This is a genomic window from Acidovorax sp. LjRoot66 (assembly GCF_964253305.1).
Lineage (GTDB): Bacteria > Pseudomonadota > Gammaproteobacteria > Burkholderiales > Burkholderiaceae_C > Acidovorax.
The window spans coordinates 5,694,752-5,751,190 of sequence record NZ_CAXUQU020000001.1 but is presented as its reverse complement, the minus strand read 5'-3'; the positions used below and the strand labels follow the sequence as shown (position 1 = coordinate 5,751,190).

Annotated in this window: 49 protein-coding genes (2 of these 49 only partly in view); 32 read left to right on the top strand and 17 right to left on the bottom strand. The window is 68.3% G+C overall.

All coding sequences use genetic code 11. From position 1 onward, the window contains the following. From ACSQ3Y_RS26965 to arsC, 6 genes are all read left to right on the top strand, one after another. Positions 1–201 carry the final stretch of an amino acid ABC transporter substrate-binding protein gene (locus ACSQ3Y_RS26965; protein WP_436179420.1) on the top strand. 690 nt of this gene lie to the left of the window's left edge, so the window shows 201 of its 891 coding nt (coding positions 691–891); its start codon lies beyond the left edge, outside the window; it ends in the stop codon at positions 199–201. A gap of 15 nt (positions 202–216) precedes the next feature. Further along, entirely contained in the window at positions 217–987 is a 771-nt protein-coding gene (locus ACSQ3Y_RS26960; protein ID WP_436179419.1) for an aspartate/glutamate racemase family protein, read from the top strand. 91 nt (positions 988–1,078) lie between these two features. Next, positions 1,079–2,029: an amino acid ABC transporter substrate-binding protein gene (locus ACSQ3Y_RS26955; RefSeq protein WP_436179418.1), complete on the top strand. Its 951-nt coding sequence runs from the start codon at positions 1,079–1,081 to the stop codon at positions 2,027–2,029. Positions 2,030–2,150: 121 nt separating this feature from the next. Beyond that, positions 2,151–3,047, top strand: a complete 897-nt coding sequence (locus tag ACSQ3Y_RS26950; RefSeq protein WP_436179417.1) for a dienelactone hydrolase family protein — start codon at positions 2,151–2,153, stop codon at positions 3,045–3,047. 169 nt (positions 3,048–3,216) lie between these two features. Then, positions 3,217–4,044 carry a ZIP family metal transporter gene (locus tag ACSQ3Y_RS26945; RefSeq protein ID WP_436179416.1) on the top strand — a complete coding sequence of 276 codons (828 nt, stop codon included), beginning with the start codon at positions 3,217–3,219 and terminating at the stop codon, positions 4,042–4,044. A gap of 130 nt (positions 4,045–4,174) precedes the next feature. Continuing rightward, the gene (gene arsC / locus ACSQ3Y_RS26940) at positions 4,175–4,540 is read left to right on the top strand and encodes an arsenate reductase (glutaredoxin) (RefSeq protein WP_436180180.1); all 366 of its coding nucleotides are present in this window, start codon (positions 4,175–4,177) and stop codon (positions 4,538–4,540) included. A 13-nt stretch (positions 4,541–4,553) separates the two neighbouring features. On the opposite strand, the gene ACSQ3Y_RS26935 is transcribed toward arsC, so the two are convergent. Then, entirely contained in the window at positions 4,554–5,303 is a 750-nt protein-coding gene (locus ACSQ3Y_RS26935; RefSeq protein ID WP_436179415.1) for a LytR/AlgR family response regulator transcription factor, read from the bottom strand. Beyond that, positions 5,300–6,484: a sensor histidine kinase gene (locus ACSQ3Y_RS26930; protein ID WP_436179414.1), complete on the bottom strand. Its 1,185-nt coding sequence runs from the start codon at positions 6,482–6,484 to the stop codon at positions 5,300–5,302. The genes ACSQ3Y_RS26935 and ACSQ3Y_RS26930 overlap by 4 nt, the downstream gene beginning before the upstream one ends. 51 nt (positions 6,485–6,535) lie before the next feature. On the opposite strand from ACSQ3Y_RS26930, the gene argH reads away from it, so the two are divergent. From argH to ACSQ3Y_RS26910, 4 genes are all read left to right on the top strand, one after another. After that, the gene (gene argH, locus ACSQ3Y_RS26925) at positions 6,536–8,005 is read left to right on the top strand and encodes an argininosuccinate lyase (protein ID WP_436179413.1); all 1,470 of its coding nucleotides are present in this window, start codon (positions 6,536–6,538) and stop codon (positions 8,003–8,005) included. A gap of 125 nt (positions 8,006–8,130) precedes the next feature. After that, entirely contained in the window at positions 8,131–9,117 is a 987-nt protein-coding gene (locus ACSQ3Y_RS26920; RefSeq protein ID WP_057202052.1) for a Bug family tripartite tricarboxylate transporter substrate binding protein, read from the top strand. Positions 9,118–9,150: 33 nt separating this feature from the next. Beyond that, positions 9,151–10,614, top strand: coding sequence for a diguanylate cyclase domain-containing protein (locus ACSQ3Y_RS26915; RefSeq protein WP_057202053.1), 1,464 nt, complete (start codon positions 9,151–9,153; stop codon positions 10,612–10,614). A gap of 146 nt (positions 10,615–10,760) precedes the next feature. Continuing rightward, positions 10,761–11,615, top strand: a complete 855-nt coding sequence (locus ACSQ3Y_RS26910) for an SGNH/GDSL hydrolase family protein (protein WP_436179412.1) — start codon at positions 10,761–10,763, stop codon at positions 11,613–11,615. 16 nt (positions 11,616–11,631) lie between these two features. Here the strand turns inward: ACSQ3Y_RS26910 and opgC are convergent, their stop codons facing one another. Further along, positions 11,632–12,891, bottom strand: coding sequence for an OpgC domain-containing protein (gene opgC, locus ACSQ3Y_RS26905; RefSeq protein WP_436179411.1), 1,260 nt, complete (start codon positions 12,889–12,891; stop codon positions 11,632–11,634). Between the two features lie 9 nt (positions 12,892–12,900). Then, positions 12,901–15,024, bottom strand: coding sequence for a catalase (locus ACSQ3Y_RS26900; RefSeq protein ID WP_436179410.1), 2,124 nt, complete (start codon positions 15,022–15,024; stop codon positions 12,901–12,903). A 233-nt stretch (positions 15,025–15,257) separates the two neighbouring features. Here ACSQ3Y_RS26900 and ACSQ3Y_RS26895 point away from each other — a divergent pair, with 233 nt between their 5' ends. From ACSQ3Y_RS26895 to ACSQ3Y_RS26865, 7 genes are all read left to right on the top strand, one after another. Then, positions 15,258–21,227: an MG2 domain-containing protein gene (locus tag ACSQ3Y_RS26895; protein ID WP_436180179.1), complete on the top strand. Its 5,970-nt coding sequence runs from the start codon at positions 15,258–15,260 to the stop codon at positions 21,225–21,227. Positions 21,228–21,264: 37 nt separating this feature from the next. After that, a complete protein-coding gene (locus ACSQ3Y_RS26890; protein WP_057268415.1) occupies positions 21,265–21,633 on the top strand; it encodes a hypothetical protein in 369 nt (122 codons plus the stop codon). Next, positions 21,620–23,923 carry a penicillin-binding protein 1C gene (gene pbpC / locus ACSQ3Y_RS26885; protein ID WP_436180178.1) on the top strand — a complete coding sequence of 768 codons (2,304 nt, stop codon included), beginning with the start codon at positions 21,620–21,622 and terminating at the stop codon, positions 23,921–23,923. Before ACSQ3Y_RS26890 ends, pbpC begins: the two co-directional genes overlap by 14 nt. 113 nt (positions 23,924–24,036) lie before the next feature. Further along, positions 24,037–26,316 (top strand): diguanylate cyclase domain-containing protein, encoded by a 2,280-nt coding sequence (locus tag ACSQ3Y_RS26880; RefSeq protein ID WP_436179409.1) that lies wholly within the window; start codon positions 24,037–24,039, stop codon positions 26,314–26,316. Between the two features lie 88 nt (positions 26,317–26,404). Further along, positions 26,405–27,265 (top strand): DMT family transporter, encoded by an 861-nt coding sequence (locus ACSQ3Y_RS26875; protein ID WP_436179408.1) that lies wholly within the window; start codon positions 26,405–26,407, stop codon positions 27,263–27,265. Positions 27,266–27,362: 97 nt separating this feature from the next. Beyond that, positions 27,363–28,526: an alpha-hydroxy acid oxidase gene (locus ACSQ3Y_RS26870; protein WP_427999657.1), complete on the top strand. Its 1,164-nt coding sequence runs from the start codon at positions 27,363–27,365 to the stop codon at positions 28,524–28,526. 94 nt (positions 28,527–28,620) lie between these two features. Further along, on the top strand, positions 28,621–29,550 hold the full coding sequence (locus ACSQ3Y_RS26865; RefSeq protein WP_427999658.1) for an EamA/RhaT family transporter: 930 nt from the start codon (positions 28,621–28,623) through the stop codon (positions 29,548–29,550). 12 nt (positions 29,551–29,562) lie between these two features. Here ACSQ3Y_RS26865 and ACSQ3Y_RS26860 read toward each other — a convergent pair whose 3' ends face one another. Beyond that, positions 29,563–29,940 (bottom strand): c-type cytochrome, encoded by a 378-nt coding sequence (locus ACSQ3Y_RS26860; protein WP_436179407.1) that lies wholly within the window; start codon positions 29,938–29,940, stop codon positions 29,563–29,565. 335 nt (positions 29,941–30,275) lie between these two features. Between ACSQ3Y_RS26860 and ACSQ3Y_RS26855 the strand changes: the two genes are divergently transcribed. The 5 genes from ACSQ3Y_RS26855 to ACSQ3Y_RS26835 all read left to right on the top strand — a co-directional run bounded on the left by ACSQ3Y_RS26855 (position 30,276) and on the right by ACSQ3Y_RS26835 (position 34,172). Next, positions 30,276–30,851 carry an RNA polymerase sigma factor gene (locus tag ACSQ3Y_RS26855; RefSeq protein WP_057202064.1) on the top strand — a complete coding sequence of 192 codons (576 nt, stop codon included), beginning with the start codon at positions 30,276–30,278 and terminating at the stop codon, positions 30,849–30,851. Between the two features lie 9 nt (positions 30,852–30,860). Beyond that, positions 30,861–31,670 (top strand): anti-sigma factor, encoded by an 810-nt coding sequence (locus ACSQ3Y_RS26850; protein WP_436179406.1) that lies wholly within the window; start codon positions 30,861–30,863, stop codon positions 31,668–31,670. Positions 31,671–31,862: 192 nt separating this feature from the next. Next, the gene (locus tag ACSQ3Y_RS26845; protein WP_436180177.1) at positions 31,863–32,795 is read left to right on the top strand and encodes a DUF3034 family protein; all 933 of its coding nucleotides are present in this window, start codon (positions 31,863–31,865) and stop codon (positions 32,793–32,795) included. A gap of 193 nt (positions 32,796–32,988) precedes the next feature. Next, the gene (locus ACSQ3Y_RS26840) at positions 32,989–33,426 is read left to right on the top strand and encodes a group I truncated hemoglobin (protein WP_057202067.1); all 438 of its coding nucleotides are present in this window, start codon (positions 32,989–32,991) and stop codon (positions 33,424–33,426) included. Positions 33,427–33,437: 11 nt separating this feature from the next. Continuing rightward, positions 33,438–34,172 carry a cupredoxin domain-containing protein gene (locus ACSQ3Y_RS26835; protein WP_235514439.1) on the top strand — a complete coding sequence of 245 codons (735 nt, stop codon included), beginning with the start codon at positions 33,438–33,440 and terminating at the stop codon, positions 34,170–34,172. A 10-nt stretch (positions 34,173–34,182) separates the two neighbouring features. On the opposite strand, the gene ACSQ3Y_RS26830 is transcribed toward ACSQ3Y_RS26835, so the two are convergent. From ACSQ3Y_RS26830 to ACSQ3Y_RS26795, 8 genes are all read right to left on the bottom strand, one after another. Continuing rightward, entirely contained in the window at positions 34,183–35,109 is a 927-nt protein-coding gene (locus ACSQ3Y_RS26830) for a c-type cytochrome (RefSeq protein WP_436179405.1), read from the bottom strand. A 184-nt stretch (positions 35,110–35,293) separates the two neighbouring features. After that, positions 35,294–36,361, bottom strand: coding sequence for an ABC transporter substrate-binding protein (locus tag ACSQ3Y_RS26825; RefSeq protein WP_427999661.1), 1,068 nt, complete (start codon positions 36,359–36,361; stop codon positions 35,294–35,296). A 51-nt stretch (positions 36,362–36,412) separates the two neighbouring features. Beyond that, positions 36,413–37,585: an NAD(P)/FAD-dependent oxidoreductase gene (locus ACSQ3Y_RS26820; RefSeq protein ID WP_057268424.1), complete on the bottom strand. Its 1,173-nt coding sequence runs from the start codon at positions 37,583–37,585 to the stop codon at positions 36,413–36,415. Beyond that, the gene (locus ACSQ3Y_RS26815; RefSeq protein ID WP_057268425.1) at positions 37,582–38,979 is read right to left on the bottom strand and encodes an NAD(P)/FAD-dependent oxidoreductase; all 1,398 of its coding nucleotides are present in this window, start codon (positions 38,977–38,979) and stop codon (positions 37,582–37,584) included. Before ACSQ3Y_RS26815 ends, ACSQ3Y_RS26820 begins: the two co-directional genes overlap by 4 nt. Next, positions 38,976–39,287, bottom strand: a complete 312-nt coding sequence (locus ACSQ3Y_RS26810) for a (2Fe-2S)-binding protein (protein WP_057202072.1) — start codon at positions 39,285–39,287, stop codon at positions 38,976–38,978. Before ACSQ3Y_RS26810 ends, ACSQ3Y_RS26815 begins: the two co-directional genes overlap by 4 nt. Before the next feature lie 4 nt (positions 39,288–39,291). Further along, positions 39,292–40,086, bottom strand: a complete 795-nt coding sequence (locus ACSQ3Y_RS26805) for an ABC transporter permease (RefSeq protein WP_057202073.1) — start codon at positions 40,084–40,086, stop codon at positions 39,292–39,294. Between the two features lie 28 nt (positions 40,087–40,114). Then, positions 40,115–40,975 carry an ABC transporter permease gene (locus ACSQ3Y_RS26800; protein ID WP_057202074.1) on the bottom strand — a complete coding sequence of 287 codons (861 nt, stop codon included), beginning with the start codon at positions 40,973–40,975 and terminating at the stop codon, positions 40,115–40,117. After that, a complete protein-coding gene (locus ACSQ3Y_RS26795) occupies positions 40,972–42,066 on the bottom strand; it encodes an ABC transporter ATP-binding protein (RefSeq protein WP_057202075.1) in 1,095 nt (364 codons plus the stop codon). Before ACSQ3Y_RS26795 ends, ACSQ3Y_RS26800 begins: the two co-directional genes overlap by 4 nt. 249 nt (positions 42,067–42,315) lie before the next feature. Here ACSQ3Y_RS26795 and ACSQ3Y_RS26790 point away from each other — a divergent pair, with 249 nt between their 5' ends. From ACSQ3Y_RS26790 to ACSQ3Y_RS26780, 3 genes are all read left to right on the top strand, one after another. Then, positions 42,316–43,176, top strand: coding sequence for an IclR family transcriptional regulator (locus tag ACSQ3Y_RS26790; protein WP_057202076.1), 861 nt, complete (start codon positions 42,316–42,318; stop codon positions 43,174–43,176). A 92-nt stretch (positions 43,177–43,268) separates the two neighbouring features. Beyond that, positions 43,269–43,664, top strand: a complete 396-nt coding sequence (locus ACSQ3Y_RS26785) for an MAPEG family protein (protein WP_057202077.1) — start codon at positions 43,269–43,271, stop codon at positions 43,662–43,664. Positions 43,665–43,799: 135 nt separating this feature from the next. Then, positions 43,800–44,186, top strand: a complete 387-nt coding sequence (locus tag ACSQ3Y_RS26780; RefSeq protein ID WP_057202078.1) for a TipAS antibiotic-recognition domain-containing protein — start codon at positions 43,800–43,802, stop codon at positions 44,184–44,186. Here the strand turns inward: ACSQ3Y_RS26780 and ACSQ3Y_RS26775 are convergent. Then, the gene (locus ACSQ3Y_RS26775) at positions 44,181–45,101 is read right to left on the bottom strand and encodes a LysR family transcriptional regulator (protein ID WP_436179404.1); all 921 of its coding nucleotides are present in this window, start codon (positions 45,099–45,101) and stop codon (positions 44,181–44,183) included. The genes ACSQ3Y_RS26780 and ACSQ3Y_RS26775 overlap by 6 nt on opposite strands. Before the next feature lie 197 nt (positions 45,102–45,298). Between ACSQ3Y_RS26775 and amaB the strand changes: the two genes are divergently transcribed. The 7 genes from amaB to ACSQ3Y_RS26740 all read left to right on the top strand — a co-directional run bounded on the left by amaB (position 45,299) and on the right by ACSQ3Y_RS26740 (position 53,666). Next, positions 45,299–46,834 (top strand): L-piperidine-6-carboxylate dehydrogenase, encoded by a 1,536-nt coding sequence (amaB, locus tag ACSQ3Y_RS26770; protein WP_057202080.1) that lies wholly within the window; start codon positions 45,299–45,301, stop codon positions 46,832–46,834. 32 nt (positions 46,835–46,866) lie between these two features. Then, on the top strand, positions 46,867–48,042 hold the full coding sequence (locus tag ACSQ3Y_RS26765; protein ID WP_436179403.1) for an NAD(P)/FAD-dependent oxidoreductase: 1,176 nt from the start codon (positions 46,867–46,869) through the stop codon (positions 48,040–48,042). Between the two features lie 80 nt (positions 48,043–48,122). Continuing rightward, the gene (locus ACSQ3Y_RS26760) at positions 48,123–49,022 is read left to right on the top strand and encodes an amino acid ABC transporter substrate-binding protein (RefSeq protein WP_436179402.1); all 900 of its coding nucleotides are present in this window, start codon (positions 48,123–48,125) and stop codon (positions 49,020–49,022) included. After that, positions 49,019–50,245 carry a pyridoxal phosphate-dependent aminotransferase gene (locus tag ACSQ3Y_RS26755; RefSeq protein WP_057202082.1) on the top strand — a complete coding sequence of 409 codons (1,227 nt, stop codon included), beginning with the start codon at positions 49,019–49,021 and terminating at the stop codon, positions 50,243–50,245. The genes ACSQ3Y_RS26760 and ACSQ3Y_RS26755 overlap by 4 nt, the downstream gene beginning before the upstream one ends. A gap of 50 nt (positions 50,246–50,295) precedes the next feature. Then, positions 50,296–51,993, top strand: coding sequence for a thiamine pyrophosphate-binding protein (locus ACSQ3Y_RS26750; protein ID WP_436179401.1), 1,698 nt, complete (start codon positions 50,296–50,298; stop codon positions 51,991–51,993). 66 nt (positions 51,994–52,059) lie between these two features. Next, positions 52,060–53,328, top strand: coding sequence for a Y-family DNA polymerase (locus ACSQ3Y_RS26745; protein ID WP_436179400.1), 1,269 nt, complete (start codon positions 52,060–52,062; stop codon positions 53,326–53,328). A gap of 74 nt (positions 53,329–53,402) precedes the next feature. Further along, a complete protein-coding gene (locus ACSQ3Y_RS26740; protein ID WP_057202555.1) occupies positions 53,403–53,666 on the top strand; it encodes a hypothetical protein in 264 nt (87 codons plus the stop codon). 208 nt (positions 53,667–53,874) lie between these two features. On the opposite strand, the gene queF is transcribed toward ACSQ3Y_RS26740, so the two are convergent. The 3 genes in view from queF to yaaA are tightly spaced (at most 60 nt apart) and all read right to left on the bottom strand, a layout consistent with a single transcriptional unit that may run on beyond the window. Continuing rightward, a complete protein-coding gene (gene queF, locus ACSQ3Y_RS26735) occupies positions 53,875–54,726 on the bottom strand; it encodes an NADPH-dependent 7-cyano-7-deazaguanine reductase QueF (RefSeq protein ID WP_436179399.1) in 852 nt (283 codons plus the stop codon). A gap of 60 nt (positions 54,727–54,786) precedes the next feature. Then, on the bottom strand, positions 54,787–55,686 hold the full coding sequence (locus tag ACSQ3Y_RS26730; RefSeq protein WP_057202086.1) for a 2OG-Fe(II) oxygenase: 900 nt from the start codon (positions 55,684–55,686) through the stop codon (positions 54,787–54,789). 8 nt (positions 55,687–55,694) lie between these two features. Further along, positions 55,695–56,439 carry the 3' portion of a peroxide stress protein YaaA gene (gene yaaA, locus ACSQ3Y_RS26725; protein WP_436179398.1) on the bottom strand. 35 nt of this gene lie beyond the right edge of the window, so the window shows 745 of its 780 coding nt (coding positions 36–780); its start codon lies off the right edge, out of view — the gene reads right to left on this strand; its stop codon occupies positions 55,695–55,697.

Genomic DNA, 56,439 nt, shown 5'->3' with positions numbered 1-56,439 from the left:
ATGTTGCGCAAGGACGATCCGCAGTTCCAGGCCCTGGTCAACGGCGTCATCGGCGGCCTGATGAAGTCCGGCGAGTTCGAGAAGCTCTACACCAAGTGGTTCATGTCACCGATCGCTCCGCGCGGCCAGAACCTCAAGCTGCCCATGGGCAAGGAACTGCGCGACAACCTGGCTGCGCAGAGCGACAAGCCGGCCATCTGAGCGGAGCACGAGAGCATGTTGGCAAGCGATCGCCCCGCCACGCAGACGGTGGGCATCCTGGGCGGCATGGGGCCGGCGGCGGGCGCGGATTTCGCGCGCCTTTTCGTGCAGGCCTGCGCGGAGCGCATGGCGCAGCTGGGCATTCCCGTGCACGACCAGGCCTACCCCGAGCACTGGCTGGCGCAGGTGCCCATCCCCGACCGCACGAATGCCCTGGGTGACACCCGCCAGGGCGCGCACCAGCCCGCCGAGCCCATGCTGCAGGCCACCGGCCGCCTGGCAGCGCTGGGCGCCCGCGCCGTGGCCATTGCCTGCAACACGGCCCATGCCTGGCATGGTTTGCTGCAGCAGCGCTTTCCCCAACTGGTGGTGTTGCATGGCGTGCAGGAGGTGGTGGCCGGCCTTGCGGCGCGCCAGGTGCGCAGCGTGGGCCTGCTGGCCACGCGCGGAGCCTATGACGCCGGGCTGTACCAGGGTGAGCTGGAGCGGGCGGGCATCGCCTGCTGCCTGCCCAGCCTGGCCGAGCGCGAACAGCTCATGCAGGGCATCTACGAGGGGGTGAAGGCCGGCGACTATGCACTGGCGCGCGAGCGCTTCGGGTCGGTGGCCCTGGCGCTGCAGCAGCGCCACGGTGCGGCTACCCTGGTCATGGGCTGCACGGAAATACCGCTGGCGCTGCAGGAAAGCCCGCAGCTGCCAGGGTTGTCGCTGGTCAATCCATCGGCCGTGCTGGCGGCTGCGCTGGCGCGCCAGGCCTACCTGGTGGACACGGTGCCGGCCGCCTGATACCGGACCTTCCCCATCGGCAGTGCTGCTGCCGTTGCACTCGCAAGCCCGCGCTGCACAGGCCGGCTGCATTCTTCAAGGTGATCGCGACATGACTTCTGCATCCCGTGCGTTGTGGAGCCGCTGGCGTGTCCGCCTGCCTGCGGCATCGGCCCTGTGCCTGCTGGCTGCTGCCTCCGTTGCGCAGGCACAGCTCCCGCCGCCTGCCAGCGCAAAGCCGCCTGCTGGTGCCCTGCAACGCATCCAGGCGCGCGGCAGCGTGATCATCGGGCACCGCGAATCGTCCGTGCCCCTGTCCTATGTGGCGGATGGCGTGCCCATGGGCTACAGCGTCGATGTCTGCCGGAGCATTGCGCAGGCACTGGGCAGGTATCTCCAGTTGCGCGAGACCCGGGTGGACTATCGCCAGGTCACGTCCAGCACCCGCTTCGACGCCATCGAAAAGGGCGAGGTGGACCTCGAATGCGGCTCCACCACCAACACGGCGGCACGCCGCCAGCGCGTGGCCTTCACCATCCCGCACTTTGTCGCGTCCTCGCGCATGGTGGTGCTCAGCAGCCAACCCTATGAGCGCATCGAAGACCTGGATGGCCAGGTCGTGGCGTCGACCACCGGCACCACCAACATCGACTCGCTGGCGAAGGAGGCGCTGGCCAAGTCGGTCCGTATCCGCATTGAGCCCGCAGCCGACCACGCGCAGGGCTTTGCCTGGGTGGTGCAAGGCAAGGTGCATGCCTTTGCCATGGACGATGTGCTGCTGTTCGGCCTGCGCGCCAGCCACGGCCGGCCCGAGGACCTCAAGGTGATCGGCAAGCCCATGACCATCGAGCCCTATGCCATTGCCTTCGAGAAGGACAACCCACAGCTCAAGGCGGTGGTGGATGCGGAGCTGCGCCGGCTCATCCAGACGCGGGAGTTGCACCGCCTCTACGGCAAATGGTTCACCGCGCCCATTGCGCCGCGCGGCATCAACCTGGGCATGCGCATGCCGCACCTGCTGGTGGATTCCCTCAAGTACCCGACCGACTACGTGCCCCAGTAGGCAATGGGGAATGAAAAGCCGTCCGGCAGGGCATGGTTTGGCGCGGCGGTGGCAGCCGCCCGGCAAACCGCCTAGACTGCGCGCTCGCCTTCTTCTTCCATCTGTTCACTGGAGATCCCCGATGCTGAGCGACGACCACCGACAGGATACCGAGGCCCTGCTGCCCGGCCGTACCACCGAAGCCGGCGCCACGCGCCGCCTGGCCCTGCAGACGGCCATCGGCCTGGGCTATGCCGCCGCCGCCACGCCGCTGATGGCGCAGACAGCCATCGCCACCCCGTCCGACGGCCTGACGGCCGGCGAGATCAGCTTCACCGTGGGCGGCTTCAAGGTGCCCGCCTACCGCGCGGCGCCCGCAGGCAAGACCGGCCTGCCCGTGGTGCTGGTGATCCAGGAGATCTTCGGCGTGCACGAGTACATCGCCGACACCTGCCGGCGCTTCGCCAAGGCCGGCTACCTGGCCATCGCCCCCGAGCTTTATGCGCGCCAGGGCGATGCCTCCAAGTACACCGAGGCTGCCAAGCTCATGGCCGAGATCGTCTCCAAGGTGCCCGATGCGCAGGTGATGGCCGACCTCGACGGCGCCGTGGCCTGGGCCACCGCCAACGGTGGCGACGCTGCGCGCATCGGCATCACCGGCTTTTGCTGGGGTGGCCGCGTCACCTGGCTGTATGCAGCGCATGGCCCGGTCAAGGCCGGCGTGGCATGGTACGGCCGCCTGGTGGGCCAGGCCAGCGACCTGACGCCCAAGCACCCCGTGGACATCGCGCCCATCCTCAAGGCGCCGGTGCTCGGCCTGTACGGTGAAAAAGACACCGGCATCCCCCTTGACACGATTGATAAGATGAAAACAGCCCTGGCCGGTGGCACTGCCGCCGCCAAGGCTTCGGAATTCGTGGTGTACCCTGACGCGCCGCATGCCTTCCATGCCGACTACCGTCCCAGCTATCGCAAGGAAGCGGCCGATGATGGCTGGAAGCGTGCGCTGGCCTGGTTCAAGGCGAACGGCGTCGTCTGACCGATCGCTCTCCTACAATCAGCCGCCCCTGACGTCAGGGGCGGCTTTTTTCACGCCGATGCCTGGCTGGCCCCGAAAGGGGCTGCCATGCGCAGGCGTTGAGCCCGTGGTGCCCCCCGATTGACATAAGAACATCTACCTATCGCTCAATGGACGGTCACATACAGCTATGACTCTGATAGCAATCATCCTCGCCACCCTGGCTGCCGGTATCGGCAGCGTGTGGCTGGCCGCGCTGCTGATGCGCATGGGGCTTGGTGGCCGCACGGACAGCGTGGGCCCCCAACACCTCTTGAGCCTGGCGGCCGGCGCGCTGCTGGCCACGGCCTTCATGCACCTCTTGCCCGAGGCCTTCGAGAGCCAGGCCGGAGCGCACGACCTGTTCGCCACGCTGCTGATCGGCGTGGTCTTCTTCTTCCTGCTGGACAAGGCCGAGCTCTGGCACCACGGGCATGAGCACAGCCATGTGGCACCCGAGCAGGTTCCCAGCGGGCATGCGGAGCACGACCATGCCCATGAGCACCACCATCACCACCACGCCCCGCGCACCGGCGGCTGGGCCGTGCTCACGGGCGACAGCGTGCACTGCTTTGGTGACGGCATCCTGATCGCATCGGCCTTCATGGCCGACATCCGGCTGGGCATGATCGCCGCCGTCTCGGTGCTCGCGCACGAGGTGCCGCACCACATGGGCGACCTCGTGGTGCTGCGCCAGACCAGCCCCAACCGCCGCATGGCGCTGGTCAAGGTGTCGCTGGCGGGTGCCGTCACGGCGCTGGGCGGCCTCGTCGGCTACTACCTCGTGGGGCAGTTGCAGGACCTGCTGCCCTACTTCCTGGCCGTGGCGTCGAGCAGTTTCATCTACGTGGCCCTGGCCGACCTGATTCCCCAACTGCAAAAGCGCCTGTCAGCGCGCGAGACCGTGGCCCAGATCGCCTGGCTGATCGCGGGCATGGTGATCGTCACCCTTGTGAGTGGGGCGGTCCACGCACACTAGAGAAGCCCCCCTGAGTCGCCTTCGGCGCCATCCCCCCAGGGGGACGCCCCCAGCGCGGCGGGGCGGCCCTTGCGCGGGGGCACTGGCTTAGTGCTGCGCCAGTTGCATAGGCAACTGGCCACGAGGACAACTGGAGGAGAGAACCTTGGTCACGATCTACCACAACCCCCGTTGCGGCACCTCGCGCAACACCCTGGCCCTGCTGCAGGAGCGCGGTATGGAGCCCGAGGTTGTTGAATACCTCAAGACCCCGCTGGACCGCGGCGCACTGCAGGCGCTGATCGCTGCGATGGGCGTGCCGGTCATCGACGTGGTGCGGGCCAAGGAAGCGGTGTTTGCCGAATTGAAGCTGGGCGAGCCGGGCGTGACCGATGCCCAGCTCATCGACGCCATGGCAGCCCATCCCATCCTCATGAACCGGCCCATCGTCGCCACGCCGCTGGGTACCCGGCTGTGCCGGCCTGCGGAGATGGTGCTTCAGTTGCTGCCAGCCTGAGGTCTGCGCTGGCCTACCGCGCCAGTTCCTCGCGCACGGCCGCCACCTGCCGGCGCGAGACGGTGAGCACCTCCGTCATGCCCTGCAGGCGCACGGCCCAGCCGTCGCCTTCCTCCGGGTCGTAGTGCTTTTCGAGCGCGCGCACGGCGCGCCGGGCCACCAGCGCATTGCGGTGGATGCGCAGGAAGCGCGTGGGGTAGCGCGCCTCCAGCTCGCTCAGCGCGCCGTCCATGATGTAGCTGCGCGTGGCGGTGCGCACCGTTACGTACTTCTGCTCGGCCTTGAAGTACAGCACCTCGGCCAGCGGCAGACGCTCGGTGCGGCCCCGGTCCTGGATCACCAGCGCCTCGCCATCGGCTGCCGAAGGGGCTGCCGGTATGTGGGCCGGGCGGGTGGTGCGCTGCACCTTGGCCAGCGCCTGCTGCAGGCGCTCGCGCCGCACGGGCTTGGTCAGGTAGTCCACCGCATCGAGCTCGAACGCATTCACCGCATGGTCGGCGTGCGCCGTCACGAACACCACGGCCGGTGGGCGCGCCAGGGCCTGCAGTGCGTGCGCCAGGCCCAGGCCGTCCTGGCCCGGCATGTGGATGTCCAGCAGCACCACGTCGAAGGCGCTGCCCCCGGTGGGCCCCAGCAGCGCCATGGCTTCGCCGGCGTTGCCGGCTTCGGACACGGTGGTGTGCAGTGTCTCGGCGCAGTCGCCCAGCAGGGTGCGCAGGCGGCTGCGGGCCAGGGCTTCGTCGTCAACGATGAGGATGTTCATGGCGCGGCATTGCGGGTAGATGCGGAAGGAGGCGGGGTAGAGGAGGGGGACGTCGCGGGCCGGCCATGCCGCCTCGGGCGCCGGGATACGCGGGCCGGTGCGCCCTGGACGGGCAGGGAGATGCGCACCTGGTAGAGGCCGTCGAGCACCCCTGCGGTGAATTCTCCCTGCACATCATGCAGCAGGGCCAGGCGCGCACGCACGTTGGCCAGGGCAATGCCATGGCCGCGCGGCACGTCGTGGTAGCGGATGTCGCTGGCGGGCAGGGTGTTGGTGATGCGCACCACCACGCGGTTGCCGCGCAGCTCGGTCATCACCTTGAGCTTGCCGCCGCGCGGGCTGGGTTCCACACCGTGCTTGACGGCGTTTTCCACCAGCGGCTGCAGCAGCAGGGGCGGGAGGCGGGCACTGTCGGTGCGCGGGTCCAGGCTCCACTGCACCTGCAGGCGCTTGCCGAAGCGCACCTCCTCGATGCCCAGGTAGCGGCGCGCCAGGGTGATCTCCTCGGCCAGCGTGGTCGATTCGCCCTGCTCGATGAGCGCCACGCGGAACAGGTCGCTCAGGTCTTCCAGCAGCGACTCGGCCTTGGCGGGCTCCTTGCGCACCAGCGCGATCGCGCTGTTGAGCGTATTGAACAGAAAGTGCGGGCGAATGCGCGACTGCAGCTCGGTCAGGCGCGCCGTGGTGGCCGCCGGGGTGCGCCCGCGCGCGCGCAGGACCAGGGCCGCGACCAGCAGGGCCGCGAGCAGGGCCCCCGTGGCGGCACTGGCCACCCAGGGCGAGCGCTCGGCCACACCGGCCAGCGTGAGCATGGCGCAGGCGTACAGGCCTGCCAGTGCCCCCAGGGCCACGCCGGCCGCATACTGCGGGCCGGTGCGCAGGTTCTGCAACACCGTCTTCAAGCTGCAGGCCGTGATCAGCCAGGCCAGCGTGGCGGGCAGGGCGCCGCCCGTCACCAGGGCCATGCTGGCCAGCCACTGGGCTGGGTTCTGGGCGCCGAACAGGGTGCCCACGCCCACCACGACCTCGACGAACAGCACGGCCCGCAGCACCACGCCGACCTGGCAGGCGTCGAACACCAGCGCCCTTCCGGCAGGGGGCTGGCCACTGTGCGAAGGGCCTCTGGGCGGGGGCGATTCGGCTTCGGGAGGCGGGGTCGATAAAATTTGCGTGTTTTGCATTGCGGCATCCGGGTGTTCCGGGTGTCAGAACTACCGGATTATTGCCCTCCCATGTCCAACAGCCAAGCCAATAGCGCGCCGTCCGCGCCCTCCCACAACCAGCTCGACACCAAGGCGCAGGCCTGGTCGGCGCTGTTTTCCGAGCCCATGAGCGACCTGGTCAAGCGCTACACCTCCAGCGTCTTCTTCGACAAACGCCTGTGGCAGGCCGACATCGCCGGCAGCCTGGCGCATGCCGACATGCTGGCCGCGCAGGGCATCATCAGCGCCGAGGACCATGCCTCGATCCAGCGCGGCATGGCGCAGATCGCCTCCGAAATCGAGTCCGGCGGCTTCGAGTGGAAGCTCGACCTCGAAGACGTGCACCTGAACATCGAGGCGCGCCTGACCCAGCTCGTGGGCGATGCCGGCAAGCGCCTGCACACCGGCCGCAGCCGCAACGACCAGGTGGCGACCGACGTGCGCCTGTGGCTGCGCGGCGAGATCGACCTGATCGCCGACCTGCTCAAGGAGCTGCAGGTGTCCCTGGTGGACGTGGCCGAGCAGAACGTGGAAGTCATCCTCCCGGGCTTCACCCACCTGCAGGTGGCGCAGCCCGTGAGCTTTGGCCACCACATGCTGGCCTATGTGGAAATGTTTGCGCGCGATGCCGAGCGCATGGGCGACGTGCGCCGCCGCGTCAACGTGCTGCCCCTGGGCGCCGCCGCGCTGGCCGGCACCACCTACCCGCTGGACCGCGAGCGCGTGGCCCGCACCCTGGGCATGCAGGGCGTATGCCAGAACAGCCTGGATGCCGTGAGCGACCGCGACTTCGCCATCGAGTTCACCGCCGCCGCCAGCCTGTGCATGGTGCACGTGAGCCGCCTGAGCGAGGAGCTCATCATCTGGATGAGCCAGAACTTCGGCTTCATCAGGATCGCCGACCGCTTCACCACCGGCAGCTCCATCATGCCGCAGAAGAAGAACCCCGACGTGCCCGAACTGGCGCGCGGCAAGACCGGCCGCGTGGTCGGCCACCTGATGGGCCTGATCACCCTGATGAAGGGCCAGCCCCTGGCTTACAACAAGGACAACCAGGAAGACAAGGAGCCGCTGTTCGACACCGTGGACACGCTCAAGGACACGCTGCGCATCTTCGCCGAGATGGTCGGCGGCCAGTTGAACCCCGCCACGGGCAAGAAAGAGGGCGGCATCACCGTCAACGCACTCGCCATGGAGCAGGCCGCGCTCAAGGGCTATGCCACCGCCACCGACCTGGCCGACTACCTGGTCAAGAAAGGCCTGCCCTTCCGCGACGCGCACGAAACCGTGGCCCACGCCGTGAAGGCCGCCGTCTCGCACCAGGTGGATCTGTCGGAGCTGCCGCTGGCCGTGCTGCAGGGCTTCCACCCGCAGATCGAGAAGGACGTGTTCGACGCGCTGAGCCTGCGCGGCTCGCTCAATGCGCGCAACACCCTGGGCGGCACCGCGCCTGCCCAGGTGCGCGCCCAGTTGGCGCGCCACCGCGCACGGCTGGCGTAACTCCTGGCTGGGTGTATTTCTTGCATGGTGAGGTAGCCGCCCACCGGCGGTGCATGACAGCGCAGCAGCGTGCGGCTACGATCCTCGCCTGTTGCATCTGATTACCTATCCGCTGGAGCCCCCGCATGACCTCGCCTCGCCGCCGTCTTCTCGTCAACACCCTGCGCACCGGTGCGCTGCTGCTGGGCCTTGCGGCCGCAGGCCTGGCATCGGCCCAGCCCAAGCCGATCCGGCTGCTGGTGGGTTTCCCCGCTGGCGGTGGTACCGATGCCATCGCGCGCACCCTGGCCGAAAAGCTCAAGGACGAGCTCGGCACCTCGGTGGTGGTCGAGAACAAGCCCGGCGCAGGCGGGCAGATCGCCGCCCAGACCCTCAAGGCCGGCCCGGCGGACGGCACGGTGTTGTTTCTCACCCACGACCACACCATCTCCATCCTGCCCCAGGTCGTGAAGAACGCCGGCTTCGACCCCGCGCGTGATTTCGTGCCCGTGGTCGGCATCGCCACCTTCGTGAATGCCTTCGCCGTCTCGGGCGGTACGCCCGCCAAGTCGTTTGCCGAGTACGTCAGCTGGGTCAAGAGCGCCGGCGGCGGCAAGGGCGCCGTGGGTATCCCCGCCCCGGCATCCACCCCGGAATTCCTGGTGAAGCTGGTGGGCGGCAAGTTCGGTATCGACCTGGTGTCGGCACCCTACCGGGGCAGTGCGCCCATGATGGCCGACATGCTGGGCAACCAGATCGGTGCCGGCGTGGCCTCCATCCCCGATTTCATCGAGAACCACAAGGCTGGCAAGGTGCGCGTGGTGGCCGTGCTGGGCAAGGCCCGCCAGGCCGCCATGCCCGATGTGCCCACCTTCGACGAACTGGGCCTCAAGGGCTTCGAGGACCTGCCCTACTACGGCATCTATGCCCCCACCGGCACGCCGCAGAAGTTCGTCACGGATTTCTCGAACGCCGTGGCCAAGGTGATCGCCATGCCCGAGGTGCGCGACCACCTCACGGCCATGGGCCTGACCGTGGGCCATATGTCGCCCACGCAGTTCGCAACGCGCGAAAAGGCCTACACCGCCGCCTGGACCAAGATCATCAAGGACACCGGCTTCGTGGCCCAGTAATCCCGTCTGCGCAGGCCGGCTCCCATCCCCTTTATGCCCACCGCCCGCCTGCCAGCGCACTGGCTGCGTTCCCGCTTCCTGCCCTTGCTGGTGGGACTGGCCAGTTGCGCGCTGGCCATGCTGCTGGCCTGGCTGGTGATCGACATCTCGAACACCAAGGCGCGCACCGAGATCGCGGCGCGTGCACAAACCCATCTTCTCGAAATTCGCGACCGGCTGGACCGGCAGTTGCAGAGCACATTGTCGGTGCCAGAGACCGTGGCCGCCTTCGTGGCAGCGCAGGGCCAGATGGAGCCCGAGATCTTCGCCTCGGTGGTGGGGCGGCTGCTGGAGAGCCAGCGCAACATCCGCAACCTGGCGCTGGCGCCGGACAACGTCATCAGCGACATCTACCCGCGCTTGGGGAACGAAAAGGCCCTGGGCCTGCGCTACCTGGACAACCCCCAGCAGCGCGGCGCGGTAGAGCGCGCCATCCAGACCCGGCGTACCGTGGTTGCCGGCCCGATCCCGCTGGTGCAGGGCGGGCTGGGGATCGTCAGCCGTACGCCGGTATTCCTCACCAGCCTGCCGGGGGCCCGCCCCGGGGCGGAGCCACGCTATTGGGGCATCGTCTCGCTTGCGGTGAATGCCGATACGCTGTTTGCCGATGTGGGGCTCAACACGGACCAGATGGGCTTCCAGGTGGCAGCCCGCGGGCTTGATGCGACCGGAGCCCAAGGGGCCGTGTTCATTGGCCGCGCAGCCCTGTTTGACGACAAGCCGGCCACGCTCGACGTGCCTTTGCCCGGGGGTGGCAACTGGACCCTGGGCGCCGTGCCCGTGGGTGGCTGGAAGGCCGCCGGCAGCGCGCCAGCGCTGGTCGTGACCATGTCGTACGTGTTTGCCGTGTTGCTGGGCCTGCTCAGTGCCTGGCTGGTGCGTGCCCACCAGCAGGTGCTGGCGCTGGCCAGCCACGACCGCCTCACCGGGCTGCCCAACCGTCGCCTGTTCGAAGACCGCCTGTCCCAGGCCGTGCTGGCCGCCTACCGCGACCACCGTGCCGGCGCGCTGCTGCTGGTTGACCTCGATGGCTTCAAGGCCATCAACGACAGCATGGGACACGGCTGCGGCGACCAGGTGCTGGTGCGGGTAGGCCAGCGCCTGGCGGGGCTCGCCCGTGCCAATGACACGGCTGCACGGCTGGGGGGCGACGAGTTCGCCCTGGTGTTGAATGCGGTGACTTCGCCGCAGGCCGCGATGGAAATCGCCCAGCGTGTCATCCAGGACATGCTGGCACCCATCGGCCTGGACAACGGCGAGCATGTGCGCATCGGTGTCAGCATCGGTGTGGCCGTGTTCCAGGGCGACGCGGCCGAAGCACTGCCGGCGCTGATCGACCGGGCCGACCAGGCGCTGTATGCCAGCAAGCGCACCGGCAAGGGCAAGGCCACGCTGGCCGACTCGGCCGAGTTGCACACCTATGCGACGCAGCCGCTGAACAGCTCCACCATGCCGTGAACCATCCACTCAGATGGCTGTGGCAGTGCCCATGGCTGGATTGGCCTGACGGGCCAGCCGAAGTTGTAAAACATGGGGTGGATGCGGTGAAATTGCCGAAAATGGCCCCATCTGATAACGATGTGCCACTTCCTGGAACCCCTGCCATGAAGCGATTTCCCCGCCTTTCCAAACTCGCCCGGCGCCTTGCGCTGTCGGGTGTGCTGGTGTCGAGCACGGCTGCGGTGCAGCCGGCCCCCATGGGCGCTGCGGGCTCGGCGCCCGGGTCCAAGACGATGCAGTCGTCGTCCGCCTCCCACTATGCGCGTTGGCAAGCCAGCATGGACGCGTTTGCCTCCGCCGACAAGGCCCAGGCGCCTGCCGAGGATGGCGTGCTCTTCGTGGGCAGCTCCACCATCCGCTTCTGGACGCAGTTGCCGCAGGATTTTCGCGACGTGCCGGTGGTCATCAACCGCGGCTTTGGCGGTTCCACCATGGCCGACTGCCAGTACTTCGTGAAGCAGTTGGTACTGCAGTACCGCCCGCGCCAGGTGTTCGTTTATGCCGGGGACAACGACCTGGCCGAAGGCCGCTCGCCCCAGCAGGTGCTCGAGAGTTTTGAGGGCTTTGTGGCCGCCGTGCGTGCCGAACTGCCCGACACGCGCATTGCCTATATTTCCATCAAACCGAGCCCCTTGCGCGCCGAGCTGATGCCCAAGGCCCGCGAGGCCAATGCCCTGCTTGCAGGCTATGTGCGCAGCTTGCCCAACAGCGATTACATCGACATCTTCACGCCCATGCTCGACCTGCAGGGCGCGCCCCGGGCCGAGCTCTTCGGGCCGGACCGCCTGCACATGAGCGATGCCGGCTACCGGCTGTGGCGCTCGGTCATTGCCGACTATGTGGGCCGTGGCCAGCCCGCGCTGCAGACTGCACCGGGCAAGGCGGGCAACGAAACCGCTGCGGCTGCGGTAGTCGCGGTACCTGCCCTGGCGGCCGCCCAGGTCAGCACCGGCCGCTGAGCTTCCCGCAGTTGCCTCAACCCGGCGCGACCTTGGCCTTCGGCGGGTCGCGCGGCTTGGGCTGCGCCCCCTGGCGGGCGGATGCAGGGGGATACATGGGTGGGCGTTTCTGTCCCGGTGCCAGAACCGCCGGCGGGGTGCTGTCCTCCCCGGGTTTCTTTTCCAGCCACAAGGTGGCGCGCGCCACCGCATACAACACGGCGAAGGCTGCGGCCAGCAGGGCCAGGTCCACTCCCCAGGGGCGGTCGTACTTCGCCCCCACCCCCACCAGCACCACGAGCACCAGCACCAGGTGCGCACAGAACACCGGCAGGGACGCCGATCCCAGCGTTTCCAGCCAACGTTGGCGCGGCATGCGGGCGGCCAGCCGAGGGCCGTAGTGGATGGCGAGCACCACCAGCGCAAACAGGTTGATCATGCGCATCGGCCCCAGCGCCCATTTGTCGAACCAGGGGTTGAACCCGGCGTACGGACCCTCGGGATGGAACGGTATTTGCCCGACCAGGTGGCGCCACCCCATCAGGGAGATAGCCAGGGCCAGGGCCAGCAGCACCGACCAGCGTGGAAACGTGAACGCCGGGGCATTCGGGTCATTGCGCGTGGCGCCCATCCACAGCCCCAGCATCCACAGGAACTGCCAGCTCCACATCACGAAAGCCCCCGTTTCGTTGAAGGGCACGGGTAGCGGCACGAGGGCGTTGATGCCGTCGTACACCCCGTGCGACAGACCGAACTGCGCGGCCAACCAGACCAGCCCGCTCACCACCATCACCGGCCGCCAGCCCCAGACAAAGGCCAGCACCATCACCCAGGGGCTGGCCAGCATGAACAGCACGTACAGCGGCAGGATGTCCAGGAGCGGCGGCTCATAAAGCAGCAGCAGCCCACCCACCAGCGCGGTGAACGGCTGCTTGACGTAGAAGTTCAGCAGGTCCACCACGGCAGGCTGCTCGATGCGGATGCCGATGAAGGCAATCACGGTGAACAGGAACAGCAGCAGCGCTGCGTGGCAGGCGTAGATCTTGAGGGCCCGGCGCCAGAAGGCGTGGTGCATCTCGGCCACGCTCTTGCGCCAGGCCACACGGCCGTAGACCATGCCGGCCATGTAGGCCGACAGCAGCACGAAGCCCTCCGCCGCCGAGACATAGCCGAAGGGCTGGCCCAACGGCGAGGTGAACCGCGTGGGCAGATGCGTCACCGTCATCAGCAGCAGCATCAGCCCCCGGGCTGCATCGATTTCCCAATTGCGTGGGGACGGAGCGGTTGCGGGGGCCATGGAGGCTCTTCAGGCGAGGGTGCGCACCTTCGGCTCGCGGTCCCACTGCCGTGTCTGCGCGGCCGCGATGAAGGCCTTGCTGTCCTTGGGGTCCATCACGCCGGCATCGGGCTCTATGCCGGCGGCCTGCACGATGGCCTGCGACCCTGGGCAGGCGCCGATCGCCTTGAGGTGGCCGAAGGCATCGCGGAACCAGTCCACCGCGGCGGCTTCGCGCGAGAGCTTGTTGCCCATCTCCGTCGAGAGGATGGAGGCCACGGCATCGAACACCGTGGAAGGCGTGCCGGCCAGTTGGCCATCGGCGGGCAGCCGGCTGCCGTCGTCCATCTTGGCACCGCCCACCTTGGGGGCCACGATCTTCACGGTGGCACCGGCCTTTTCCACGGCCTTCTTGAAAGTCGCAACCGACTTCGCGTTGGAGCCATCGTCCACCAGCAGGCCCACGCAGCGGCCCTCCAGCGTGGGCTTCATGCGGTCGATGATGCGCAGGGCAGGCGAAAGCGGCATGTCCTGTGGCTGCACCGCGGCGGCGGGAGCGGGTGGCAGGGCGTCCATGCCCAGGCCATCGGCCACGCGCTGGGCGAGGGCTGCGTCCACATGCTGCAGGTGGCCCACCACCGCTTCGCGCACATGCACCGTGGCCACCTTGGAGAGCTCGAACACGATGGCCGAGGCCATGTGCGCCTGCTCCACCTCGCTCTGGCTGCGAAAGAACATGCGCGCCTGGCTGTAGTGGTCGGCGAAGCTCTCGGCGCGCACCCGGCCCTTGGCGCCGTCGTCGGCGGGGCGCTCGGCAAAGTGTTTGAAGCCCTGGGCCAGCGAGGCGCGCGGCGTATCGCCCTGCAGGCTGCTGGGCTCGTAGTTCACGCGGCCCTTGGGCACCTGCATCTGCATGTGGCCATCGCGCTGCATGTTGTGGAACGGGCACTTGGGAGCGTTGACCGGGATCTGCGCGAAATTCGGGCCGCCCAGGCGCGACAGCTGCGTGTCCAGGTAAGAGAACAGCCGGCCCTGCAGCAGCGGGTCGTTGGAGAAATCCACGCCCGGCGGCACGTTGGCGGGGCAGTAGGCCACCTGCTCGGTCTCGGCAAAGAAGTTGTCGGGCCAGCGGTTGAGCACCATGCGGCCGATGGTGCGCAGGGGCACCAGCTCCTCGGGGATCAGCTTGGTCGCGTCCAGGTGGTCGAACGGGAACTTCGCCGCGTCTTCGTCGGTGAACAGCTGCACGGCAAAGTCCCACTCGGGGTAGTTGCCGGCCTCGATGGCCTCGAACAGGTCGCGGCGGTGGTAATCGTTGTCTGCCGCCTGCAGCTTCACCGCCTCGTCCCACACGGTGGACTGGATGCCGAGCTTGGGTCGCCAGTGGAACTTCACGAAGGTGCTTTTGCCCTCGGCGTTGACCAGCCGGAAGGAGTGCACCCCAAAGCCCTCGATCATGCGCAGGCTGCGCGGGATGGTGCGGTCGCTCATGGCCCACATCACCATGTGCAAGGTTTCGGGCATCAGCGAGACGAAGTCCCAGAAGGTGTCGTGCGCGCTGCCCGCCTGGGGGTAGCCACGGTCGGGCTCCATCTTCACGGCGTGAACCAGATCGGGGAATTTCATCGCGTCCTGGATGAAGAACACCGGGATGTTGTTGCCCACGATGTCCCAGTTGCCCTCCTGGGTGTAGAGCTTGACAGCAAAGCCGCGCACGTCGCGCGGTGTGTCCACCGATCCGGCGCCGCCGGCCACGGTGGAAAAGCGGGTGAAAACGGGCGTCTGCACGCCGACTTCGGTCAGCACGCGGGCGGTGGTGAATTCGGCCAACGACTCGGTCAGCTCGAAGTAGCCGTGCGCGGCTGTGCCGCGGGCGTGCACGATGCGCTCGGGAATGCGCTCGTGGTCGAAATGCGTGATCTTCTCGCGCAGGATGAAGTCTTCGAGCAGCGTCGGCCCGCGGGGGGTGTCGCGCAGCGAATTCTGGTTGTCGGCGATCGGAATGCCCAGCTGCGTGGTCATGACGGGGTGATCGCCGCCGGCTTGCTGTTGCAATTCGTCACCATTGCCACGCTGGGTGTCTGGGGACGGGGTGGTGGAAGGGGTCGAACGTGGCTTATCCGCAGTTTTGCGGATGGCTGGGGACTTGGCCATGGATGCTCCAGAGAAGGTGTCGTGGGACGGATCAACAAGCATCTTTCGCCAGGGAAGGTCACGACGGGGTAGGACCATGGGCCGTCCTCCTGTCGGCCGCGTAAAAATGACCTCTGCGTGAAGTGGTGCACGCTCTGGATACGTAAGTGCTTGCAACGCAGGCCTGCATGCCATGCGGTTTTGTTACGCTTGCCAGTTCCTTTGGAGGGGATCGCGTGAAAGCCAAGAACTGGATGTTTGCCGCCGGCCTGCTGCTGGCCACCGTGGCCGCAATGGGGTCGGCCCATGCCCTGCAGATCACGAGCCTGTCCCCCCAGGGTGAAGTCGCCCGTGTGCGCCAGATGGTGGCCAAGTTCGACGCGGCCGCCGTCAATTTCGGCGACCCCAAGGCCCCAGCCCCGCTGACCCTCAGCTGCAGCGACGCTGCCGCCACCAAGGGCAACGGCCGCTGGACAGGCGAGAAGGAGTGGGTTTTCGACTTCGAGAACGACCTGCCCCCCGGCGTGCGCTGCACCGCTGCGGTCAAGGCGGGCTTCAAGTCGGCCTCAGGCGCGGCGCTGACCGGGCCCACCAGCTTCCAGTTCAACACCGGTGGGCCGTTCGTGCAGAACATGCGCCCCGGTACCTACCAGGAGATCGACGAAGAGCAGGTCTTCGTGCTGCAGCTCAACGGTCCGGCCACGCTCGAGAGCATCAGGGCCAACACCTGGTGCACGCTCGAAGGGGTGGGCGAGAAGGTGCCCGTGCGCCTCATCGAAGGCAGCCAGCGCGACGAGATCCTCAAGTCCCTGGGCCTGGACAAGCGTGCCGCGCAGCAGCCGCTGCAGTACGTGAGCCTGGCCTGCAACCGGCGCCTGAGCTCCGGTTCGCGCGTGCAGTTCGTCTTCGGCAAGGGCGTGGCCACGCCGAGCGGTGTGGCCAACGCGGTGGAAAAGCGCTTCGACTACAAGGTGCGCGAGCCCTTCTCGGCCGAATTCAACTGCGAACGCGAGAACGCGCAGGCCGCCTGCCTGCCCATCCGCCCCCTGTCCCTGACATTCAACGCCCCGTTGCCACGCAAACTGGCGGCCGCGATCCGCCTGAAATCGGCCAAGGAGACGATCAAGCCCCAGTTGGAAGGCGGCGCCGACGAGGACAAGAACCCCGATGCCCTGGTCAACAGCGTGCAGTTCGCCGCCCCGCTGGCTGAGAACACCCCGTTCACCATCGAGCTACCCAACGACCTCAAGGATGCCTCGGGCCGCACGCTGCGCAATGCCGACAGCTTCCCGCTCAAGGTGGCCACGGGCGGCATGCCGCCACTGGCCAAGTTTGCGGCCGCACCCTTCGGCATCGTCGAGCGCTTCGCCGAAGGCCCCGAAGGCCCGGCACTGCTGCCCGTGACCCTGCGCAACGTGGAGGCCGCCCTCAAGGTGCAGGGCCTGCAGGCGGGCACCGGCACACCGGCTGCTCCTGCCGGCAAGGTCAGCACCCTGCGCCCCACGAGCGATTCGGACATCATTGCCTGGTTCCGCAAGGTCAAGCGCTACGACAACTACAACATCGACCGCAAGGAAGCGCGCCGCGACACCAAGGGCCCGCTGCCCAAGGTGATCGACAACGAGCGCGACTACGTGCAGTCGCGCATGGTCTCGCTGCTGGGCGGCCAGGGCGGTGTGAAGACGCTGGACCTGCCCAAGCCCGCGAGCAACGACCCGCGCCCCTTCGAGGTGGTGGGCATTCCGCTCACGCCCGGCTTCCACGTGGTGGAGATCGCCTCGCAAAAGCTCGGCACTTCGCTGCTGGACGAGCGCCATGGCGACGCCCGCACCATGTACGTGCGCACCTCGGCACTGGTGACCAACCTGGGCGTGCACTTCAAGCTCGGCCGCGAGAACGCGCTGGCCTGGGTGACCAGCCTGGACAAGGGCCAGCCCGTGGCCGGCGCCACAGTGCGCGTGTCCGACTGCACCGGCAAGGAACTGGCCACCGGCACCACCAACGCCCAGGGCGTGGCCAGCATCGAAGGCCTGTCGCCCGAACCCGAGCAGTGCGGCGAGGACGGCGAGCGCTCCTACTTCGTCAGCGCGCGCAGCAAGGGCACCGACAACGTGGAGGACATGGCCTTCACCTGGACCGACTGGCAGCGCGGCATCGAGCCCTGGCGCTTCAACGTGCCCACCAGCAGCGAAGCCAACCCCAACGAGCGCGCCCACACCATCTTCGACCGCACGCTGTTGCGCGCCGGCGAGACGGTGTCGATGAAGCACCTGCTGCGCAGTGAAACGCGCAAGGGCTTCGCGGTGTCCGACACCCGGCCCGAGACGCTGGTGATCACCCACATCGGCAGTGGCCAGCAGTACACGCAACCCCTGGTCTGGCGCACCACGGCCACGGGCGGCCTGAGCGCGCAGAACACCTTTGCCGTGCCACCGGCCGCCAAGCTCGGCGTGTACTCGGTGGAGTTGCGCTCCGACGCCGGCAATGAACGCAGCCTTTCCACCGGCCAGTTCCGGGTGGAGGAATTCCGCCTGCCGGTGCTCGAAGGCCGCATTGCCCCCGCTGACAAGAAGGCCCTGGTGCGCGTGCGCTCCGTGCCCACCGACGTGCAGATCAACTACGTGGCCGGCGGCGGCGCGGCCAACCTGCCGGTGCGCGTGTCGGCCATGGTGCGCGGCAAGTCCCTGCAGTACAACGATTACGACGCCTTCAGCTTCAACCCGCCGCGCAAGCGCGGCCAGTCGAGCAACGGCAACAGCGACGATGAAGAGGCTGCAGCCAGCCAGGACAGCCGCGTGATCGCCGACAAGCTGCCCGTGACGCTGGACCGCAATGGCGCCGGCAAGGTCACCATCGACAACGTGCCCCAGGGGCGCCAGCCCCAGGACCTGGTGATGGAGGCCACCTACGCCGACCCCAATGGCGAAGTGCAGACCCTGCGCAGCACGCAGACCGTGTGGCCTGCGGGCGTGGTGGCCGGCATCAAGACCGAAGGCTGGGTCTCTGCCCAGCAGAAGATCCGCTTCCAGGCGCTGGCACTGCAGCACAACGGGTCGGCCGCGGCCGACGTGCCCCTGCAGGTCAAGGCCACGGCGCGCATCACCACCACCACGCGCAAGCGCATGGTGGGCGGCTTCTACAGCTACGACAACCAGACCGAGACCAAGGACCTGGGCACCGTGTGCAGCGGCAAGAGCGACAGCCGCGGCCTGCTGCTGTGCGAATCCAAGCTCGACGAGGCCGGCGAGGTGGAACTGGTGGCGATCGCCAGCGACCGCGAGGGCAACACCAGCGAGGCCGCGTCCTCGGTCTGGGTCACGCGCCAGGGCGAACTGTGGTTCGGCGGTGAGGACCACGACCGCATCGACCTGCTGCCCGAGAAGAAGAGCTACCAGCCCGGCGACACCGCCAAGTTCCAGGTGCGCATGCCGTTCCGCTTTGCCACGGCCCTGGTGGCCGTGGAGCGCGAGGGCATCATCGACACCCGCGTGGTGCAGCTCAACGGGCAGGATCCGACCATCGAGCTCAAGATCGAAGAGGGCTGGGGCCCGAATGTCTACGTGAGCGTGCTGGCCCTGCGCGGGCGCCTGCGCGAGGTGCCCTGGTACAGCTTCTTCACCTGGGGCTTCAAGTCGCCACGCGAGTGGTGGAACTCGTTCTGGTACGAGGGCAAGGAATACCAGGCCCCCACGGCCATGGTGGACCTGTCCAAGCCCGCCTTCCGCCTGGGCCTGGCCGAGATCCGTGTGGGCACCAAGGCCCACCAGATCGACGTGAAGGTCGTGGCCGACAAGGAGAGCTACCCGGTGCGCGGCAAGGCGCAGGTCACCATCACCGCCACCTTGCCCAATGGCAAGCCCGCCGCCAACGCCGAGGTGGCCCTGGCCGCCGTGGACCAGGCGCTGCTGGAGCTGATGCCCAACACCAGTTGGAACCTGCTCGAATCCATGCTGCAGCGGCGCAGCTGGGGCGTGCAGACCTCCACCGCGCAGATGGAGATCATCGGCCGGCGCCACTACGGCAAGAAGGCCGTGCCCGCCGGCGGCGGTGGCGGCCGTGCGCAGACGCGCGAGTTGCTCGAGACCCTGCTGCTGTGGGAGCCCGCGCTCAAGCTCGACGCCAATGGCCAGGCCAAGGTGACGGTGCCCCTGAACGACGCCCTCACCACCTTCAAGATCGTCGCTGTGGCCGACGCCTCGGTGGGCCTGTTCGGCACCGGCAGCACCAGCATCCGTGCCACGCAGGACCTGCAGATCATCAGCGGCCTGCCGCCGCTGGTGCGTGAGGACGACCAGTTCCGCGCCCAGCTCACGCTGCGCAACACCACCAAGGCGGCCATGAAGGTCGAGGTGTCGCCCCGCGCCACGCTGCTGGATGTGAAGCCCCAGACCATCGACATCCCCGCCGGCGAGTCGCGCGAGGTGGCCTGGAACGTGACCGCCCCGGCGCAGCTGGCGCAGACCCGCTCCGAAGCCATCCTCTGGGAGATCGATGCCAAGGATACGGTGAGTGGCGCGCGCGATGCGCTCAAGGCGCGCCAGCGCATCATCCCGGCGATCCCGCTCACGGTGCAGCAGGCCACGCTGCTGCAGGTGGACGACAGCTTCAACCTCGACGTGAACCCTCCGGCCGACGCACTGCCCGGCCGTGGCGGCCTGAAGATGTCGCTGCAGCCCAAGCTGGCCGAAGGCCTGCCCGGCGTGCGCGACTGGTGGGCCAACTACCCCTTCATCTGCCTGGAGCAAAAGACCAGCAAGGCCGTGGGCATGCGCGACGGCAAGCTGTGGCAGACCGTGGTGGCCCAGTTGCCCACCTACCTGGACAGCGACGGCCTGGCCAACTACTTCCCGCCGCGCGACGGCGATGCTAACCGCGGCAGCGACACCCTGACGGCCTATCTGCTGGCGGCCACGCACGAGGCCAGCAGCATCGACCCGGCCTTCGCGCTGCCCGATGAAGCGCGTGCACCCATGGAGCGCGGCCTGATCGCCTTCGTCGAGGGCCGTATCCAGCGCGAGTTCTGGAGCCCGCGCAAGGACCTGGACATGCGCAAGCTGGCCGCCATCGAGGCCCTGTCGCGCTACGGCAAGGCCCAGGGCCGCATGGTCAGCAGCATCACCGTGGCGCCCAACCAGTGGCCCACGCACTCGGTGATCGACTGGGTCAACGTGCTGCGCCGCGTGGCCGACGTGCCCGAGCGCGACAAGCGCCTGGCCGAAGCCATGCAGGTCCTGCGCAGCCGCCTGTCCTTCCAGGGAACCAAGCTGATCTTCAGCACCGAGCAGGACGACTACTGGTGGTGGCTGATGCAGAACGGCGACGTGAATACTGCCCGCCTGATGCTGGCCGTGATGGACGATCCGACCTGGAAGGACGACATGGGCCGCCTGGCCAACGGCTTCATCAGCCGCCAGCAGGGCGGTGCCTGGCACACCACCACGGCCAACCTCTGGGGCGGCCTGGCGCTGGAGAAGTTCTCGGCCAAGTTCGAGGCCACGCCGGTCGCGGGCAACACCAAGGCCAGCCTGGGGGCCAACAGCGCCAGCGTGGACTGGAGCAAGGTCGAGCGCATCAAGACCTCTGACGCCAGCGGTGCAGCGCACCAGACCACCTGGTTCGGCGCACCGGCGGCCCCCGGCAACCTGCGCAACAACAGCATGTTCCTGCCCTGGGCGGCAGCGGGTGGCAAGGAGAGCCTCTCCGTGGCCCACCAGGGCTCGGGCAAGCCCTGGCTCACGCTGCAATCGGTGGCGGCCATCCAGCTCAAGGCCCCATTTGCTGCCGGCTACGCCATCAAGAAGACCATCACCCCGGTGGAGCAGGCCAACAAGTCGCTGCCTGCCGGCCAGTACACGCGCGGCGACGTGCTGCGCGTGACCCTGGAGGTCAACGCCAGCGCCGACATGACCTGGGTCGCCATCACCGACCCGGTGCCCGGTGGCGCCACCATCCTGGGCAGCGGCCTGGGCCGCGATTCCGAGATCGCTACGCAGGGTGAAAAGCGCAGCGGCAGCGGCTGGCCGGCGTTCGAGGAGCGCAGCTTCGAGTCCTTCCGCAGCTACTACCAGTACCTGCCCAAGGGCACGGTCAAGATGGAGTACACGGTGCGCCTGAACAACGTGGGCGACTTCGCGCTGCCCCCGAGCCGCGTGGAGGCCATGTACGCGCCCGAAATGTTCGGCGAGTTCCCCAACGCCCGCGTGAAGGTGGAGGCCGCCAAGTGACACTTCGTACTGCAGCGCCACCACGCAGGCCCGGGCCATGAACGCCAGCGTCTTCGTGGAGCTGCGGTTCTGGGTGCTGGTGGTCTTCTCGCTGGTGCTGCCTGCGGGCATCTATGCGGCGCTGCTGCGTACCCGCGCCATCTCGCGCCTGGCGGTGCTGGGCTTTGGCATTGCACTGGTGCTGATTGCCGGGGTCGACGTCTACCTGCTGCAAAGCCTTGCGGCGTTGGCCCGGCATACCCCCTCGATGGCCGACGATGCGGTGTTTCTCTCCGAACTGTCGATTGCCCTGTATGTGCTCCCCGTGGTGTTCGGGGGGATCGGCGTGAACCTGATCTCGCACGTGCTGCTGCACCACCTGACCGAAGCGGAAAAGCGTTTTGAACGGGAGCATCCCGGTGCGTGAAGCATGCCTGTGGTGGCGCCGTCTGGCGCTGGCCTTGGCGGCCGCAGTGGCGCTGCCTGCCCACGCCATCCCCACCTTCGCCGAGGTGCGCCAGGACTTCAAACCCTCGGACACCCTGGTCCTCTCGCAGGAGGGTGAGGTCGTCCAGCGCCTGCGCACCGATGCCACCGTGCGCCGGGGCCAGTGGGTGCCGCTGGCCGATGTATCGCCCGCGTTGCGCGCGGCCCTGGTGCTCAGCGAGGACAAGCGCTTTTACGAGCACAGCGGGGTGGACTGGCGCGCGGCATCGGCGGCGGCCTGGGGCAACCTGTGGAACCAGCGCACACGCGGTGCCAGCACCATCACCATGCAGCTGGCCGGCCTGCTCGACGGCGACTGGCGCCAGGGGCCGGGCGGGCGCAGCGTGGTGCAAAAGCTCGGCCAGACGGTGGCCGCCCAGGTGCTGGACCGCCGCTGGCGCAAGGACCAGGTGCTGGAGGCCTACCTCAACCTGGTGCCGTTTCGTAGCGAGCTGGTGGGCATCGATGCGCTGAGCCGCACCCTGTTCGACAAGGCCGCCCACGGGCTCGATGACCGCGAGGCGGCCGTGGCCGCTGCGCTGGTGCGCGCCCCCAATGCCCGGCCTGCACTCGTGTCGCAGCGGGCCTGCGGCGTGCTGCGCGACCTGCAGCAGCGCCCCGGTCAGCCCGCGGTGCGCGTGGACTGCGATGCGCTGGACCTGTTCGTCACCGCGGCCCTGCAGCGCCGGGCCTTCGACGCCAGCGAGGGCATTGTGCCCCATTTCGCCCGCTACCTGCTGCGCCAGCAGCAGGCCGTGCCGGGCGCGGCCCCCGTGCCTGAACGGGTGGCCAGCACCCTGCGGGCGCCCCTGCAGCGTTTTGCCGTGCAGACGCTGGCCCAGCACCTGCGCGAGCTACAGGGCCGCAACGTCGAGGACGGTGCGGTGCTGGTGCTCGACAACGCCACGGGCGCCGTGCTCGCCTGGGTGGGCTCGTCGGGGCAACTGAGCCAGGCCGGCGAGGTCGATGGCGTGCAGGCCCTGCGCCAGCCGGGCTCCACGCTCAAGCCTTTCCTGTACGCCCAGGCCATTGCAGAGCGGCGGCTCACCGCGGCCTCGCTGGTGGACGACTCGCCCGCGCACATCGCCACCGCCAGCGGCCTGTACATCCCGCAGAACTACGACCGTCAGTTCAAGGGCTGGGTCTCGGCGCGCACGGCGCTGGCCGCCTCGCTCAACGTGCCGGCCGTGCGCACGCTGGTCATGGTCACGCCCGATGCCTTCCACCGCCAGCTCGGCGCCCTGGGCCTGCCGTTGCGCGAGAGCGGTGACTACTTCGGCTACAGCCTTGCCCTGGGCAGCCCCGAGGTGCCGCTGCTGCACCTGACCAACGCCTTTCGCACCCTGGCCAATGGCGGCAGCCGGGGCTCCGTGCGCGTGTGGCCCGCACAGCCCGGCGCTGCGCCGGTGCGGGCCATCGATGCCGGCGCCGCCTTCATCGTGGGCGACATCCTGGCCGACGGCAATGCGCGCTCGCGCACCTTCGGCACCGACAGCGTGCTCGCCACGCGCTTCTGGTCGGCCGTGAAGACCGGCACCAGCAAGGACATGCGCGACAACTGGGCCGTGGGCTGGTCCGAGCGCTACACCGTGGGCGTGTGGGTCGGCAACGCCAGCGGCGCCGCCATGCATGACGTGAGTGGCACCAGCGGCGCGGCACCCATCTGGGCCGCAGTGATGGGCTTCCTGCATGCGCGCGAACCCAGCCACGCGCCAGCGGCTCCCAAGGGCCTGGTGCGCCAGGCCGTGCAGTTCGGCGCCTTGCAGGCTGCGCAGGGGAGTGCGGCGGGGGCTGCGGCATCGCTGCCGCTGGAGGCCGCGCGCCAGGAATGGTTCGTCCCCGGTACCCAGCAGGCGCGCTTCGCCATCGACCTGGGGCCCACCGACGAACCAGTGGTCGCCAGACGCGGCGCCAAACCTTCCCGGGCCTTGCCTGCAGCAGCGGTGGAGGCCGCCGACGATCCCTCGGCGCGGATCCTGGCGCCGGTGCCGGGCACGATCATTGCGCTCGATCCCGACATCCCCCCCGACCGCCAGCGCCTGCAGTTCGTGGCCAGTGGTGGGCGCGACCTGCGCTGGCGCATCGACGGGCGCGAGCAGGGGCGTGGTGCACGCTGGGCCTGGCCGCCCTGGCCTGGGCGGCACCAGCTGGAATTGGTGGATGCACATGGCAAGGTGCATGACACGCTGCAGTTCGAAGTGCGGGGGGCGGGCGTGCTGTCGCGCAAATAAGTGCCTGGAAAGCCCTGCCTTTCTGGCCATGGGCGGGCTATCGCCAACGTTACACTGTGTTGCAACTAACCGGGAGGTGTGCGTAATGCCTCCCTTGCCATGCCAGTTTGTCCATGCATTTTTCCCGCCAGTTTTTCTCCCATAGGCTGATCTGGCTGGCGCTGCTGGTGTCCCTGGGCATCGGCCTGCTGTTTGCCCGAACGATCTGGACAATGCGGGAAGACAGTTGGGACTACGCCAGCCGCACCAACGCCAATCTGGCAAGCACACTGGAGCGCAGTATTGGCGGCACTCTCCGCTCGCTCGACGAGTCGCTCAAAGGTGTAGTGGCAGGGCTCGAGCGCCCCGAGGTCATGGCGCTGCCCGCCGATATCCGCAACGGTGTGCTGTTCGACAACTCCCTGCAGGTGCCGGGCTCGGGATCGGTATTGGTGGTCGATGACCGGGGCGACGTGGTACTGGACTCTTCCACCCTGAAGCCACGCCAGGCCAATTTTGCCGACCGGGACTATTTCCTTGTGTTTGCCAAAGGCAGCCACCAGGGGTTGCACGTGGGCCGCCCCGTGCCCTCGCGCCTCACCGGCTTGTACATTCTTCCGGTGACGAGGGCCTACCACCGCGCAGACGGTTCCTTCGCGGGGGTGGTGGTCGGAGCCATTCGCCTGAGCTACTTCGACGGGCTGTTCGGTTCGCTCGATCTGGGGACCGGCAGCCGGGTGGACCTGTACCGAACCGATGGGCTGCTGATCTCGCGTTTTCCGCCGCACCAGGCTGATGTGAACACCTCCATTGCCGGCACGGCCGCCCTGGCACGGCTGCAGGCTGACGCGGTGGGTATTGACGCGGTCGATGCGGCTGGCGCCGACGGCACGCGCCAGCTGCAGGCCTGGGAGCATGTGGGGGCGTACCCGCTGATCGTGAACGTGGCGCAGTCGAGCGACACCGTCCTGGCCAAATGGCACCGCAGCGCCTGGGTGCTCGGGGTGTTCTCGGTACTGCTGATGGCCGGCTGCGTAGGGCTGGCCATGCTCTTCGTGCGTGAACTTCTGCGGCGCCAGGCCGTGAGCGCCGAGCTGCGCCTGGCCGAGCGCGACCGCCAGACCATCCTGGACAACCTGCCTTCGCTGGTGAGCTATTGGGATGCAGACCTGAACAACCGCTTTGCCAACAGTGCCTATGACACCTGGTTCGGTGTGCCCGCCGAACAGTTGCGCGGCAGGCACTGCCGCGAGCTGCTGGGCCCTTCTCTGTACGCCATGTGCGAGCCCTTCCTGCGCAGCGCGCTGCGCGGTGAGCGCCAGCTTTTCGAGTGCACCATGGTCGACAAGGCCGGGGTGCTGCGCCATGCCATCGTCTCCTACGTGCCCGACGTGGATGGCCACGTGGTGCGCGGCGTCTTCTCGCAGACCACCGACATCACTGACCGCAAGCGCATGGAGGAGCAGCTGTTCGAGGAGAAGGAGCGCATCCGCCTGACGCTGCAGTCCATCGGCGACGCAGTGATCTGCACCGACGCGCAGGGCTCCATCACCTACCTGAACCCCGTGGCCGAGCGCCTCACCGGCTGGCAGGCCTTTGACGCCGCCGGCAGCCAGGTCGACGCCGTGGTCTGCCTGCACGATCCCGCCACCGGCATGCCCATGCCCAGTCCGCTGCGCCAGGCCATCCAGGGCGTGGTCCAGGAGGTGTCGGTGCGCGGCGTGGTGCACCACCGCACGTCGGGCCAGCGTTTCGACGTGCAGGAAACCGCCAGCCCCATCACCGACCGCCACGGCGCGGTGACCGGTGCGGTGGCCGTGCTGCGCGACGTGACCGAGGCGGTGGCCATGCAGGCGCGCATGGCCCACCTGGCGCAGTACGATGCACTGACCGACCTGCCCAACCGCCTGCTGTTGCAGGACCGGGCCCAGTTGGCGATTGCGCACGCGCGGCGCGACGGCCGCAGCCTGGCCGTGATGTACATCGACCTCGATGGCTTCAAGGGCGTCAACGACCGCCTGGGGCATGACATGGGTGACCGGCTGCTGGTGCAGTTCGCCCAGCGCCTCAAAGGCGCCGTGCGTGAGTCGGACACGGTGTGCCGCCAGGGCGGCGATGAGTTCGTGGTGCTGCTGCCGGGCCTGGAGGATGTGGAGGGCGCCTGCAGCGTGGCGCGCAAGATCCTGGCGACGGCGGCCACCCCGTTCGACCTCGCAGGCGAGCCCCTGTCCATCGGCTTGAGTGGCGGCATCGCCGTGTTTCCCGCGCATGGCAACACCTTCGAAGAGCTCACGCAGCACGCCGACGCCGCCATGTACACCGCCAAGCGTAGCGGCCGCCTGCAGTTCATGCTGTACGCGGGTCCCGGTGCCGAGCCACGGGTGATCAAGCAACTACTGCCCGAACCGGGTTGACGCGCCCGCGCGTTGCCGGGGCCTGCGCAGCGCAGTGGGCGGCATGCGTCTATGCTTGGCGGCTCTGTCCGCTTTTTCAGTGCCTCCCATGCATGCGCTCGCCCCGGTGTTGTTCGTCCTGATCTGGTCCACGGGCTTTCTTGCAGGGCGCGGCGTGGCCAGCCATGCAGACCCTTTCTGGTTCCTGGCATTGCGCTTTGCCTGTGTGGCTGTTGCCTTCATCGGTGCGGCACTCTGGGTGCGGGCCGCCTGGCCCAAGGGGGTGCGGCGCATCGCCATGCACCTGCTGGCCGGCGCGCTCATGAGCGGGCTGTACCTGGGGCCCAGCTGGTGGGCCATGTCGCAGGGACTGGCGGCGGGCATCATGTCGCTCATCGGTGCGCTGCAGCCGCTGTTCACGGCGCTGCTGGCGGTGGCCGTGCTGGGCAAGCGCCTGTCGCCCACCACCTGGGGCGGGCTGGCGCTGGGCTTTGGCGGCGTGGGCATGGTGCTGCTGCCGCGGCTGCAGGCGGCCGATGCCAGCGTGCTGTCGCTGCCCGTGGTGCTGGTCGCGGCGGGCAGCATCTTCTCGCTCACCTTGGGTTCCATGGTGCAGAAGTCGCCGCTGGCCGCGGGCGACGACCTGCGCAGTGCCAGTGCCGTGCAGAACATCGGGGCCGTGGCGGTGCTGCTGGCCATGGCGGGCGCGGTCGGCCAGCCGCACTGGGACAATTCGGCCGCGCTTTGGGGCTACCTGGCGTTCTCGGTGCTGGTGCTGTCCATTGGCGGGGCCACGCTGCTGATCTGGCTCATGCGCCGGGGCGAGGCCACGCGCACCACGGCCCTGCTGCTGGCCGTGCCGCCGCTGTCGGCGCTGCAGGCCTGGTTCATCTTTGGCGAGACGCTCTCGGCCATCCAGCTCGCGGGCTTTGTGGTGGCCATCGCTGGCGTGGCACTCGCCCGGCGGTGAGCCGCCATGCAAAAATTTCAATGCACGCGCAAAAGCCTTCATGCTGCCCCGGCTGCGGCGGGGCTACGATGCGCTGCATTCATAACAAGGGGACCCCGTGCCTGACCTGTCCAAAATCACCTGCATCGAAGACCTGCGCGCCATCGCCCAGCGCCGCGTGCCGCGCATGTTCTATGACTATGCCGATTCAGGCTCGTACACCGAAGGCACCTACCGCGCCAACACGGCCGACTTCCAGGGCATCAAGTTGCGCCAGCGCGTGGCCGTCAACATGGAAGGGCGCAGCACCCGCACCACCATGCTCGGCCAGGACGTGGCCATGCCCGTGGCGATTGCGCCCACCGGCCTCACGGGCATGCAGCATGCCGATGGCGAGATCCTGGGTGCGCGTGCGGCCAAGGCCTTCGGCATCCCGTTCACGCTGTCCACCATGAGCATCTGCTCGCTCGAAGACATTGCCGAGAACACCGGCCGCCACCCCTTCTGGTTCCAGGTCTACGTGATGCGCGACCGCGACTTCATCGAACGCCTGATCGACCGCGCCAAGGCCGCCAACTGCTCGGCGCTGCAGCTCACGCTCGACCTGCAGATCCTGGGCCAGCGCCACAAGGACATCAAGAACGGCCTGTCCACCCCGCCCAAGCCCACCCTGCGCAACCTCATCAACCTGGCCACCAAGCCGCAGTGGTGCATGGGCATGCTGGGCACCAAGCGCCGCAGCTTCGGCAACATCGTCGGCCATGCCAAGGGCGTGGGCGATTTGTCGTCGCTGTCGTCCTGGACGGCAGAACAGTTCGATCCCCAGCTCAACTGGGGCGACGTGGAATGGATCAAGAAGCGCTGGGGCGGCAAGCTGGTGCTCAAGGGCATCATGGATGCCGAGGACGCGCGCCTGGCCGTGGACAGCGGGGCCGATGCGCTCATCGTCAGCAACCACGGCGGGCGCCAGCTCGACGGTGCGCCTTCATCCATCGCCGCGCTGCCGGCCATCGCCCAGGCGGTGGGCAAGGACATCGAGGTCTGGATGGACGGCGGCATCCGCAGCGGGCAGGACGTGCTCAAGGCCCGCGCCCTGGGCGCGCAAGGCACGCTGATCGGCCGCAGCTTCCTCTACGGCCTGGGCGCCTTCGGCGAGGCCGGCGTGACCCGCGCGCTGCAGATCATCCAGAAGGAACTCGATATCACCATGGCCTTCTGCGGCCATACCAACATCAACACGGTGGACCGCTCGATCCTGCTGCCGGGCACGTACCCGGTGTAGGCGCCCGGCAAGCTCGCGGGCCTTCTCCAGCCTGCATGGCCGCCGTGTCCTTTGGAGTGGGCTGGGCGCCTCGGCAGCGCGCTATAACCGACACATGACGCTTTCATGGATGGCCTGGGCCTGGATTCCCCTCACCCTCTGGGCTGCGCTCGCGCAGACGGCGCGCAACGCGGCCCAGCGCTCGGTCACTGCCGAGCTGGGCACGTTGGCCGCCACGCTGGTGCGCTTTCTCTACGGGCTGCCGCTGGCCACGGCCTGGGTGGCGGGGCTCACCTGGGTGGGCGCGGGCTACCCGGTTCCCCACTTTTCACTGCCCTATGCAAGTTGGCTGGTCATGGGCGCGCTGACGCAGGTGGGTGCTACGGCCTTCCTGCTGCTGGCGATGAAGGAGCGCAACTTCGTGCTTGCGGTGGCCTATTCCAAGACCGAGGTGCTGCAGGTCGCGCTGTTCTCGGCCGTGCTGCTGCAGGAGCTGCCGGGCCCGCTGGCCTTTGGCGCCATGGCCGTCGCCACGCTGGGCGTGGTGCTGCTGTCGCTGCCTGCGGGCGGCTGGCGCACGCTGCGGGCCGGTGAGGGCGGCGGCAGCAAGCTGGTCGCCTATGGCCTGGCCTCGGGTGCGTGCTTTGCCCTTGCCAGCGTGGGGTTCCGCGGGGCGTCGCTGGCGTTGGGCGATGGCGTGGCGCCCTGGGTGGCCGGCGCCTGGGGCGTGTTCTGGGCGCAGTTGCTGCAAAGCATTGTGCTGGGCGGCTGGTTGCTGGCGCGCCAGCCCGGCGTGGCCGGAGCGATTGCGCGTGCCTGGCGGCTGTCGGTGGTGGCGGGCTCCATGGGGGCGCTGGCGTCCATTGCCTGGTTCACGGCCTACGCCATGCGCCCGGCGTCGGACGTGCGCACGCTGGGCTTGGTCGAGGTGCTGTTCAGCTACCTGGTGTCGCGCCGCATGTTCCGCGAAAGCCTGTCGCGCACCGAAGGCATCGGCTTGGCCCTGGTGCTGGCGGGGCTGGTGGGCATCTGCGCCCAGTGGTAGCGGGGTTCCATGTCAGGGGGCAGGCACGGCCGTCAGCCGCCTCAGCGTGGCCAGGTAGGCCACCACATCTTCGCGCTCCTGCGCGTTGTCCAGGCTGTAGTCCATGGCCTGGCCCGGGATCAGGGCCTCGGGGTCGGTCAGCCAAGCCTTGAGTGTAGCCCGCGTCCACAGCAGCTTGCTGCTCTGCAGCGCGGGTGAATACTCGTAGTCCTTGAGGGCACCAGCACGGCGGCCCACCACGCCCCGGTGGGCCGGGCCCTCACGGTGCACGTCCACGCTGTGGCAGCCCGCGCAGTGTTCTTTGTACACGGCGCGCCCGCGTTCCACCGATTGGGCGGATGCGCTGGCGCTGGCCATCCACAGCACGCTGGCGGCCAAAGCCGCGATCACCCCTTTCGCCTCAGCCCGCATCGCAGCGTCCCTGCAAGATGCCAGGGTGTGGCGTGAAGGGGGCGTGGAAGTTCGGTGGGATGCTGTTGTTCATGAGGCCAAGCGGGTCGATGGGGAGAAGGGGCGGCGGCTGCAAGGCCTCGCCCTTTGCCTTGCCCGCTCTATACGCAACAGGCCTCCCATTGGATGCAGCCAGTGCGCGCTGTCTGCATGGTGGCGCTTTTCCGGGGGCACAAAGGCCCGCCAGTGCATCCAGACGCCGGTTTGTGGCGTATCCACAGCAGACCACCTGGAACTTCCTACGTGACTTCCGGCCTTTCCCACACAATCGGCGCATGAGCACCCTCACCCCAGACAGTGAACTGATGTACCTCCTTGACCGCATCGCCGCGCAGGACGACTCCGCGCTGAAAGCCTTGTACGAGAGCACCTCGTCCAAGCTGTTCGGCCTGGCGCTGCGCATCGTGCGCCACCGCGACGTGGCGGAAGATGTGCTGCAGGAAGCATTTTTGAGCATCTGGCGCGGTGCGGGCAACTACCGTGCCTCGCTGAGCCCGCCCATGGCCTGGATGGGGCTGATCGTGCGCAGCCGCGCCCTGGACGCGCTGCGCAAGCGCAGCTCCGAGCGCAGCGACCTCACCAATGAGTTCGACGACGAGATGGCGCAGACCCTGGAGGGCGATTCGCCCAACCCCATGGACGTGACCCAGGCCAGCGAGCAAGCCTTTGCACTGCACCAGTGCCTGGGCAAGCTCGAACACAAGCAGCGCGAGGTGGTGAGCCTGGCCTACCTGCGCGACCAGAGCCACAGCGAACTGGCCGAGCAGCTGCAACTGCCCCTGGGCACTGTGAAGAGCTGGATCCGACGTGGCCTGGAGCAGTTGCGCCAGTGCATGGCCCGTTACATCTGAGGGGGCACCATGAACATTACCCAACACCCCGAACTGCTCGACCGCCTGGCGGCGAGCTACGCGCTGGGCACCCTGCGCGGCGGCGCACGCCGCCGCTTCGAAACCCTGGCCCGCGAGCACGCGGCGGTGCGTGCTGCCGCCCTGGTGTGGCAGACCCATTGGTCGGGCCTGGCTGAATTGCAGGAGCTGGCCCAGCCCGATGCGGCCGTCTGGAAACGCATCGACAACCTGGTGCAGGCCGACCGGCAGGCCCAGGCCATGCAGGCCGCGCGCCTGGCGAGCCAGGAGCCGGCCTTGCCAGGAGCTGTCGGGCCCGGCGGCTGGCTGCGCAGCCTGCTGCTGTGGCGTGGCGCCGCGGCAGCGGGGGCCCTTGCCACGCTGGTGGCCGTGGTGGTCGGCGTGCAGGTCAATGGCGGGCTGCGTGCCAGCAGCGGTGCCCAGATTGCCGAGCTGCGCCAGCAACTGCAGGCCGCGCCGCAGATCCAGTACGTGGCCGTGCTGGCCGATGACAAGGCCGCCGCCTCCATGCTGGTGACCTTCGACCCCAAGAACAACCAGCTGGTGCTGCAACGCGTGGGCGGCTTCCAGGAGGGGGCGGACAAGTCGCTGCAGCTGTGGGCGTTGCCGCCAGCGGGCGGCCCGCGCTCGCTGGGCGTGCTGGGCCAGGAAAAGCTGCTCAACCTGACGGCCGGCGAAGCCGACGTGCGCCAGGTTCCGGCCCTGGCCATCAGCCTGGAGCCGCGCGGAGGCGTGCCCAGCGCGGGCGGCCCCACGGGGCCTGTGCTGTTCAAGGGCGAGCTGATCCAGCGCATGCTGTAGGCGGCGCGACGGCCCAGCAGACTGGGCGGCTGGCGCGGCGGCGTGGTTTTTCCGCAAAAATTGAGGGCGGATGCTTTTTGTTGCATCCAGCCGTGAACACGGTGCGTAATGGAAGGTGCAACATCTGCTGACAGCACCGACATCCCCGGAGACGCCCCGATGAAAACACTGCCTCCTTCCTCCCTTTCGCCCATGGCCCGAGCGCTTGCCCTGGGCCTGGGCATCGGCCTTGTCGCGGTGGCCGGCGCCGCCCGCGCCGACACCGGCAAGCTGCTTTTGACCGGCGGCGTCAGCACCATTGCCGGCTCGGCCGGTGGCGGCCTCACACCCTGGGCCGTGATCGGCAGCAATGCCACCCAGGGCGAAGTCGGCTTCAGCGGCTACGCCACGCGTGTCGGCACCCAGGACTACAGCCTGACCGGCTACGGCGTGGCGGTAGGCTTGTACGACCGGGTCGAACTGTCACTGGCACGGCAGGATTTCGATGCCTCGCCAGCACTCGCGCTCAATGGGGTCGCCGCCTTCGGCGTCACGCCGGGCCAGCACATCAAGATGGACGTGGTGGGCCTGAAGGTCAAGGTCGCTGGCGACGCCGTGCTCGACGCCGACACCTGGATGCCGCAGATCGCGGTGGGCATCGAGCACAAGCGGGCCAGCCCCGGCTCCATCCAGTCGGTCTACAACTTCCTGGGTGTGAAAGACAGCGGCACCGATCTGTACGTGAGTGCCACCAAGCTGTTCCTGGCCCAGAGCCTGCTGGTCAATGCCACGCTGCGCTCCACCAATGCCAACCAGAACGGGCTTTTGGGCTTCGGCTCTGCCGCGCCCGGCAAGAACGGCCGCAGCCTGCAGCCCGAGTTTTCGGTAGCGTACCTGGTGAGCAAGAACGTTGCCGTAGGGGCTGAATACCGCTTCAAGCCCAACGACCTGCAGGCGCTGGGCGCTTCAGCGGGTCTGGGCGCCGGGCTGCGCGAGGACGACTGGAAAGACCTCTTCGTGGCCTGGGCCCCGAGCAAGCACCTGTCGTTCACACTGGCCTACGTGGACCTGGGCCGCATCGTGCCCGGCGTTACCCAGGGCCGGCGCCAGACGGGCTATTACCTGTCGGCCCAGGCCGCGTTTTGAAATGAAACACCCCCTGAGTCGCTTCGCGCCTTCCCCCTCTCTCGACTCGCTGCGCGAGTCGGGAGGGGGACGCCCCCAGCGCGGCGGGGCGGCCCTTGCGCGGGGGCACTGGCCTTGGCCGCGCCAGTTTCGTGCGTCGCGGGTGGCGTGCAGCACATTTAACAACGGATACCTGGTAGTTTTGGAGACAGCCATGAAAAAGACCCTGATGGCCTTTGGCCTTGCCTTCGCCAGCCTGCTGGCAGCCCCCGCCCTGGCCCAGTCCGCAGCCCCCGCTGGCCTGTACCAGGCGCTGGGCGAAAAGCCCGGCATCACCCGGCTGGTGGATGACTTCGTGGACCGCGTAGTGAAAGACCCGCGCATCGGTGCCCATTTCAAGGACGTCAAGCCCGCAGCCCTCAAGGAGAGCCTGACCGACCAGTTCTGCCAGCTCAGCGGGGGGCCTTGCAAATATGAAGGCGCCGATATGAAATCGGCGCATGCGGACATGGACATCAACAAGGGCCATTTCCACGCACTGGTCGAGGTGCTGCAAGGCTCCATGGACGCGCAGGGTATTCCCTTCGCGCAGCAGAACCGCTTGCTGGCCTTGCTGGCACCCATGCACCGCGACGTGATCACCGTTCGCTGAGGAGGATGCCCATGATGACGAAAAGTGCGCTTCTCGCCTTTGCCGCCTTTGCTGCGGCCACTGGCGCCCTTGCCGGCAATGTGCAGATCCAGGTTCTGGACAGGGACGGCAAACCGGTGCCCGATGCCGTGGTGGTGGTCTACCCCCCGGTCGGTGCAGGTACCGCACCGACCCTCATGGCGCCCAGCCCGGTGATCGAGCAGGAAAAGATGCGCTTCGTGCCCGCCGTGACGGTGGTGGTGCCTGGCACCACGGTGCGTTTTACCAACCAGGACCGCTGGGACCACCATGTGCGCGGCAACTCCGCCACGCCCGTGGCCAGCGCGGCGCCAGGCGCCAGCGGCTTCGAATTGCGGCTGGCGGGCAAGGCCGATGGCAAGCCCGCCAACTTTGCCGACGCAAAGCTCGACGCTGCAGGCGTGGTGCTGTTGGGTTGCCACCTGCATGGTTCCATGCGCGGGCACATCTTCGTGACCGATTCGGCCTGGACGCTCAAGACCGACGACAACGGCATCGCCCGCTTTGCCAGCGTGCCGGAGGGCGCGGCCCAGGTGCGTGTGTGGCATGCCGAGCAACTGGTGGACCTGCCGCGCAAGGCCGTGCAGGTGCTGGCCACGCCGGTGCTCGACACGGTGCAACTGAGCGTGGTACCTCGCGTGCGCCGTGCGCCGCCTCCGTCCAGCGCACCGGGTGGCCCGATGGGCTCGTACAGCCAGGCGCAGCCGCCGGGGCAGCACACGCACTGACTGGATCCATTCACCGGTTCAATGCCACCTCGGCTGCGGGAGGTGGGGGCATGCTGCCATCGGCGGGCAGGGCCTGCAGGTAGGCATACAGGGCGCGCGCATCCACATCGCTGAGCTGGCCCAGCGATTCGAAGGGCATGACCTGGATCGGCGTGCCATCGGGCCGCTTGCCGTTGCGCAGCATGGCCACGAAGCTTTCCACCGTGGGGTAGCGGGCCATCGCGCTGTCCTTGCCGGGGCGGATGTCGGCGGCGGCCGGCCAGTCCGGCGGGCCGCCGGGGATCTTGCCGCCCGCCAGGCTGGCGCCGTGGCAGCCGATGCACATGTTCGCCACGTACTGTCCGTTGGCCACCGTCACGCCTGCGGGCACGGGGCGCGAGGGCGCCTGGTGGTGGTCGATGCGCGAGGCCGCGTCGGGAATCACGCCCAGGCCGTACAGCACCCAGGCGGGGCGCGGCAGCTCGATGGCAGCGGGCGTGCCCTCCTTGGCGGGCAACTGGCGCACATAGGACACCAGGGCGTTCAGGTCGTCGTTGGTCAGGCGGTTGTAGTCTTCGCTGGGCATCACCAGCAGCGGGCGGCCGTTGGGCTTGACGCCGTGGCGGATGGCGTTGTTCCAGTCCTCGGGCTGGTAGCGCGCCACCACGCCGGCCGGCGTGATGTTGGGGCCGGCCAGCCGGGTGCCCCTGCCATCGTTGACGAACTCGCGGCCCGTGCCCTGCGCGCCATGGCAGTCGGTGCAGCCGCGCGAGGTGAACAGGTAGCGCCCGCGCTCGATGGTCTGCGCCTCGGTGGTGTAGGCCACGGGGCGCGGCTTGATGTCGATGTAGCGGTTGCGCTTTTGCTCGGCCAGGTACAGGCCGGTGGCGGCCGTGGCGGCAACCAGCACGCCCAGTGCCAGGGCGCTGCCAGCCGTCCATTTCATCCAGCGTTTCATGGTGGGGAAGCCTTGTAGGAATGAGCTCAGAAACTCGATGGAGCGGATTCTGAATTCCTGCAGGCTGTTTGGCGCATCGCGCGCCAGAGGTGTCGGCAGGCTGGGTGACTTTTGTCACGGATGCCCGGATCGCGTGGCCCCACCAGGTTGCCGCGCGACCAGGATCCCCTGCCGCAGTCGCCGATCAGCGCTCGATGTTCTTGTTCCAGCGCGCGTTCCAGGCGGGCCGGTTGGCGTTCACGCTGTCCCAGTCCAGCGTCACGGCATTCTTCATCCACTGGCTGATCTGGGCCACCTGCGCTGCCCCTTCGCCCACGGCCGGGGCCTTGGGGTTGGTGGGGATCTGCGCGCCGAACTGCAGCACGTTGGCCTGGGCCAGCGGGCTCAGCAGGAACTCGGCAAGCTTTTGCGCCAGCTCGGGTTCGCTGTTGTTGGCGATCACGCACTGGCCCACCATCAGCACCACCGAGCCTTCCTTGGGCTGCGCGTACTCCACCGGGATGCCCTTGGACTTGAGCGCGGCCACGGCCGTGGGGGTCAGCGGGAACATCGCTGCCTCGCCGGTCTGCACCATCTCGGAGATCTTGGCCGAGCTCGGGATGTACTCGAGCACGTTCGGGCCGATGGTCTTGGCCCAGTTGTTGAAGCCGGGCTCCACGTTCTTGTCGTTGCCGCCCTGAATGCGGTTGAACATCAGAAAGCCATGCAGCCCGAAGGAAGAGGAGGGCATGGACTGGAACACCACCTTGCCCTTGTACTTGGGATCGGCGAAGTCCATCCACGAGGTCGGTGGCGCCCAGCCCTTCTCGGTGAACATCTTGGTGTTGTAGGCGATGCCCGTCATGCCCAGGCTCACACCGCTGGCCAGGTCGTCCTTGAAGCGGGCGGCGGGGTAGATCTCATTGAGGTGGGGGTTGGGCCGCTGCTTCTGGCACAGGCCCATGCCCATGGCGCGCACCATGATGCCGTCGTCAAGAAACATCACGTGCATCTGCGGCCTGTCCTTGTTGGCCTGCGCCTTGGCCAGGATGTCCGACGAGGTGCCCGGCACCACCACCACCTTGGCGCCATGCAGCTTCTCGAACGCGGGAAAGACGTACTGCGTGTACGCCTTCTCCATGGTGCCGCCGTTCATGCCGATGTAGATCGTTTTCGTCTGGGCACCGGCCATGCCGCTGGCGGCCAGCGCAGCCGCCGCGGCTGTTGTCAGCAGCGCACGGCGCACAAAAGAGGTCTGGCGAGAAGAGGTCATGGGGTCTTTCCTTTCAGGGTGTTGGAAGGGTAGCGGTCAGGGGATCGAAACTCAATGGGCAGCAGCGGCTGCCGGGGCGCTGGCAGGGAAAAAGCGCCCGATGGAAAAGGCGTCGGTGGGTGTGCTGCTGCGGCCGTCGCGGGCCAGGTCGGCCAGCACTTCACCGGCAGCCGGGCCGATCTGAAAGCCCGCCCCCGCAAAGCCGAAGCCGTGCAGCAGGCCGGGCGTGGTGTGGCTCTTGCCGAGCACGGGCTGGCGGTCGGGCAGGTAGCCCTCGGTGCCGCTCCAGGTGCGGATGAAATGTGCGTGCTTGAGCACCGGCAGCAGCTCGATGGCCTGCACCGCCAGCGCCGCGATGGCGCTGCGCTCCGAGCGTGCACGGTCCGCATCCAGGCCAACGCCCGAACCGCCGCCCAGCACCAGGTTGCCGCGTGCCACCTGCCGGCAGTAGATGCTGCCGCCCTCCACACCCAGGCTCCAGTGCATGAAGAAGGGCAGGGGCTCGGTCACGGCCATGGCCGGGTGGCCCGACTGCAGTGGCACGGCCTCGCCGAACTGGGTGGCCAGCGGGCCCGACCAGGCGCCTGCACAGTTGATGAGCACGGGCGCACGCACCGTGAGCGCGGAGCCCGAGCGCAGCACGAACTGCCGGCCGTCGTGCTCCACCTCGGTCAAGGGCGTGCGCTCGAAGATATGGGCGCCCGCGCGCCGGGCGGCCAGTGCGAACGCGGGGGACACCAGGCGCGGGTTGGCCTGCCCGTCCTCACGGCAGAGCGATCCACCCACGGCCTTGCCGCCCAGCCAGGGGCAGCGCTCGCGCAGCCCCTGGCCCGAGAGCAGCTCGATACCAAGGCCGTAGTCGCGGCTCATGGCCTCGTAGCGCTCCAGCGCAGCCAGGTCCTCCTCGCTGCGCGCGATCTTGAAATGGCCGGTGCGCTGGTACTCGCCATCGGTGCCCAGCAGTTCGGGCAGGCGGCCCCAGATTTCGTGGGCACGCTGTGCCAGCGGCAGTTGGCTCAGGGGGCGGCCCTGGCGGCGCACGCCGCCGTAGTTCACGCCGCTCGAGCGCGAGCCGCACAGGTCGCGTTCGAGCAGCACCACGTCCACGCCCCGGCGGCGCAGTGCGAGTGCCGCCGAGGCGCCCACGATGCCGCCGCCGACGATGGCCACGTCGGTGTCCATCAGGCGCGGGTTGCTGGTCAGGTGGGGTGCGGCGGCGCTCATGCAGCGGCTCCGGTGTGCTGGCTGGCGGCCTGCAGGTGGATGGGAATCGGCTTGATCGGTGCCTGGCCACGCAGCCGGCCCACCAGTTCCACCGGCTTGCCGGTGGCGTGGGCCAGGATCTCCGCCGCTGCCACGCCGCAGCTGCGGCCCTGGCAGCGGCCCATGCCTACGCGGGTCAGCGCCTTCAGCCGGTTCATCTCGTCGGCGCCGGTCTCGCGCACGGTGTCGCGCAACTGGCCGGCCGTGACGTTCTCGCAGCGGCACACCACCAGCTCGTCGGGTGCCTGAGCGGCCCAGTCGGTGGGGAAGGGAAAGGCCCGCTCCAGCCCCTCGCGAAAGCGCGCCAAACGGGTGAGCTTGTCCTCGAGTTCCTGGGCGCGGGCGGTGTCCACGGACCCCCCCTGGTCGGCCAGCAAGGCCAGGGCGGCACGCTCGCCGGCCCACTCGGCCGCATCGGCACCCATGATGCCCGCGCCGTCGCCTGCCAGGTAGACCCCCGCCACGCTGGTGCGGCCGGCGCCATCGCGCTCGGGCAAATGGGCTCGCTGCAGGGGCGCCCAGGCAAAGCGGCAGCCCAGCAGGTCGGCCAGTTGGGTCTCGGAACGCAGGGCGTAGCCCAGGCCCACGGCGTCGCAGGCCAGTGTGTGTTCGCGCGTACCGTCGCTCCACACCACGCCATCCACGCGTTCGTCACCCAGCACGCGCACGGGGCGCACGCCAGTATGGATGGGCACGCCATGCGCGCGCAGCCAGCCCACGTAGTACACGCCCTTGGCGAACACGGCGGGCTGGGTCAGCATGGCCGGCACGGCGGCCACCTGGTCGGCCAGGCGCGCAGTGTCGAGCACGGCTGCCACGGTGGTGCCGGCGCGTGCGTACTGGTAGGCCACCAGGTACAGCAGCGGCCCGGTGCCCATCAGCACCACCCGGCTGCCGATGGTGCAGCCCTGGAACTTGAGCGCCACCTGCGCCCCGCCCAGGCTGTAGACACCGGGCAGCGTCCAGCCCGGCACGGGCAGCACCCGGTCGGCCGCGCCGCTGGCCACGATGAGCTGGCGGTAGGGCACGCTGCGCGTGGTCTGCGTGGTGCCGTGCAGCACGTCGAGGAAACCGCCCTGGGCGTTCCAGACCAGGCTGTCGGGGTGGTAGTCGATCTGGTCCGCAATGCCGTCGAGCGCGGCATGCACGGCGGTGGCGCGCGCGGCTTCGGTGCCGTACAGGGCCGACGCCGGACGCTGGAAGTGCGCGGGTGGGCGCCGGTAGATCTGGCCGCCCCCACGCGCCGCTTCGTCGAGCAGCACGGGGCGCACGCCATGCGCGGCCAGGGTCTGCGCGGCGCGTATGCCGGCGGGGCCTGCGCCCACGATCACGGCCTGCAGGGTGGGGTTGCTCATGCCGCGCCTTCCCCGGTGCGCAGGGCCATGCCCGGCGCGATGAAGGTGGCGCAGGCGCGCAGGCGCTCGCCGCTGTCGGTCTGCACCCAGCAGTCCTGGCAGGCGCCCATCATGCAAAAGCCGGCGCGCGGCTCGTGGCTGAACTCGTTGTGGCGCAGACGCGCCTGCAAGGTGAGGATGGCGGTTAGCACGGTGTCGCCTTCGAGGGCGCTGGCCGGCTGGCCATCGAGCATGAAAGGCACGGCCTTGCGCGCGGTTTCGGCCACGCGGCGCAGCAGTGGCAATGCAGGGGAGGTCGTCGTGGCCATGGGCTTACTTGCGCCCCACCAGCACGCGGTCCAGGCCGTAGACGCGGTCCAGCAGCACCATGGCGAAGGCCGTCACGGCCACCATCAGGGCCGACACGGCAGCCATCAGCGGGTCGATGGATTCGGTGGCGTACATGTACATGCGCACCGGCAGCGTCACCGTGCTCGGCGAGGTGACGAAGATCGACATGGTCACCTCGTCGAAGCTGTTGATGAAGGCCAGCAGCCACCCGCCGGTGACTCCCGGCAGGATCATCGGCAGCGTGATGCGCGTGAACACCGTGGCCTGGCTGGCACCGAGCGAGAGTGCCGCGTGCTCGGCGCTGCGGTCGAACCCGACCAGCGCCGCCACCACCAGGCGCAGCGTGTAGGGCGTGACGATCAGCGCATGCGCCAGCACCAGCCAGCCGAAGCTGCCCGTGCCGCCCACCAGCGCGAACAGGCGCAGCAGGGCCACGCCCAGTACCAGGTGCGGAATGATCAGCGGCGAGAGGAACAGCCCGTTGAGAAAGCCGCGCCCAGGAAAATCGTAGCGCGTGATGGCAATGCCCGCAGGCACGGCCAGCACCGTGGCCAGCGTGGCCGATGCGAGCGCCAGCCACAGGCTGTTCCAGAACGACTGCACGAAGTCGGGGTGCTCGAACACCGCCCTGAACCAGCGCAGCGAGAACTCGGTGGTCGGCAGGGTCAGCGTGTTTTCGGGCGTGAAGGCCACCACGCACACGACCACCAGGGGCGCGAGCATGAAGGCGATGACGAGGGCGTTGAACGCCAGGGCGAGAGGGCCGTTCTTGTGCATGGTCAGATTTCCTGCGGGATCGTCATGGTCATCCCAACGCCTTCTTGTAGCGGCCTTCGACGAGGCGGTTGTAGCTCAGCATCACCACGAGGTTGGCCACCAGCAGGGTCAGGGCCACGGCCGCGCCCAGCGGCCAGTTGAGTTCGTGCAGGTACTCGTCGTAGACCACGGTGGCCACCATCTTCAGGCGCCGCCCGCCCAGCAGGCCGGGGATGGCGAACGAGCTGGCCGCCAGCCCGAACACGATCAGGCTGCCCGAGAGGATGCCCGGCAGCACCTGCGGCAGCACGATGCGGCGCAGTGTGGTGAAGGGCGATGCCTTGAGCGACAGGGCCGCGTTCTGCACCCCCGGGTCGAGCTTTTGCAGCGAGGTCCACACGGGGATCACCATGAAGGGCAGCATCACATGCACCAGCGCCACGATGACGGCGATCTCGGTGTAGAGCATCTTCACCGGGCCGATGCCGACGAGCTTGAGCGTGCCGTTGACCAGGCCCTCGGGCCCGAGCAGCATGCTCCAGCCGAAGGCCCGCACCACCACCGAGACCAGCAGCGGCGCCAGCACCACCAGCAGCAGCACCGAGCGCCAGGGGTTGCCCATGCGGCTCAGGATGTAGGCTTCGGGCGCGCCGATGGCGACGCAGATCACGGTGACCAGCGCCGAGATCCAGAAGGTGCGCCAGAAGATGGCGTGGTAGTACGAGTCGGTGAACACGTGGGCGTAGTGCTCCAGCGTGAACTCGCCGGCCTTCACGCCCGTCATCGGGTCGAAGGCATTGAACGACAGCACGGCCGTGAGCGCCAGCGGCACCAGCAGCAGGCAGGTGAACAGCACCAGCGCCGGGGCCGACAGCCACCAGGGCACGGCCTTGCGGGTGGCGCTGCTCATGGGGCCACCTCGGCCTCGGGTTCGGCCACGGCGACCTCGTCGGCGGGCAGCAGGCGCATGCAGTGGTCAGGCCAGTCCACACCTGTGCGATCGCCCTCGTTGAGCGCGTTGCGGCCGTCATTGGGCACCAGCACCATCAGGTTGCCCACGGGCGTGGCCACGCGGTACAGCCACTGGCTGCCCAGGAAGAAGCGTTCGCCCACCTCGCCGTCGAGCCGGCCCTGCACGGCGGGCACCAACTGCAGCTTCTCGGGCCGCACGCTGAGCAGCACGGCGGCGCCGGGTCGAAACTCCGGGCCCTCGACCTGCACCGCCAGCGAACCCACCGCCACATGGGTGCGTGCCGCGCCGCTGGCCGTGACCTTGCCTGGCAGCAGGTTGGCCTTGCCCACGAAGGTGGAAATGAAGCGCGTGCGCGGGTGCTCGTATACGCGGTGCGGGTGGTCGATCTGCGTGGCGCGGCCGGCCTCCATCACCACCACGCGGTCGCTGATGGACATGGCCTCGCTCTGGTCGTGCGTGACCATCACGGTGGTCGTGCCCACCTTGCGCTGGATCTGGCGCAGCTCGAACTGCATTTCCTCGCGCAGCTTGGCATCAAGGTTGGACAGGGGCTCGTCGAGCAGCAGCACCGGCGGCTCGATCACCAGCGCGCGCGCCAGCGCCACGCGCTGGCGCTGGCCGCCCGAGAGCTCGCGCGGGTAGCGCGTGGCATGGGCTTCCAGGTGCACCAGGCCCAGCGCCTGGGCCACGCGCTCCTTGCGCTCGGCCTTGGGCATCTTGCGCATCTCCAGGCCAAAGCTCACGTTGTCGGCCACCGTCATGTGCGGAAACAGGGCATAGCTCTGGAACACGATACCGAGGCCGCGCGTGTTGGCCTTGGCGTGCGTGATGTCGCGGCCGTCGAGTTCGATGCGGCCGTTGGTCACCGCCTCGAAGCCCGCCACCATCTGCAAGGTGGTGGTCTTGCCGCACCCCGAGGGGCCCAGCAGCGAGACGAACTCGCCTTTTTCCACCGAAAGGTTCATGGCCTGCACCGCGCAGGTGCTGCCATAGAACTTGGTCACGTCAGTGAGTTGAAGGAAGGACATGCACGGGCCTTTCTGGTCGCTGTTTCATCGCTGCGCGGCGGCGGTCCACCCGTGCCTGCCCCGTGTATGCACCGGTGCGGTGCGGGTTTCAGCGTTCTGTGGACTGTCTTGCGCTTTCGATTCAATGTATTGCAGTAATCAGGCCAGCTTGCATCGGGTATTCCATTAAACAGAATTTTTATTGAATTTATTCCGTTTAATGGAATATGATGCACTTCGAAAATGCCATCTATTCCACAGGAGCAGTGCATGGAACCAGCTTCGACCTCCACGGGCGGCGTGCCCCGCATGTTTGCCGTCATCCGCGCCCTGGCCGAGGTGCAGGCCGAGGGCGGGCGGGTCACCCAATTGGCGCGTGCCGTGGGCCTGACCCAGGGCACGACGCACCGTTTGCTGCAATCGCTGGTGGCCGAGGGCATGGCCGAGCAGGACGAGCGCAGCAAGCTCTACCGGCTGTCCACCGAGTTCTTCGCGCTGGCCGCCAAGGCCGGCAACCCGGGCGACCTGCGCAGCCTGTGCCGGCCTGCGCTGCTGCGCCTGAGCGCGAGCCTGGGCGACAGCATCTTCCTCTTGGTGCGCAGCGGGTTCGATGCGATCTGCCTGGACCGCAGCGAGGGGCCATTTCCCATCCGGTCATTCACGGGTGACATCGGCGGGCGCGTGGCACTGGGGGTGGGGCAGGGTGCCTTGTCCATCCTGGCCTTCCTGCCCGAGGCCGAGCGCGAGGAGGTGATCCGCTTCAATCTCTCGCGGGTGCGCGAGTACGGCGTGTACGACGAGGTCTACCTGCGCACCGAGATCGAGCGCGTGCGCCAGACGGGCTATGCCGCCCGCAACACCGGCCTGCTCGAAGGCATGGCCGGCGTGGGTGTGCCCGTGCTCGACCGCGAGGGCCGCGCCGTGGCCGCGCTCAGCGTGGGCACCATCTCGGCTCGCCTCAATGAGGACCGCCTGCCCACCGTGGTGGAGCTGCTCAAGCGCGAGGCGGCGGCCATAGGGCCGCGCATCCATCCCTTCGATGCCACCTTGCGCCGCCCCGCGCAAAGCCTGGCGGGGCAGCAGCCCGAGCAGCGCCTGGTGCCCGGCGGCGTGCCGGCCTCGCCGAACTGAGTCCGGCAGCGGCGGGGGCGTATGCTGCGGGCTCCTGCCCTGTCCAGGTGCGATGGATGCGGCGCTTTCCACCACCCTTGTCCCAGGCTGCCATGAACCCCATCCTCACCCTCGTCGTGTACTTTGCCATCATCACCTGGCTGCTGGTGGTCGTGGCCAGCCTGATCCGAGCCCGCGCCTGGACGCCCTCGGGCCTGCTGCTGGCCTTCGGCAACCGCGATCATCTGGCCGATCCGGGGGCCTTTGCCGGCCGCGCCGAGCGCACTGCGCGCAACAGCTTCGACAACCTCGTGTTCTTTGCCATCCTGGGCCTGGCGGCCACTGCCAGCAACCGCACCGGCAGCCAGGTGGTGCTGGGCGCCCAGGTGTTCTTCTGGGCGCGCATGGCCTACATCCCGGTGTACTACATCGGCATTCCGTATGTCCGCACGGCGACCTGGGCCGTGAGCATTGCCGGGCTGGCGATGATGGCGGCGGCCTTGCTGTAGTTCGCCCGCAACGTGCGCGTTGCGAATGGTGGGCGGCGGTGACGCCCGGCACAGCGGGTGGCATGGATCTGCCACCGCAGCACGGTGCACGGCCTACATTCGGTGCTCATTCCTCTACGGCCAAGTGCCGCACCCATGACCACACTGCACGACGCCAGCCCCGAATACCTCCAGCAATGCCGCAACGCGCAAGCCGCTGAACAAGCTGCCTCGCTGGCCGCCACCAACCAGTGGGCCCATGTCGACAAGGCCCGGGCGCACCAGGATTTCCAGCGTTTCTATGAGGAACTGGCGCCGCTGATCGACAGCGCCGAGCCTTTTGCGCCGGCCATCCAGGCCCTCATGGCGCGGCACCATGCCATTGCGTCACGCTTCTATGCGCCGTCGCGCGAGGCCTATATCGGCACGGCACTGTTCTATGCCGACAACCCCGACATGAAGGCTTTTCACAATGCCTACCACCCGCGCATGGTGGCGTTTCTCGGCGAGGCCATCCACGCCTACGCGCACAGCCATCTATAGGGTGGGGCGGGCGGCAGTGGCAATGCCTGCACACTGCGCCAGCAGCCAGTCCCTGAAGGCCTTGACCAGCGGCGTCTGCGCGCGCGCCTCGGGGTAGACGAGGTAGTAGGCCTCACTGCTGGTGAGCACGTCGGTGGACAGGGCCACAAGTGCCCCCGAAGCAAGCTCGCCTTCGATCAGAAAGCGCGGCAGCAGCGCCGCGCCCAGGCCCGACACCGCCGCCTGCGCGATCATCGAGAACTGCTCGTAGCGCGGGCCACGCAGCGCCTGCGGGGTGGGGGCGCCCAGGCGCTCGAACCATTCCGTCCATTGCGTGGGCCGGGTGTTCTGCTGCAGCAGCACGGCGCCTGCCAGGTCGGCCGGCGTGCGCAGGCCTTGCTGGGCGCGGTAGTGGGGGCTGCACACGGGCAGCACCTCCTCGTGCATCAGGTACTCGCACACGGCGCCGGCCCAATGCGGTGCGCCGAAGTGGATGGCCGCGTCCATCGGCTCCTGCGCGAAGTCGAAGGGCTCGGAGCGCGCCGAGAAGTTCACCGTGGCATCGGGGTACAGCGCCATGAAGCCCGACAGCCGCGGAATCAGCCAGCGTGTGCCCAGCGTGGGCAGCACCGCCAGGTTGAGCAGGCCGCCCGCGCTCGAAAACGCCATGGCCTTCTGCGTGGCGGCCGACAGCTGCTGCAGCAGGGCGCGCACGTCGGCGGCGTACACCCGCCCGGCATCGGTCAGCACCACGCGCTGGCGCACGCGGTGGAACAGGGCCATGCCCAATTGCTCCTCCAGCTGGCGTATTTGGCGCGATACCGCGCTCTGCGTGAGGTGCAGTTCCTCCGCTGCGCGCGAGACGCTGGTGTGGCGTGCCGCCGCCTCGAAGGCGAGCAGGTCGCCCACGGGTGGCAGGAAGGTCTTGCGAAACATGGCTATTCATGCTCATCGGGAATGATTCTCAGGGTTTACACCGCTGGCGCACCGCTGTGGTGCCTGCCTCATCCACGAAGTGGGCACAGGTGTTGACGTGACTTGATTCTATTTGCGAATCAAGTTGTTCCAATTTTTTGCTATCCGCGACCCGTCGATTGGGCGATATTGGGCGCATTGATTTTTGGAATGCTGCCATGTCCGCACCCTCTGCTGTCTCCCACTCCCTCGTGACCGATGTCGATGCACTGCTGCAGCGCCTGGGCGTGCCGCGTGCCGCCTACACCGGCGGCGACCTGCCGGTGCGCTCGCCCATCACCGGCGAGGCCACCGGTGCCGTGCACGAGGTGTCGGCTGCCGACGCCACCGCCGCCATCGCCCGCGCGCAGACGGCCTTCCTGGCCTGGCGCAACGTGCCGGCCCCGCGCCGCGGCGAACTCGTGCGCCTGCTGGGCGAGGAACTGCGCGCCGCCAAGGACGACCTGGGCCTGCTCGTCACGCTGGAGGCTGGCAAGATCCCCTCCGAAGGCCTGGGCGAGGTGCAGGAGATGATCGACATCTGCGACTTCGCCGTCGGCCTGTCGCGCCAGCTCTACGGCCTGACCATCGCCACCGAGCGCCCCGGCCACCGCATGATGGAAACTTGGCACCCGCTGGGCGTGTGCGGCGTGATCTCGGCCTTCAACTTCCCCGTGGCCGTGTGGTCGTGGAACGCGGCCCTGGCCCTGGTCTGCGGCGACTCCGTGGTGTGGAAGCCGTCCGAGAAGACGCCCCTCACCGCCCTGGCCACGCATGCCATCGCCCAGCGCGCACTGGCCCGCTTCGGCGATGCGCCCGAGGGCCTGCTGGAGCTGCTGATCGGCCAGCGCGCCATCGGCGAGGTGCTGGTGGACGATGCGCGCGTGGCCGTGCTCTCGGCCACCGGCTCCACCGCCATGGGGCGTGCCGTCGGCCCGCGCCTGGCCGCGCGCTTTGCCCGCGCCATCCTGGAGCTCGGTGGCAACAACGCCGCCATCGTCGCCCCTTCCGCCGACCTGGACCTGGCGCTGCGCGGCATCGCCTTCGCCGCCATGGGCACGGCCGGCCAGCGCTGCACCACGCTGCGCCGCCTGTTCGTGCACGACAGCATCTACGACACCCTGGTGCCTCAGCTCGCCAAGGTGTATGGCAACGTGCAGGTGGGCGACCCTCGCGCCACCGGCACCCTGGTCGGCCCGCTGATCGACCGCGGCGCCTACGACGGCATGCAGAAGGCGCTGGACGAAGCCCGCGAGCTGGGCGCCAAGGTGCATGGCGGCGAGCGCGTGCAGGGCGTGGCCGGCAGCGATGCCTACTATGTGCGCCCCGCGCTGGTGGAACTGCAAAAGCACGAAGGCCCGGCCCTGCACGAGACCTTCGCGCCCATCCTCTACGTGGTGCGCTACGGCACGCTCGATGAAGCCATTGCCTGGAACAATGCCGTGGGTGCCGGGCTGTCGTCCTCGATCTTCACGCTCAACGTGCGCGAGGCCGAGCAGTTCATGTCGGCTGCGGGCTCGGACTGCGGCATCGCCAACGTCAACATCGGCCCGAGCGGCGCCGAGATCGGCGGCGCCTTCGGCGGCGAGAAGGAAACCGGTGGTGGCCGCGAAGCCGGCTCCGACAGCTGGAAGGCCTACATGCGCCGCGCCACCAACACCGTCAACTACTCCACCGCACTGCCGCTGGCGCAGGGCGTGAAGTTCGACGTCTGAGCACAGCGCTAACGTTCGGGAGCACCACGGGCATGCCCATCGTGATCATCGGCGGCGGCGTCATCGGCAGCGCCATCGCCTACGAACTGACGCGCCAGCAGCCGGGCTGCGAGGTCGTGGTGGTGGAGCGGGATCCGACGTACGCACGCGCCTCGTCGGCGTTTTCGGCCAGCTCCATCCGCCAGCAGTTCTCCACCGACATCAACGTCCTGATCTCTGCCTATGGCATCGGCTTTCTGCGCAATGTGGGCACGCTGCTGGCTTGCAATGGCGATGTGCCCGACGTCGGCCTGCACGAGGGCGGCTACCTGTACCTGGCCACTGCGGCTGGCGAAGCCACGCTGCGCGACAACCACATACTGCAAAAGCGCCATGGCGCCGATGTGGCGCTGCTCGGCCCGGATGAACTGGCCGAGCGCTTCCCCTGGCTGGCGTTGCAGGACGTGGTGCTGGGCTCGCTCGGCCTGTCGGGCGAGGGCTGGTTCGACGGCTACCTGCTGCTGACCGCGCTGCGCAAGAAGGCTCAGAGCCAGGGCGTGCGCTACATCGCCGACGAGGCCGTGGGCTTTGCCATGGCCGCCAGCGATGGCGTGCAGCACGTGACCGCCGTCCGGCTGCAAAGCGGTGCCTCTCTGCCCTGCAGCCATGCCGTCAATGCGGGCGGTCCCTGGGCTGCCGCCATCGCAGGCTGGGCGGGCATTGCCTTGCCCGTGGTGGGCAAGCGCCGCACCGTGTTCCATCTCTCCAGTCCGGCCCAACTGCCGCGCTGCCCGTTGCTCATCGACACCAGCGGCATCTGGCTGCGGCCCGAGGGCCAAGGCTTCATTGCCGGGTTTGCACCGCCCGCCGAGCAGGACGCCGACTTCGCCCCGCTGGAGCCCGAATACCACGCCTTCGAGGAGCATGTCTGGCCCACGCTGGCAGAACGCATCCCGGGCTTCGAGGCACTGCGCATGCAGGGCGCCTGGGCCGGCTACTACGAGATGAACACCTTCGACCACAACGCCATCGTAGGCCTCTCCCCTGCCTGCGACAACCTGGTGTTCGCCAACGGCTTTTCGGGCCACGGCCTGCAGCAGTGCCCTGCCGTGGGGCGGGGCGTGGCCGAGCTGTTGCTCACAGGCGGCTACCAGATTCTGGACCTGTCGCCCCTGTCCATCACGCGCATCGCCGAGAACCGGCCGCTGCTGGAGAAGAACGTCATCTGAATCGGAGCAACGCCGCATTCGTGTGGCACGCCCCCACCGCTTTCCCAACGCCATCCACAACAACCACCGGAGACAACGACATGGCTTTTTCCCCCAACCGCAAAATGATGGCCGTGGCCCTGGCCGCACTGCTGTGCGCCGCAGGTGCCAGCGCCCAGACCACGCTCGAGAAGATCAAGGCCAGCGGCAAGGTCGTGCTCGGGGTGCGCGAAACCTCGCCTCCCATGGCCTACGCGCTGGGCGCCAACGAAAAATACGTGGGCTACCACGTCGAGCTGTGCGAGCGCGTGCTCAAGGAGATCGTGCCCGACGCCAAGCTCGAGTACATGGCCGTGACGGCTCAGAACACGCTGCCGCTGGTGCAGAACGGCACGCTCGACATCGGCTGCGGCCCGACCACCAACAACACCGCGCGCCAGCAGCAGGTGGCCTTTGCGGTGACCACCTATGTGAGCGAAGTGCGCATGGCGGTGCGCAAGGACTCGGACCTCAAGTCCGTCAGCCAGCTCGCGGGCCGCACCATTGCCGCGTCCACCGGCACCACGGCCGTGCAGTTGCTGCGCAAGCAGGAACGCGCCCTGGGCGGTGCGTCCGTCAAGACCGTGCTGGGCAAGGACCACCACGAAAGCTTTTTGCTGCTCGAATCCGGCCGCGCCGATGCCTTCGTGCTCGACGACAACCTGCTGGCCGGGATGATCGCCAACGCCAAGGACCCATCGGCCTACCGCATCGTGGGCGAACCGCTGGGCGCCGAGCCGATTGCGCTGCTGTTCCGCAAGGATGACCCCAGCTTCAAGGCCGCGGTGGACGGCGTGCTCACCAAACTCATGCAGAGCGGTGAGATGGAAAAGATCTACACCAAGTGGTTCATGAACCCTATCCCGCCCAAGAACGTGGCCCTGAACCTGCCGCTGGGCACCACGCTGCGCCAGCTGTTCGCCGCCCCCAACGACAAGCCCCTGGAGTCCTACCAGCAATGAACGCCGCCATCCCCGCCACGGCCTTTCGCGCGGCCGACCGCATCAGCGCCATCGGCGTGTCGGACATCGTGCGCATCACCCAGGCCGCCAACGAGCTCAAGCGCCAGGGCCAGCCCGTGATCGTGCTGGGCCTGGGCGAGCCGGACTTCGATACGCCGATCCACATCCAGGAGGCCGCGCAGCAGGCCATGGCGCGGGGCGACACGCACTACACGGTGCTGGACGGCACGCCCGCACTCAAGGCGGCCATAGCGCTCAAGTTCCGCCGCGACAACGCCCTGGAGTTCGCCGCCAACGAGATCACCGTGGGCGCGGGTGCCAAGCAGGTCATCTACAACGCGCTGATGGCTAGCCTGAACCCCGGCGATGAGGTGATCCTGGCCGCACCCTACTGGACGTCGTACGCCGACATGGTGCTGATCGCGGGTGGCGTGCCCGTGGTGGTGCCGTGCAGCGAGGCCAATGGCTTTCGCATCACGGCCGAACAGCTCGAAGCAGCGATCACGCCGCGCACCCGATGGGTGTTCATCAACTCTCCCTCCAACCCCAGCGGCACGGCCTACAGCGCCGAGCAACTGCGGCCCATCCTGGAGGTGGTGCTGCGCCACCCGCAGGTCTGGGTGCTGGCGGACGACATCTATGAGCACATCCTTTACGATGGCCATGCGTTTGCCACGCCGGCGGTGGTGATGCCCGCGCTGCGCGAGCGCACGCTCACCGTGAACGGCGTTTCCAAGTCGTATGCCATGACGGGCTGGCGCATCGGCTACGGCGCGGGCCCGCGTGCACTGATTGCGGCCATGGCCGTGGTGCAGAGCCAGGCCACCTCGTGCGCCTCGTCCATCAGCCAGGCAGCGGCCGTGGCGGCCCTGACCGGGCCGCAGGACATCGTGGCCGAGCGCTGCCGCGAGTTCCAGGCGCGGCGCGACTTGGTGGTGGCCGCGCTCAACGCTTCGCCCGGGCTGCGCTGCCGCGTGCCCGAAGGCGCGTTCTACACCTTCGCCAGCTGCGAAGGCGTGCTGGGCCGCACCACGCCGGGCGGCGCCACGCTGCGCACCGATGCGGATTTTTGCGACTACCTGCTGCGCGAGTTCCACGTGGCGGTGGTCCCTGGCAGCGTGCTGGGACTGGCGCCGTACTTCCGGATCTCGTACGCTGCGTCCATGGCCGACCTGCAGGAAGCCTGCGCGCGCATCCGCCGTGCGTGCGATGCGCTGCGCTGACGGTTTGCCGATTTCTTTTTTGTTTGTTTCTCTCGTTCCGGAACCCTGACATGACCACGCCCTCCACCTCCAGCACCGCCGCCAGCCGCACGGGCGGCCAGATCCTGGTCCAGCAGCTCATCACCCATGGCGTGAAGCAACTCTTCTGCGTGCCCGGTGAAAGCTACCTGGCCGTGCTGGATGCGCTGCACGACGCCGACATCGCCGTCACCGTCTGCCGCCAGGAGGGGGGCGCGGCCATGATGGCCGAGGCCCAGGGCAAGCTCACGGGCCAGCCCGGCATCTGCTTCGTCACGCGGGGGCCGGGGGCCACCAATGCCTCGGCTGGCGTGCACATCGCGCACCAGGACTCCACGCCGTTGATTCTGTTCGTGGGCCAGGTGGCGCGGGGGGCGCTGGGGCGCGAGGCCTTCCAGGAGCTGGACTACAGCGCCGTCTTTGGCACCATGGCCAAGTGGGTGGTGCAGATCGACGACCCGGCGCGCGTGCCCGAACTCATTTCGCGCGCCTTCCACGTCGCCACCTCGGGCCGGCCTGGCCCCGTGGTGGTGGCCCTGCCCGAAGACATGCTGACCGAGGCAGCGGTGGTGGCCGATGCGCTGCCCTACCAGGTGGCTGAAACCCACCCCGGCGCCACGCAGATGGCCGAGCTGGCCGAGCGCCTGCGCGCCGCGAAGCAGCCCGTGGCCATCCTGGGCGGCAGCCGCTGGTCCGAGCAGGCGGTTCGTGAGTTCACGGCCTTTGCCGAGGCCTGGTCGCTGCCCGTGTACTGCTCGTTCCGCCGGCAGATGCTGTTCCCGGCCAACCACGCCTGCTACGGCGGCGACCTGGGCCTGGGGGTGAACCCCAAGCTGCTGGCGCGCATCCGCGCGTCGGACTTGGTGCTGGTGGTCGGCGGGCGCCTGTCCGAAGTGCCCTCCCAGGGCTATGAGTTGTTCGCCATTCCCAACCCCGTGCAGCCCATCGTGCACGTGCATGCCGACGCCGATGAACTGGGCCGGCTCTACCGTCCCGCGCAACCGATCCATGCCACGCCCCAGGCCTTCACTGCGGCGCTGGCCACGGTACGCCCCACGGCCGCCGTGCCCTGGCAGGCCCATGCCGAGGCCGCCCATGCCGAGTACCTTGCCTGGAGCGATACCACCCCCATCCGCATCCCCGGCGAGCTGCAGATGGGCCAGGTGATGCAGCACCTCAAGGAGGTGCTGCCAGCCGACACCATCTTCTGCAACGGCGCAGGCAACTTCGCGACCTGGATCCACCGCTTCTGGCCCTTCACCACCTTTGCCAGCCAGCTGGCGCCCACCAGCGGCTCCATGGGCTACGGCCTGCCGGCCGGCGTGGGCGGCAAACGCCTGTGGCCGCAGCGCGAGGTGGTGATCTTCGCGGGCGACGGCGATTTCCTGATGCACGGCCAGGAGTTCGCCACCGCCGTGCAGTACGGCCTGCCGATCATCGTGGTGCTGCTGGACAACGCCATGTACGGCACCATCCGCATGCACCAGGAGCGCGAGTACCCGGGCCGCGTGAGTGCGACTGCCCTGAAGAACCCCGATTTCAAGGCCTATGCCCAGGCCTTCGGCGGCCATGGTGAGCGTGTCACGACCACCGAGGAATTCGCCCCGGCCCTGGCCCGTGCGCGCGCCAGCGGCCTGCCCAGCGTGCTGCACTGCCTGATCGATCCCGAGGCCATCACGCCCACGGGCACGCTGCAGGGGATGCGCAACGCGGCACTCGCCAAGAAGTAATTCCGCTGCCCCAACCCTGTTGTCGGCTGGGCGGCTGATAGCAGGGTGGCGGCCCTTTTGCGCACAATGGAGGCCGTGACCTCCCCACTGCCCGACGAACCTTCCGCGCCGCGCCTGCGCCGCATCGCGCACCTGGACATGGATGCCTTCTTCGCCTCCGTGGAGCTGCTGCGCTACCCGCAGCTCAAGGGCCTGGCCGTGGTGATCGGCGGCGGGCGTCGCAAGGTGGACGAACTGCTGCACCAGACGCCCGACGGCGAAGGCCTGCGCGAGCCGCATTTCATCCCGGTGGCCGACTTTCCCCTGCTCAAGGACTATGTGGGCCGCGGCGTCATCACCACGGCGACCTACGCGGCGCGGCATTTCGGCGTGGGCTCGGCCATGGGCATGATGAAGGCGGCCAAACTCTGCCCCCAGGCCATCGTGCTGCCCGTCGATTTCGACGAGGTGCGCCGCTTCTCGCGCCTGTTCAAGAGCACCATCACCGACATCGCGCCCGTGATGCAGGACCGGGGCGTGGACGAGGTGTACATCGACTTCACCGACGTGCCCGGCGGCCAGCGCGAAGGAGGCCGGGTGCTGGCCCGGCTGATCCAGAAGAGCATCTTCGACGTGACGGGGCTGACCTGCTCCATCGGGGTGGCGCCCAACCGGCTCTTGGCCAAGATGGCCAGCGAGTTCAACAAGCCCAACGGCATCTCCATCGTCTACGAGGACGACCTTGAGACGAAGATCTGGCCGCTCAACGTGCGCAAGATCAATGGCATCGGCCCCAAGGCCGGCGAGAAGCTCGCGACCCTGGGCATACAGACCATTGGCCAGCTCGCCGCGCAGGACCCGCAATGGCTCATCGAGCGCTTCGGCAAGTCGAGCGGCGCCTGGATGCACCGCGTAGCCTGGGGCCGCGACGACAGCCCCGTGGTCACCGAGAGCGAGCCCGTGAGCATGAGCCGCGAGACCACCTTCGACCGCGACCTGCACGCCGTGCGCGACAAGGCCGAGCTCGGCCGCATCTTCACCGACCTGTGCGAACGCGTGGCCGGAGACCTGCAGCGCAAGGGCTATGTGGGCAAGACCATCGGCATCAAGCTGCGCTACGACGACTTCCGGATCGCCACGCGCGACCAGACGCTGGACCGCTACACCCAGGACGCGGCCACCATCCGCCGCACGGCCGGCCTGTGCCTCAAGCGGGTGCCGCTGGACCAGAAGCTGCGTTTGCTGGGCGTGCGCGTGGGCACGCTGGAGCGCGAGGGCGAGGTGCCCGACGGCCCGCCCGAACCACGCGCCCCCAGGGCACGCGAGGCCGACCCGCACACCCGGCCGCTGTTCTGAGGGCCGACGGGCGGGGGGCTTGACGAAGTCTTACGTCAAACTTACATTGACCATTCCTCTGGCGGGAGATGGTCATGACGCTCAACGAGCTCCAGCGCATCAAGCAGTGGCATGTGGAACACCGGGTGGAGCATCCGCTGGAATACCACCTGTGGGATCTGGTGCTCACGCTCTGGCTCATGGGCTGGGTGGGCTGGCTACCCGCCTGTGCCTTTGGCGAGGCCTGGGCCATGCCCCTGTGTTTTGCCGGAACCCTGTTGCCCAGCCTGTATGTGGCGTGGCGCACCCGTGCACACCGCCTGCACCGATTGCGATGCGATTGGCTCGGCAATGGATAGGGGCTACTGTAAGGCGACGCAATGACGCTGGCGCTCTGCCAAGGCTGGTATCGGCGTTCCATCGCGCTATCGCACATGGCGTATGCAACTGGCACGACTCAGGCCAGTGCCCCCGTGCAAGGGCCGCCCCGCCGCACTGGGGGCGTCCCCCTCCCAGATTGCGAAGCAATATGAGAGAGGGGGAAGGCGCGAAGCGACTCAGGGGGAGTCACTGCCTTGCCGTGCGCACGTTGCCCGGCAGGGCCTGCGGGTGGCTGGTGCGCAGCGGGTTGATGTCCAGCCCGCCGCGGCGTGTGTAGCGCGCGTAGACGGTGAGCTTGAGCGGCTTGCAGCGCGTCCACAGGTCCATGAAAATGCGCTCCACGCACTGCTCGTGGAACTCGTTGTGGTTGCGAAAGCTCACCAGGTACCGCAGCAGGCCTTCCTGGTCGATGGGTGCGCCGGTGTAGCGGATCTGCACGCTGCCCCAGTCGGGCTGGCCGGTCACCAGGCAGTTGCTCTTGAGCAGGTTGCTGGTGAGCACTTCAGTGACGGCGGGTTCGTCGTGCACGGCATGCAGCAGCTCGGGTGCGGGCTGGTACTGCGTGCACTCCACGTCCAGGCGGTCCAGGCTCAGGCCGTCGAGCTCGTGCACGGGTTCCTGGTCAAACAGTTCTGGCAGCAGCAGCCGCACGCCCACGGTGGCCGGGTGTTCGGCACCGCGCCACACGGCCTCGCTCACGTCGGCACGGATGCGCGCCTGCACCTCGGAGGCATCGGAAAAACGGGTGTTGTTGAAGCTGTTGAGGTAGAGCTTGAACGACTTGCTCTCGACGATGTTCGGCGTCTCGCAGGGGATGGTGATGTGCGCCAGCGCCACCTGCGGCTTGCCGCGCTGGTTGAGCCAGGACAGCTCGAACGCTGTCCACAGGTCGGCTCCGAAAAAGGGCGGTGCGGTGGTGACGCCGATCTCGGCGCGCTTGCCCGCGCGCGGGATGGGGAACAGCAGCGAGGCATCGTACTGGTCCACATAGGCCGAGGCCTTGCCCAACTGGGATTGTTCGGGGGTGTTGTCGTTCATGGAGGGATCCCTTGGTGGCGAGCCTGCGGCGTGCCCGCAGGACTGGCGGCAGGCCTTTGGTTACTTGAATTCGCGTTCGCGCAGCCACTTGGTGGCAATCCACTTCTCGCCGGCGATCACGGGCGCGCCGCCGTGCAGGGTGCGGGTGGAGGGCGCTGCGCGCTCGTAGCTGAAGAACACGGCATTGCCGCGCTGCGGGCCGACTTCGACATGCACGTCGGGGAAGGTGGTGCCGCCGCCTTTTTCGGGCGTGTTGAGGTACATCACCAGGGTGCCCACGCGCTGGCCGCCGCGCTTGAGGATGGTCGCGGTACCGGGCTCGCCCGGGTCGAAGTAGTCGTAGTGCGGCTTGTATTCGGCGCCGGGGCGGTAGTGCAGCACCTGCAGGCCCTCGCCATTCTCGATCGGCCAGTCCAGCAGGCGGGCGATGCGCTCCTCGATGCGCTGCACCACGGGATTTTCGCCGCGCTGGAAGAACATGCCGTCGCTGGTGCGGTCGTCGTTGACTTCCTCGCCGCCGGTCTTGGTGGCCACCGTGAGCGAGCGCGCCATGCGCGGCTCGGCAGCGGCGATCAGGGCATCGCACTCTTCCGGCGAGAGCAGGTTGCCGAAGACCACGATGCGCGGCTTGGCCATCGCCAGCAGAATGCTCACCATGCGGTCGCCGGCATCGATCTGGGCGGGCGATTCACCCATCAGGGGCTCGGGCACCTTCACGGCGGACGGCTGGCCCTGCTGCTCGGCCAGGGCATTGAGGTGGTCCTGCAGCGTGATTTCCAGCGCCTCGGCGGCTGTGTCCTCGTTCCAGCCGGCATCGCGCATGGACTGCAGCACCACGGGTGCGGCAAAGCCGGCCTCGGCCTGCTCGATGATCCAGCGGCGCAATTCGGGCGTGATGGCCTGGCGTGCCGCTGCGGCGGTGGTTGCGGTGGATGGCGACTGTTCGGAAGACGATGCCATGGCAGATCTCACTCGTTGGTCTTGCGCCGGAACACCAGGCGCTCGGGTTCTGAGGCGGCGGGAGCAAAAGTGTAGCCTTCCAGGTCAAAGCCCTGGAGGGCGTGCGGGGTCGCAAGGCGGTGGGTCACGGCGTAGCGCGCCATCAGCCCGCGTGCGCGCTTGGCGTGGAAGCTGATGATCTTGTAGGCGCCACCCTTCCAGTCCTCGAACACGCATTCGACCACGCGCGCCTTGAGGGCCTTGGTGTCCACCACCTTGAAATACTCCTGCGAGGCGAGGTTCACCACCACCGGCGTGGTGTCGGCCCGCAAGCGCTTGTTCAGGTGCTCCGCGATGCGGCTGCCCCAGAACTGGTAGAGGTTGCTGCCGGCATCGGTGGCCAGGCGTGTGCCCATCTCCAGGCGGTAGGGCTGCATCCGGTCCAGCGGGCGCAGCATGCCGTACAGGCCGCTCAGAATGCACACATGGTCCTGCGCCCATTGCAGGTCTTCGCTGTCCAGCGTGCGCGCATTCAGGCCTTCATAGACATCGCCATTGAAGGCCAGCAGGGCCTGGCGCGAGTTGGCGGCGGTAAAGCGCGGCCTGAAGGCCTGGTAGCGCGCCACATTCAGGGCCGCGAGCGGGTCGCTCAGCGACATCAGGGTGGCGATGTCCTGGTGCGACTTCTCGCGCAGCACCTTGATCAGGGCCGTGGATTGGGCCACGAACTGCGGCAGCGTGTGCGGCATGTCCGGCGGCAGCGGGGTTTCATAG

Coding starts and splice junctions, on each gene's coding strand:
- ACSQ3Y_RS26960 (WP_436179419.1), top strand. CDS start 217: ATGTTGGCAAGCGATCGCCCCGCCACGCAGACGGTGGGCATCCTGGGC.
- ACSQ3Y_RS26955 (WP_436179418.1), top strand. CDS start 1,079: ATGACTTCTGCATCCCGTGCGTTGTGGAGCCGCTGGCGTGTCCGCCTG.
- ACSQ3Y_RS26950 (WP_436179417.1), top strand. CDS start 2,151: ATGCTGAGCGACGACCACCGACAGGATACCGAGGCCCTGCTGCCCGGC.
- ACSQ3Y_RS26945 (WP_436179416.1), top strand. CDS start 3,217: ATGACTCTGATAGCAATCATCCTCGCCACCCTGGCTGCCGGTATCGGC.
- ACSQ3Y_RS26935 (WP_436179415.1), bottom strand. CDS start 5,303: ATGAACATCCTCATCGTTGACGACGAAGCCCTGGCCCGCAGCCGCCTG.
- ACSQ3Y_RS26930 (WP_436179414.1), bottom strand. CDS start 6,484: ATGCAAAACACGCAAATTTTATCGACCCCGCCTCCCGAAGCCGAATCG.
- argH (WP_436179413.1), top strand. CDS start 6,536: ATGTCCAACAGCCAAGCCAATAGCGCGCCGTCCGCGCCCTCCCACAAC.
- ACSQ3Y_RS26920 (WP_057202052.1), top strand. CDS start 8,131: ATGACCTCGCCTCGCCGCCGTCTTCTCGTCAACACCCTGCGCACCGGT.
- ACSQ3Y_RS26915 (WP_057202053.1), top strand. CDS start 9,151: ATGCCCACCGCCCGCCTGCCAGCGCACTGGCTGCGTTCCCGCTTCCTG.
- ACSQ3Y_RS26910 (WP_436179412.1), top strand. CDS start 10,761: ATGAAGCGATTTCCCCGCCTTTCCAAACTCGCCCGGCGCCTTGCGCTG.
- opgC (WP_436179411.1), bottom strand. CDS start 12,891: ATGGCCCCCGCAACCGCTCCGTCCCCACGCAATTGGGAAATCGATGCA.
- ACSQ3Y_RS26900 (WP_436179410.1), bottom strand. CDS start 15,024: ATGGCCAAGTCCCCAGCCATCCGCAAAACTGCGGATAAGCCACGTTCG.
- ACSQ3Y_RS26895 (WP_436180179.1), top strand. CDS start 15,258: ATGTTTGCCGCCGGCCTGCTGCTGGCCACCGTGGCCGCAATGGGGTCG.
- ACSQ3Y_RS26890 (WP_057268415.1), top strand. CDS start 21,265: ATGAACGCCAGCGTCTTCGTGGAGCTGCGGTTCTGGGTGCTGGTGGTC.
- ACSQ3Y_RS26880 (WP_436179409.1), top strand. CDS start 24,037: ATGCATTTTTCCCGCCAGTTTTTCTCCCATAGGCTGATCTGGCTGGCG.
- ACSQ3Y_RS26875 (WP_436179408.1), top strand. CDS start 26,405: ATGCATGCGCTCGCCCCGGTGTTGTTCGTCCTGATCTGGTCCACGGGC.
- ACSQ3Y_RS26865 (WP_427999658.1), top strand. CDS start 28,621: ATGACGCTTTCATGGATGGCCTGGGCCTGGATTCCCCTCACCCTCTGG.
- ACSQ3Y_RS26855 (WP_057202064.1), top strand. CDS start 30,276: ATGAGCACCCTCACCCCAGACAGTGAACTGATGTACCTCCTTGACCGC.
- ACSQ3Y_RS26850 (WP_436179406.1), top strand. CDS start 30,861: ATGAACATTACCCAACACCCCGAACTGCTCGACCGCCTGGCGGCGAGC.
- ACSQ3Y_RS26845 (WP_436180177.1), top strand. CDS start 31,863: ATGGCCCGAGCGCTTGCCCTGGGCCTGGGCATCGGCCTTGTCGCGGTG.
- ACSQ3Y_RS26840 (WP_057202067.1), top strand. CDS start 32,989: ATGAAAAAGACCCTGATGGCCTTTGGCCTTGCCTTCGCCAGCCTGCTG.
- ACSQ3Y_RS26835 (WP_235514439.1), top strand. CDS start 33,438: ATGATGACGAAAAGTGCGCTTCTCGCCTTTGCCGCCTTTGCTGCGGCC.
- ACSQ3Y_RS26830 (WP_436179405.1), bottom strand. CDS start 35,109: ATGAAACGCTGGATGAAATGGACGGCTGGCAGCGCCCTGGCACTGGGC.
- ACSQ3Y_RS26825 (WP_427999661.1), bottom strand. CDS start 36,361: ATGACCTCTTCTCGCCAGACCTCTTTTGTGCGCCGTGCGCTGCTGACA.
- ACSQ3Y_RS26820 (WP_057268424.1), bottom strand. CDS start 37,585: ATGAGCGCCGCCGCACCCCACCTGACCAGCAACCCGCGCCTGATGGAC.
- ACSQ3Y_RS26815 (WP_057268425.1), bottom strand. CDS start 38,979: ATGAGCAACCCCACCCTGCAGGCCGTGATCGTGGGCGCAGGCCCCGCC.
- ACSQ3Y_RS26810 (WP_057202072.1), bottom strand. CDS start 39,287: ATGGCCACGACGACCTCCCCTGCATTGCCACTGCTGCGCCGCGTGGCC.
- ACSQ3Y_RS26805 (WP_057202073.1), bottom strand. CDS start 40,086: ATGCACAAGAACGGCCCTCTCGCCCTGGCGTTCAACGCCCTCGTCATC.
- ACSQ3Y_RS26800 (WP_057202074.1), bottom strand. CDS start 40,975: ATGAGCAGCGCCACCCGCAAGGCCGTGCCCTGGTGGCTGTCGGCCCCG.
- ACSQ3Y_RS26795 (WP_057202075.1), bottom strand. CDS start 42,066: ATGTCCTTCCTTCAACTCACTGACGTGACCAAGTTCTATGGCAGCACC.
- ACSQ3Y_RS26790 (WP_057202076.1), top strand. CDS start 42,316: ATGGAACCAGCTTCGACCTCCACGGGCGGCGTGCCCCGCATGTTTGCC.
- ACSQ3Y_RS26785 (WP_057202077.1), top strand. CDS start 43,269: ATGAACCCCATCCTCACCCTCGTCGTGTACTTTGCCATCATCACCTGG.
- ACSQ3Y_RS26780 (WP_057202078.1), top strand. CDS start 43,800: ATGACCACACTGCACGACGCCAGCCCCGAATACCTCCAGCAATGCCGC.
- ACSQ3Y_RS26775 (WP_436179404.1), bottom strand. CDS start 45,101: ATGTTTCGCAAGACCTTCCTGCCACCCGTGGGCGACCTGCTCGCCTTC.
- amaB (WP_057202080.1), top strand. CDS start 45,299: ATGTCCGCACCCTCTGCTGTCTCCCACTCCCTCGTGACCGATGTCGAT.
- ACSQ3Y_RS26765 (WP_436179403.1), top strand. CDS start 46,867: ATGCCCATCGTGATCATCGGCGGCGGCGTCATCGGCAGCGCCATCGCC.
- ACSQ3Y_RS26760 (WP_436179402.1), top strand. CDS start 48,123: ATGGCTTTTTCCCCCAACCGCAAAATGATGGCCGTGGCCCTGGCCGCA.
- ACSQ3Y_RS26755 (WP_057202082.1), top strand. CDS start 49,019: ATGAACGCCGCCATCCCCGCCACGGCCTTTCGCGCGGCCGACCGCATC.
- ACSQ3Y_RS26750 (WP_436179401.1), top strand. CDS start 50,296: ATGACCACGCCCTCCACCTCCAGCACCGCCGCCAGCCGCACGGGCGGC.
- ACSQ3Y_RS26745 (WP_436179400.1), top strand. CDS start 52,060: ATGGAGGCCGTGACCTCCCCACTGCCCGACGAACCTTCCGCGCCGCGC.
- ACSQ3Y_RS26740 (WP_057202555.1), top strand. CDS start 53,403: ATGACGCTCAACGAGCTCCAGCGCATCAAGCAGTGGCATGTGGAACAC.
- queF (WP_436179399.1), bottom strand. CDS start 54,726: ATGAACGACAACACCCCCGAACAATCCCAGTTGGGCAAGGCCTCGGCC.
- ACSQ3Y_RS26730 (WP_057202086.1), bottom strand. CDS start 55,686: ATGGCATCGTCTTCCGAACAGTCGCCATCCACCGCAACCACCGCCGCA.